Consider the following 57,671-nt stretch of genomic DNA (forward strand, 5'->3'; position numbering starts at 1 on the left):
CGTTCGACAGCGGACGCGAGTTCCTCGAGGACCCCATCTCGAGGCTGATGGTGATCCCCGAGGCGACGGCGATGCTCGATCTCGAGCCGCAGATCATCGACTCGATGCTCAAGTACCTGCACCACGCGGTCTCGAAGTACTGGTCCGAGGGCGTGTTCGAGCTGACCGTGAACGTCGGGTGCGCGAGCGCGCGGCGGCCGCTCGGCTGACGATCGACCCCGAGCGCCGGGCCGGGCGATCGAGGCGCGGCCGGCGCTAGCGGTCGTGCCCGCCGCCGCGGAGGCCGAGCTCGTCGAGCCCGGCGAGCGCCGCGAGCGAGACCGGGTGGTACGGGGGCCGCGGCGTGATCGGCTTCTGGACGTCGCCCCCGCGCTCCTCGATGAGCCGCGCGCAGAGCGCGAGGCACCACTTGCCCTGGCACCAGCCGGTGCCGAAGCCCGTGTAGCGCTTGACGGACTCGATGTCCTTGTAGCCGCGCTCCATCGCGGCCTCGAGCTCGTGCAGGGTGACGTCCTCGCAGCGGCAGACGAGCGTCTTCATCGACCTAGTCGCCCTCGTACTCGCAGCGCGCGTCGCAGGTCTCGAAGATGGTGACCCGGTTCAAGGACGGCAGCGACGGCGCGAGGCGGCTCCAGATCCACCGGGCGAGCACCTCGCTCGTCGGGTTCTCCAGCCCGGGGACATCGTTCAGGTAATGGTGATCGAGCAGGTCGTGGAGGGGAGCCCAGGCCTCGTAGAGGTGGCTGTAGTCGATGAACCACCCCGTCTCCTCGTTCACGGGGCCGCGGATCGCGACCTCGACCTTGAAGCTGTGACCGTGGAGGCGCGCGCACTTGTGCCCCTGCGGCACCTTGGGAAGGCGGTGGGCGGCCTCGAAGCGGAACTCATGCACGAGACGGACGTTCATTGGAGCAGCGGTCATGGGGCGGGCGCAGCGAGGCGTCAACGCCCGGCGGCCTCGCGGGGGGCGGCGGCGCGAGGTCCGGGGTTCCCTCGAGGGGCTCAAGCGGCTATATCCCCGGCCATGCCGCAAAAGCCCGCAGTGAGAGCCAAGAAGAAGCGACGCGACACGAAGCGCCTGGCGAACTGGCGCGCCAAGAAGGCGCTGCAGAGCGCCCAGGAAACGGCGCCGGCCAATCCGGCCGCCGCCGCGCAGCCCAGCAGCTGAGCCGCGAGCACCGGCCCTGGCCGGTGCTCAGCTCGCCGGCTCGTCCTCTCCGTCGTCGTCCGGCTCCGGCCCGGGCGAAGAGAACCCTTTGCGCCGCGCAGCGCGGACGGTCGCGACCTCGGCGCGGGACGGGTTGATCACCAGAAATCCGTGGTCCGCGTCGAGGAGCGCGACGTCGCCCGGTGACGCCCAGCGGAACGCGCCCGCCACGTCCACGATCGACGGCACGCCGAGCAGCTGGAGCAGCACGAGCGAGCGCGGCCCGGACCGGTCGCTGAGCACGACGCCGACCGGGTTGGCCCGGGCGGAGATCAGGAGATCGAACACCGTCAGCTGGTCGCCGACGAGGACCGCCTTCGACGGGAGCTCGGCCCGCGCGTCCGGGGTCGCCAGCATCAGGATCGCGTCGCAGAGGTCCTCGATGTCGCGGGCGCGGTCCTGCAAGAACGGGTCGCCGACGATCCCGTTGGCGGCTCGCGCCACCTCGCGGGCGACCGTCCCGAGCGCCTGCGCGACGCTCTGCCCGCCGGCCGCGAGCTCGAAGGCGCGCGCGCGCAGGCGGCCGTCGCCGATCATCAGGAGGTAGGTCGAGAGGAACGCCGCGTCCTGCGCGAGCCTCCGCTCCGCCGCGCGCGCGTGGAGGTCGACGAGCGCCTTCTCCGCGATGTCGAAGGCGAGCCGCAGGAGCTTCGGATCGCCGCGGCCCCGCTGCGGGCCGAGCGACGAGCTGGCCGGCCGCCGCAGGGCCGCGATCGCCCCGAGCGCGCGACCCGGGAGGACGGGCAACCCCGGCAGCGTGACCTTGCGCGTGCCCCCGCCCGTGCGCCGCCGCCGCTCGCGCAGCTCGTCGAGCACCTGCGCGTGGCGCGCGCCGGCCGCGATCGGCGCCGTCAGGGCCATGAGGAGCTCGACGTCCCGCGCCGTGAAGGCGCGATCCCCCGCCCGCTGCACGACCAGGGCGCCGAGCGGACGGCCGCTGCCCAGGATGGGGGCCGCCAGGAAGACCGGGAACCGCTCCTCGTGGAGCTCCGGGAACGCGCGGTAGCGCTCGTGCTCGGTCGCCTGGACGACCGAGATCGGGCGCAGGCACTCGACCGCCATGCCCGTGATGCCCTGACCGACCGAGAGCCGCACCGTGCCGCGCGCCTCGCGCGGGAAGCCGACGTTGCCGCGCAGCACGAGCTCGTCGCCGTCGCCCTCGAGGAGGTACAGCGACGCCACGTCGGCGCCGAGGATCGCGGCGATCCGCTGCGGCGCCTCGTCGAGGAGGAGCGACAGCGGCATCGGCTTCGCCACGAAGGCCAGGTACTCGATGACGAGATCCAGGCGCTCGTCGCGGCGTACCTGGATCCTGGCGGAGGTGACCGACGGCGGCGCGTCCTCGTCCTCGGCATCCATACGACGATCGCTATCACACACGGTCGCCCGAGCGCACCTCGCACGCACCAGCGCCCGGGTCGCGCGGCGGTCCAGGCGGCTTCGGCGGCACGACGGGCGCGCTTTCAACGTGCCGCCCGCCCGCCTCGGCGCGGCCGGCGGCAGGTCACCGGACGTCAGAGCGTCCGCAGATCGACCGGGCCGTCCAGGGGCGGGCGCTGCATCCACCCCAGCGCCGAGACCCGCGCGCGCGGCGCCGCGGCGGACGCGGCGCGCGCGAGCTGCCCGCCGCCGCCCGCGCCGATCGCGGTGATCGCGCCGCGGATCGGCGCGAGCAGCGCCGGAGCCGCCTCGGCGCTGCTCGCCGCGACGTGGACGACGCGCGCCGCGGGCGGTAGCAGCAGCGACCGCGGCGCCAGATCCACGCCGACCCCGTGCCCTTCGCCCTCCCAGAACGAGCCGACAGCCTCGAGGGTCGCCCGGTACATGGCCACCTCGGCGCGCGCGGCGCCGTCGAGCGGCCCGCGCGGGACGCGCGCGCCTGCCGCTGCGAGCGCCGCGTGCAGGGCGCGCGCGAGCGCCTCCGCGCGCTCGGCCGGGCCCTCCACCAGCGCGAAGCGCGGCGACAGGCAGCCGCGCTGATCGAACGGCACGACGTCGTCGGCGATGTCCCGCGCCGCCTCGTCGAGGCGCGCGTCGGGGCCGACCACGGCGAGCCCGAGGCCGGCGCCGTGCCCGCGCACGAGCGCGCCGCGGCCGGCCTGGACCCGCAGCGTCGCCACGGTCCGGTCCGAGCCGTAGATGTGCAGCTCGGCGCGCGGCGCATCGCCGGGCGCGCCCTCGCCGGCCGCCTGCGCTCCGGCGTCCCCGAGCGCGACGTCCGCGACAAGCGCGATGGCGCCGCCTTCGCGGCCGAAGCCCTCGTCGGCCTGCAGCGCGCGCACGAGGAGCTCCGCGACGACGGGATCGCGGCGAGACGGGCGCACGAAGACCTCCGGCGCCGTCGCCGCCGCGACGGCGATGGCCCGCAGCGGCGCCGTGCAGACGTTGGCGGCGAGGACCACGTAGCAGCGGCGCGCGCGCCCCGAGGTCGCCACGAGCGCGTCGAGCTCGCCGCGGCTCGGCGCGACCTCGAGGTGGCGGCCGAGCGCGAGCTCCACGCCCTCGGGGGAGAGGCCGCTCGTGGAAGGCAGCCGCCGGCGCGCCTCCTCGCCCAGCGGATCGCGCGCGTCCGCGATCCTCGCCGCCGCGGCGATCACGCGCTCGACCCGGCGGCGCCGCGCCGCGCCCTCGTCCATCACGGGTCGCCGCCGAGCATCTGGTCGATCGCGATCGAGCAGCCGCGCGGCGGCGCCCCGGACGCGCGGCCCAGGAGCTCGACGCCCTCGTCGGTGACGCGCACGCGATCGGCGGTCTGGAGGGCGACGGCCGAGTCGACGTTCGCGAGATCGACGATCCGCGCGAGCCCGATCTCGCCCGCGGGGAGCGGCGCGAGCGTCCCCGGGTCGACCGCGGTGACCCGCGTCCAGGGCGGCGCGAGGTAGAGCCCCGGCGCGGGGCCCTGTCTGCCGGCGAGCGCCGCCGCGAGGGTGCCCTCGTAGAGCTGGCTGGAGAGCTCCGTCATGCCGTACTCGCCCACGACGTGCGAGAGGGGCACCCCGAGCGACCGCGCGATCGACGCCCGCAGCTCCTCCGCGGGCACCTCGCGCGAGCGGCCCTTGTAGCCGCCGGTCTGCATGACGCGGCTCCCTTCGGGCAGCAGCGTCGCGCCCTCGGGCAGCTGCGCCTCGAGCAAGTGGACGAACGCGAACGATGTGCCGAGCACGATCGCCGGCTCGCCCGAGGCGCGCGCCTCGCCGCACGCGCGGGCGAACCCCGCGGCGTCGAGCTCGCCGTCGCGCACGTGCCAGCTCGCCGGCCCCGCGAGGCGCGCGGCGAAGCGATCGATCATGAACCCGAGCGACGAGTCCGGGACCTCGTCGAGCGGCGGCGCGAGGACGAGCGCCCGGAGCCGCGCGCCGTCGGGCCACAGGAGGCGCTCCCCCCAGGCGACCGCGGCGAGCTCGTACGTCGCCGTGGTGCGGAACGGGTGCTCGCCGCGGGACGCCGCGCCGAGGGAGGTCCCGCTCGTGCGGAAGACGCGCTCGTCCGCCCCGGCTGGGTGGGCCGCGACGCGCGCGAACCGGAAGACGTCGCACGGCACCGCGGGGATCTGCGCCGCGCGCTCCATCGCGTCGACGTCCGCGCCGCGCGCCTTGAAGAGGCGGGCGACCGGCGCGCAATGCGCGGCCTGGTGCCGGGCGAGGGCGACCGCGAGCGCATCGAACGTCTCCGGGAGCGCGGCGTCCGCCCCGCGCTCGCCCTGCCGAGGAGAGGCCGCCGCCGCCCGGCCGGCGCCGGGCGAGCCCGCCCTGTCGCGGAGGAGCGACGCCTCGATGAACGCCCGCGCGCGGCGGTGCAGCGCCTCGCTCTGATCGATCGGTCCCACGGGACCGGGATAGCACGCGCCGGCCGCGTCTAGGTCGAGAGCACGCGCGCCAGCGCGCCGGCCGCGGCCGACAGCAGCGCCTCGGGGATGGTGAGCGCCGGCGTCAGCGTCAGCGTCTCGCCGCGCACCCCGCCCGTGAGGACCAGGTAGCCCTCGGCCAGCATCCCGCGCATGGCCCGCAGCCCGAGCTCGGCGCTCTCCAGCTCCACGCCGACCATGAGCCCGGCGCCTCGCACGTCGACGACGCCCGCGCCGCGCCGGAGCGCCTCCCGGAGCATCTCCTGGAAACGCGCGCCCACGTCGCGCGAGCGCGCCGCCAGCTGGCCTGCGCCCAGGGCGTCGAGCGTCGCGAGCGCGGCGCTCGAGGCGAGGGGCGATCCGGAGTGCGTCGAGGTGTGGACCACCTCTCCCTCGCGCGCCCACGCGCGCATGATCGGCTCGGGCGCGACGCACGCGGAGATGGGGAGCCCGCCGCCGAGCCCCTTGCCGAAGCAGAGGATGTCCACCGGCGCCCCGAGCGCTCCCGTGCGCGTCATCGCCCCCGACCGACCGAGGCCGGTCCAGATCTCGTCCGCGATCACGAGCGCCCCGTGCCGGTGCGCCGCGTCGCAGAGCGCGCTCAGGAACGCGTCGGGCGGAACGACGCAGCCGCCCCGCCCGAGGATCGGCTCGAGGAGGATCGCGCCGACCTCGCCGCCGCGCAGCGCCGCCTCGACGGCGTCGAGCGAGCGCGCGGCCCCCGCCTCGTCGCGCGGGTACGGCGCGAACGTCACGCGCTGGTTGAGCTGCTCCGCGAAGGGGGCGCGGTAGCTCTCGCGCAGCCCGCACGCCGCGAGCGGCGCGTACCCGAGGCCGTGGTACGCGCCCTCGAAGGCGACGAGCCCCGGCCGCCCGGTCGCGAGCGCCGCCGTCTTGATGGCCGCGGTGATCGCGTCGCTGCCGCTCTGGCCGAGCAGCGCCATGGGCGCGGGCCCGGGGTGCAGCGCCGCGAGGCGCTCCAGCAGGGTGATCTTCACGTCGGCCGAGTACACGTCGCCGAGGGCGAGCGTCAGCCGCGACAGCTGCTCCTCCGCCGCGCGCCGCACGGGCGCCGCCGCGTGGCCGAGCAGCAGCGCGCCGAAGCCCGCGCACAGGTCGACGTAGCGGTTGCCGTCGACGTCGCACACGTTCGCGCCGTGCCCGTGCGACAGCACGATCGTCAGCATATCGGCGCCGCTCTTCTGCGCCCGCGCCTCGCGGCGCCGTCCGAACGCGGGGCACTCGACGCGCTCGAGCCGCTCGAGGGCGCTCCGCGATCGGGGACCAGGCGGCGGCACCAGGATCTCGGGCAGCGCTGCGCCGCCCTCCGCGCCCGGCGCCGCCGGCAGCGGCAGCTCGCTGTTCGGCATCGTCGTTCCTCCGCCGGGATCTAGCGCGCCCGCGGCCCGGCGCTCAGGCGCAAACCCGGTTTCTCCCGCTGTTCTTCGCGTGATAGAGCCGCTCGTCGGCGCGCTTGATGAGGTCGTTCGCGGTGCGATCGCCCTCCTGCAGCAGCGCCACGCCGACGCTGATCGTCACGCGGATGCTGTCGGCCTGGAAGACGAAGAGGTGCTCCGCGACCTTCTGTCGCAGCGTCTCGCCGAGCGCCGCGGCGCCCTCGATGGACGTCTCGGGCAGGATGATGGCGAACTCCTCGCCGCCGTACCGCGCAAAGACCTCATCGCGGCGGATGCGGCTCTGCACGATGCGCGCGACCTCCTTCAACACGAAATCGCCGGCCAGGTGGCCGTGGACATCGTTGATGCGCTTGAAGTGGTCGATGTCGAACAGGAGGATCGCGAGGTCCCGCTCGTGCCGGCGGCCGCGGATGATCTCGCGCTCGAGCGCCTCGTAGAGGTAGCGCTTGTTGTGGATCTGCGTGAGACCATCGATGATGGTCATCCGGTAGATCTCTTCGTGGTATTGCGCCTCCACGTCGGCGCCGGACAGGAATTTGAAGATCGTGGGGCCGATCTTCACCCTGTCTCCGTTCTTCAGCACCACCTCGCGGGAGATCTGCTCATCGTTGCAGTACGTCCCGTTGGTGCTCCCGTCGTCGACGACCATCCAGGCGCTCGGCCGCTGCTCGAAATGGGCGTGCCGCCGTGAGACGGAGTCGCCGTCGAGCACGATGTGGTTGTCCGCCCCCCGGCCGACCCGCGTCGGGTTGTTCTCCAGCACGAACCGCTTGCCGAGCAGCGTGGGCTCCTTCGTGTAGATCACGACCAGGCAGTCGGTCGTGTTCTTGCTGCCGCCGCCCGGTGGGGGCTGGACCACCTGCGTTACACGAGTCTTTTCGTCGAAGTCACTCACGCGCGCTCAGCCCAACCCGTCGTGCGACCTAGCCTCGACATCGTTCGAGCTCTTCCCGAGACGGAACCTACCGGGGCGCGGCTCTGCAGTCGCGACCCGACGGCTCGATATGCCCTAGCTCGCCCAACGTCAAAGCGTACTGACATGCCCCGACTCCCGTCAAGACGGCCATCCAGGCGGAGCCGTCTTCGATGCTTCCTCCGCCTTCCCGACCCGACAACGGCGCACGTCGCCCTCTGCGCTCCGTCGTACCCTTCCACGCTCTCGGCTTGTTCCCCGCACGCCGTCCACCCCTCGCCGCCGCTTGCTCTGCACTGCATCGCCTGTGCTCGCTGACGCGCCTTGTGGGGCGTTGTGCGCTTGTATCGCAGTGGAGGCGCCGCCCCTGTCTCTCGTGCAGCCCGCGCTGCCGTCGATGCGGCTCTCTCTATGCGTTTCCCGGGCGCGCCGCCACCCATCCGGCGAGCCGTTGAGCCGGCAAGGGAGAGAATGGTTCGCTGGATCACGATGTGTCTGTTCGGCTGGCATGCCCGCGTGCGGGGATGAGGCTCTGTGAGTTCTGCCTCAAAACCAGGGCGCATCACAACGCTGAACTGAGCGCTGCGCACGCCGCGACCGCGCTGCGCGCGGGCCTCTTTGCGAGCCGTGCCGGTTGGTTGACTTGGCATACGGGGTGCGTAGGATAGACCTGCGTCGCGGCGGAGACCTTCCCCCCCCAGGTCCGTCGCGACGTTTTTCATTTCAGGCTGCCCGTGGCCATCTCCACCCCCGGCGCGGCCGCGTGTTCCTTCCTGGGATGATTCCCGGAACAGCTCGTTCCTCGGCTAGCGATCATGCTCCGTCGCTGCTGGAACGGTTTGCCTCGAAAGGCATCAACGGGCCCAGCCGGAGAAGGCGTCGAGAAACCGACCTCGGCAGCAAGCAGAGTATTGACGAAGCGAGCCCTGCCGGGCGGGTGCCGGCGCGAGAGCCCGGGCGGCGTCGGTCACGAGGGCGACGGGAGCGTCGCGCGCAGCTCGCCGCCATCGAATACCCAGAGCTCGCCCGGTCGCCCCTGGGTCCAGGCTTCGTTGGCCGTCAGCGGCGTCGTCGCGACCACGGCGACGCGATCCTTCGGGGTCGTGACCGCGGAGAAGTCGACGCGGATGTCGTCGTCCACGAGCGTCGCGATGCCGAACGGGGCTTTGCGGACGACGTAGCAGAGCCGGGTCGCGCAGCGGGCGAAGAGGTGGCGCCCGTCGCCGAGCAGGAAGTTGAACGTGCCGTCTCGGCCGAGCTCGCCGCCCAGCGTCGCGATCGCCTCCCAGAGCTCGCTGGTCCGGCGCGGGTAGCCGGGGAACGCGCTGCGGAGCCCCTCCAGCAGGTAACAGAACGCGTGCTCGCTGTCGGTCGTGCCGATGGGGTTGAAGCGGCCCAGCGCGCGGCGCCGGACGCGGCGCAGCGTGCCGTTGTGCGCGAAGACCCAGTGGCGTCCCCAGAGCTCCCGCACGAACGGGTGCGTGTTGGCGAGCAGGACGTCGCCGCGGGTGCGGCGCCGGATGTGGCCGATCGCGAGCAGCGTCTTGATCGGGGTCTCGCCGAGGAACCGCGCCAGCGGGCTGTCGCAGGCGGCGCTCGGGTCGAGGAAGACGCGCGCCGCGCGCCCCTCGAAGAACGCGAGGCCCCACCCGTCGGCGTGGGGCCCGGTGCGGCCGCCCCGGTGCCGGAGGCCGTTGAACGAAAAGACGATGTCGGTGGGGACGTTGCACTCCATCCCGAGGAGCTCGCACATGCTCGAAGCGAGACCATATCACCCCGGGAGGGGTGAGGCGCAGCGTCAACGATCGGGCTCGCCCTGCAGCGACGCGCGCGGGATGGAGTGGACGAGATCGATGACCGCCTTCACGGTGTCGACCGGCGTCTCCGGGATGATGCCGTGGCCGAGGTTGAAGATGTGCCCCGCGCGCCCGCCGGCCTCGGCGAGCACCGCCCGCGCGCGGCGCTCGGCGACGGCGCGCGGCGCGCAGAGCAGCAGCGGATCGAGGTTGCCCTGCACGGCGCGGTCGTGGCCGATGCGCTGCCACGCCTTGTCGAGCGGCGTGCGCCAGTCGACGCCGATCACCGTGCCGCCGGCGTCGCGCTGCGCCTCGAGGAGCGCCCCGGTGTTCGTGCCGAAGTGGATGACCGGGACCCCGGTCGCCTCGAGATCGCGGAGGATGTACCGCACGTGCGGCTGCACGTGCTCGCGGTAGTCGTCGATCGAGAGCGAGCCGACCCACGAGTCGAACAGCTGCACGGCCTGCGCGCCGGCGGCGACCTGGGCGCGCAGCAGGCGGCGGACGACCTCGGAGATCTTGCCCATGAGCGCCGACCACGCCTCGGGATCGCTCCACATCAGCTGCTTCGTGAGCCGGTAATCGCTCGATTTGCCCCCCTCGACGAGGTAGCTCGCCATGGTGAACGGCGCGCCGGCGAAGCCGATGAGCGGCGTCTTGCCGTCCAGCTCCTTGCGGATGAGGCGCACGGCGTCGAGCACGTAGCCGAGGCCCTCCTCGGGCTCGAACACGCGCAGCCGCTCGATGCCGGCCCGGTCGCGCACCGGCTCGTGGATGACCGGCCCCTCGCCCTTCGCGAACTCGAAGGGGGCGCCCATGGGCTCGAGCGGCAGCAGGATGTCGGCGAAGAGGATCGCCGCGTCCATCCCGAGCCGCAGCGGCTGGAGGGTCACCTCGAGGGCGAGCTCGGGCGTCTTGCAGATCTCGAGGAGCGTGTATTTCTTCCTGAGCTCGCGGTACTCGGCCATGTACCGGCCGGCCTGGCGCATGAACCATATGGGCGTCACATCGGTCGGCTCACGCCGGCAGGCGCGCAGGAAGCGATCGTGCATGGAAGGCTCCAGGATGGGTCGAGGGGGCGCCCTCGGGGCGTACCTTCATGTCCGTTCAGCCATCTCCCGGCAACGGGTTTCTGGGAGCGCCGGGCCGTGGCTTTCCGGGAACGCCTGACAGTGTATTTTTGGGAGCGTGGCGTCCGACCCGGGGGTGGGCGGGCCAAAGGGCGACCCAAGCACCGGGCTTGCGCCGTGTAGACTAGGAATCTATGGCGCGTCCTTCCAGACCTCCCGGCTTTGACATGACGTACAGGCCCGAGAAGCGCATCGCGTTCGGGCCGCCGATGAAGGAGCGCATCCCGGCGCTGCTCTACCTCGGCTTCGCCCTCACCGCCTCGGCGGTGATCTTCTATGGCCAGAACGCTCCTTCGAGCTCGCGGATCTTCCAGTACGTCGTCGAGGGGGATCGCCATCGGCTCGTCCCCTCGAGCGTGTGCGCCATCATCCTGTGCGTGAGCGCGCTCGCGATGGTGCTGCGCGAGCAGATGCGCGGCGTGATCGTGCACCCGGACGGGATCGAGCTGCGCGAGCTGCTCGGGTTCGGGCTGCCGCGCGTGCGGCGCTTCGCCTGGTCGCAGATCGACCGCATGGCGGTGCCCTCCGCGCAATCGACGGCCCGCGCCGCCGGCGGCGCCGGCGCGGCCAACGAGGGCAAGCTGGCGAGCAACATCCGGCTGGATCTCTGGGACGGGTCCCGCACCTGGCTGCCGGACGTGGGAGACAGGATCGCGCTGTCGGTGATGCTGGAGCGGGTGGCCCTGGCGCGGGCGATCCCGATCGAGGGGGGGACCGGGCTGATGGACGACCTCGGCAGCCCCCTCCAGGACGACGGCTGACCTGGCCTAGGCCGCGCTCGCGCCGGCCTTCCGCTGCGCGAACTCCTCGCGCACGCCCCTCCGCAGCTCGGGATCGAGCAGGAGATCCGCGCACGTCATCGCCATCGCCTTGGCGGCGATCAGCATCGAGTCCTGGCCGGAAGCGCTCGCCGCCTTGGCGGCGAACGCGTGCTGGTGGCAGGTCGTCTCTCCCTTGCCGCAGATCGCGATCCACGGGTGAATGGCGGGGAGCGCGTGGGACACGTCGCCCATGTCGGTCGAGCCGGTGCCGACGGCGGGGTCCATCTCGACCGGCGAGCGGCCGAGGGCGCGCAGGTGCTCGCCGAAGCGGCGCGCCATTTTCCGGTTGTTGACCATGTTCTTGTAGCCGCCCTGGTCGACGAGCGTGAGCTCCACGCCGCTCGCCATGGCCGCGCCGCGGGCGCAGCGCTCGACGATCCCCCGCACGCGGGCGAGCTCGTCGGTGTCGAGGGCGCGGACCGAGAACTCGGCCACCGCGACCTCCGGGATGATGTTGACCGCCTGGCCGCCGTTCTTGATGAACCCGTGCACCCGGACGCCGTCGCGGAAGTGGACGCGCTGGCCGTCGATCAGCCGGAAGGTGTCGAGGCAGGCCGTGAGCGCGCTGTTCCCGTCCCACGGCGCGAGCGCGGCGTGCGACGGCTTGCCGTGGAACTGGAGCTCGAGCCAGGTGCTGGCCAGCGTGTCGTGGGCGAGCAGGTCGCGGTCGAACGGGTGGAACATCATCGCGGCGTCGACGCCCTCGAAGGCGCCCGCCTCGAGCAGCCGGATCTTGCCGCCGCCCCCCTCCTCGGCGGGCGTCCCGACCAGATCGATGGTGCCGGCCACGGCGTCCTTCTGCCGGGCCAGCGCGAGGAAGGCGCCGAGCGCCCCCGCGGCGATCAGGTTGTGCCCGCAGGCGTGGCCGATCTCCGGGAGGGCGTCGTACTCGGCGAGGATGGCGAGGTGGGGGCCCTGGCCCTGCCCGATGCGCGCGCGCAGCGAGGTGGGCATGCCGGCGAGCCCGCGCTCGACCTGGATGCCGTTCTTCTCGACGGCCTCGGCGAGCCACGCCGCGGCCTTGTGCTCCTCGAACCGGAGCTCGGGGCTCGCGTGGATGCGCGCGGCGATCTCGCGGAGCTCCGGGGAGAGGTCGTCGATGTCACGCGGGATGCGGCTCGGGTCGAGGCTCATGGGCGGGCAATACTACCCTGGATCCGCGCGCCTCGCCTGGGCCATGGTGGCGCCGGCGGAGGAGCTCCGCCGCCGGCGCCCGTCCGCGACGATGCCGCGCGGTCGGGCGTCCTCGCGGTTCTCACGGAATCAGGATCCTCGAATGGTCGGACCGCGCTGCTCCTCGCTCCTCCTCGGCCTCGCGGCGATGCTCGCGCCGCCCGCGCTCGCCGCGTGCGACGCCCCGCGCGCGCGTCAGGAGGCTCCGCCGGCGGCCTCGAGCGCGGCGCGTGCGCCGGATCGGGGCGCGGCGGCGCAGGCAGAGCCCGCCCGCGTCGCGGTCGAGGCGAGGGCGATGGGGACGAGCCTGCTCCTCGCCGCCTACACGAGCGCGGCGATGGACGAGGCGGCGATCAGGGCCAGGCTGGAAAAGGCGATCGCCGAGATCCGCAGGCTCGAGGGGCTCATGACGACCTGGCGGCCGGAGAGCGAGCTGTCGCGGGTCAATGCGGTGGCCGGGGAGGGCGCCGTGGAGGTGAGCCCGGAGTCGCTCGCCGTGATCGAGAAGAGCCTCTGGATCAGCGAGCGCTCCGGGGGGGTCTTCGACATCACCTTCGAGGCGATGCACGGGCTCTGGAAGTTCGATGAGGACATCGACGACAACGTGCCGCGGAGGGACGATGTCGAGCGGGCGCGGGCGCTCATCGATTACAGGCAGATCAAGCTCGATCGTGCGAAGCGCACGGTGATGCTCGGGAAGCCGGGAATGCGGATGAGCCTCGGGGGGATCGCGAAGGGCTACGCCGTCGACGCCGCGGCGCGGGTGCTGCGGGCGGAGGGGCTCTCGTCGTTCTTCGTCCAGGCAGGCGGGGACCTCTACATCGCCGGGAAGAAGCCGGACGGGTCACCATGGCGGGCGGGTGTCCGGGATCCGCGCGGCAAGGACGCGAGCGACTACTTCGCGATGATCGAGGTCGAGGACCACGCGTTCTCGACGGCGGGCGACTACGAGCGGAGCTTCATCAAGGAGGCCCGGCGCTACCACCACATCATCGATCCGCGGACGGGATTCCCGGCGTCCGAGAGCCGGAGCGTCACCATCTGGGCGAAGGACGCGCTGACCGCGGACGCGGTCGACGACGCGGTGTTCATCCTGGGGGCCGAGAAGGGGCTCGCGCTCGTCGAGTCGATCGAGGACTGCGGGGCGGTGATCGTCGACCGGAGCAACAAGGTGTGGGTGTCGAAGCGGCTCGGCGGGAAGGTCGAGGTGCTCCGCCAGCCGACGGATGGGCTGTAGGTGGGGCTGGCGCGGGGGACGCGCTGCGGGGGAGGGCGCCTTCGTGCGCGGAGGGGGGCTAGAGGCGAGCGCCTCGCGATGTGCGGCGCTTCAGCCCTCGAAGAGCTCGTCCAGCGTCCTGGCAGCGAGGATCCGCTCGGCCCATACCGCGAGCCGCTCGCCGGACGCAGCGAGGATCTGCTCCCGCCTCGCCTCGGGCACCTCTCCGAACCGCGTCCGGAGCTGGCGTAGCAGCACGGCACGCTGGCCCTCGTCGAGCCCCGCGCGCCGCCCCTCGTCGAGCCCCGCGCGCCGCCCCTCGTCGAGCCCTGCGCGCCGCCCCTCGTCGAGCGCCGCCTGGCGCTCGCGGGCCTTGATGGCCTCGATCTCGGGGTTGCCCTTGCGCTCCAGCGCGCGGACGACCTCACGCTCGGCCGCCGCGCCGTCGAGCAATGCGCGGACGGGGACCGGACGGACCAGGCACGGATCCTCGATCGTCGCGTCAGGCGTGAGCGGCACGAACCTCCCCTCGGCCGCCGACCATTCGGCGACCTCGTCGCGCTTGACGAAGAGGGCGAAGACGCGGCGCACGCCCCGGGCGAGGAGATCCTCGGCCTTCTCGCGCACGTCCCGCATCGATTGCTCGTTGACGATCTCGAACGAGAGCTCCTCCAGGTACCGGCGCCCCGTCGCCGGATCGGTCCCCGCCCTGCGGATGGAGAGGTCGGTGGCGAAATCCGAGCCCTCGGCGACGCGGGTGATGAGATCGGCCGCGCCGATGTAGCCGGGCCGAAGGTGCGGCGCGATCAGGAAATCCAGCCGCACCTGCTGCTCGGCGTGCGGCTCCAGCGCCGGCGCAGCGACGACCTTGCGCCCGCGGATCAGCTCGTCGCGCGTCACCTCCGGCGCCACGAGGTGCTCATCCACGGCCGGGAAATGCGCCCGCCGGGGCTCCGCGGGCGGGAGCTTGGCGGCCGCGCCGCCCCGGGCGGCCGGGGCGAGCAGGAGCGCGGCACCGGTCGGCTTGGGATCCATGAGGACAAGGCTAGCACGACGTCGGTCCCACGAGCCTCGCCGCCGCGCCAGCGCGCGCCGCGGGGCCGCTCCCGGAGCGCGCGCCGTCACCGCCGCTCGCGGCCGTCACCGCCACTCGCGGCCGTCACCGCCGCCCGCGGCCGTCACCGCCCCCGGTACACCGGCTTCCGCTTCTCGGCGAACGCGCGCAGCGCCTCGAGCCGATCCTCGCTGCGCAGCGTCTCGTCGTAGTGCACCCGCTCGATCTCGAGGCCGAGATCCAGCGGCACGTCGTAGCCGTCCTCGATCGCCCGGAGCGCCGCCGCCTGCGCGATGGGCGCGCCGCGCGCGATCGGCTCGATCCACGCGATCGCGTCGTCGACCACCGGCGTCCCCTCGGGCGATACCCGGTTCACGAGCCCCCAGGCGAGCGCCTCGGCCGCGGTGAGCTTCCTGCCGAGCAGGATCATCTCCTTCGCCCGCGCCTCGCCGACGACCCGCGGCAGCCGCTGCGTGCCGCCCGCGCCCGGGATGATGCCGAGCGACGTCTCCGGCAACGCGAGCTCGACGTGCGGCGCCGCCACCCGGAGATCGCAGAGCAGCGCGAGCTCCAGCCCCCCGCCGAACGCGACCCCGTTGATCGCCGCGATCACCGGCTTCGGGCTCCGCGCGAGCACCCCGAGCTCCGTCCGGTACAGCCCCACCTGCCGACGGACGTCGTCCGGGCTCATGCCCTGCCGCTCCTTGAGGTCGGCGCCGGCGCAGAACGCCTTGTCCCCGGCGCCCGTGATCACGAGCGCCCGCACCTCCGGATCGTCCACGAGCTCGCGCCCGAGGCGCCCGAAGGCGAGCAGCGCGTCGCGGGAGAGCGCATTGCGGCGATCCGCCCGATCGAGGGTGAGCACCGCGACCGCGCCGCGCCGGTCGAGCTTCACGGGAGAGGCGTCCGACATGGAGCTTCCCTAGCCGACGAGAGCGGCGCGGCAAAGAGGCGCCCTCACTTGGCGTCGGCCGCCTTCTTGGCCTTGGTCCCCGTCGCCTCGAGCTTGCCCAGCCGCGCCCGGATCTCCGCGTTGTCGCGCCGCAGCGCCTCGAGCTCGTCCCGCAGCCGGTCCAGCTCGCGCTTGCCCGCCCCGCCGAGATCGCGGAGCACCTCGCGGATCCGCCGCCGCACCCGGCCGTCGAGATCGCGGTCGAGCTGCCGCTGGAGCGCGCCGCGCGACCGGCCGTCGGCGAGATCGCCCAGCGCGCGCGCGACGTCGACCCGGAGGTACGGATCCGGCTGATCGAGCAGCTCCTCGAGGAGCTCGCGCGTCCGCCGATCGGTCGAGAGCTTCGGCAACGCCAGGATCGCCGCGCGGCGCCCCCGCGTCGGGATGCCGTAGCGCGTGCGGGCCGTCAGGTGCGGCACGGCGCGCTCGTCGCGCAGGTTCGCCAGCCCGTCGATCACGCCGCAGCGGATGACCTCGCCCCAGGAGGGACGGTCGAGCAGGTCGATCAGCGTGTCGAACCCCGCGCTCTGCCGCGTCGCCCCGAGCGCCCGCGCCGCCTCGGCCTGGACCAGGTAGCTCGCGTCGCGCAGGGCGAGCCTGCCGAGGAGCTCCGCCGCCCTGGCCGACCTGAAGCTGCCCAGGGCGCTCGTGACCGCCCGCCTCACCTTCGGGTGCTCGACGCCCGCGTTGCCCTCGAGCAGCGCGAACGCCGCGCTCGACTGGAGCGCGGCGAGCGCGCTCGCCGCGGCGGCGCGCACCCCCCAGAACTCGCTCGCGCCGGAGAGCGACTGCCCGAGCGCCCGCGTCGTCGGCGGATCGTCGCGCCGCGAGAGCGGCTTCGCGGCGAGCATGCGGCCGCGCGCCGTCGGCGCGTGGGCGAGCTGCGCCCGCAGCAGATCGGCCGGCGCGTCGATCTTGACCTCCCCCAGGATCCTGAGGTCCGGATCCACCACGACGAAGCGAGGGCGCCGCGGGAGCGGGATGACGAAGGTGTGCGCCTGCTGGTCCACCCGCCGCACCTCGCGGCGCACGCTCGAGCCCTTGCCGTCCGCGAAGCCGAAATCGAGCACCAGGTCGAACGCGAAGACAGGCGGCGTCGAGGCGTCCGGCTGGAGCGCGTGCTCCCGGCTGGGGTGCTGCCCGGCCGCCTGCGTCTGCTTCACGGTGACGGTGCACTGATCGCCCTCGAGCTCGATCTTCACGTCGAGCTCGGGGTGTCCGGCGCGGAAGACCCACTGCTCGAAGAAGCGCTCCAGCGACTTGCCGCTCACGTCCTCGAACGCGCGGGCGAGATCCCGTGTCTCCACGACCCCGCGCGCGTGGCGCGTCAGGTAGGTGCTCACCCCGCGCCAGAAGAGCTCGTCTCCGAGCTCCCGGCGGAGCAGGTGCAGCACGAGCCCGCCCTTCTCGTAGAGGTGTCGATCGAAGACGTCGAGCGGCGCCTCGTAGTCCTGGCAGACGATGGGCCGCCGGTAACGCCCGCGCGCCTCGCCCAGGTACGCGTCGAGATCGGCCTTCACGCTGTGATCGTACTCGTCGGCGCCGAGGTGGTGCTCCCGATAGACGTGCTCCATGAAGGTGGCGAATCCCTCGTTGAGCCAGCCGTGCGACCAGTCGCGGCACGTCACGAGATCGCCGAACCACTGGTGCGCGAGCTCGTGCGCGATGAGGTCGTCCGACGAGATGTCGAGCGCCGCCCGCTCGTCGAGCAGGATGTGCTCGTACATCGTGGTGGCGGTCGTGTTCTCCATCCCGCCGAAGATGAAGTCGCTCACCACCACCTGCGCGTAGCGACGGAACGGATACTTGACGCCGAGCTTCTCGCTGAAGTGACGGATCATGTCCGGCGTGCGCGCGAACGTGCGGCGGCCGTCCTCCTCGCGCCCCCTCGGCACGAAGTACGCGAGCGGGATGTCGAGCGCCGCGTCGTCGATGCGGGCGAAATCGCCGGCGACCAGCGTGAACAGGTAGCTCGGGTGGGGCTCGTCCAGCCGGTAGTGGAAGACGCCCGCCTTCTGCGACCTCGCGTCGCCCTCGAGCTCGCCGTTCGACAGGCAGTACCAGCCCGGCGGCACCTCCGCGCGGAGCTCGGTCGTCTGCTTGATATGGGGCTTGTCGATGCAGGGGAAGATGTGGCGCGCGTCCTCGTCCTGGCACTGCGTCCAGACCTGGCGCGGGCGGTCGGGGACGTGCTCGTCCGGCTCGAGGAAATAGAGCCCCCGCCGCGGCGTCGCCCGGTACCGGACCAGGATCGACACCTCGGCCTCGTCGAGCGGCACGGCCACGCGGAGCGTCTCGCCGTCGTACGTGTGCTCGGCCGGGTGGAACGCGCCGCTCGCCGCCTTGCCCGCGCCGCGCCGGGGCTTCGCCGCGCGCCCGGCGCCGGCGCTGATCTCGACCGCCTCCAGATCGAAGCCGACGGCGTCGAGCGCGATCTCGCGCGCGGCAGGGTCGACGCGGACCGCATCGAGCCGCGCCGTGCCGCGGATCGAGCGCTCCGCGACGTCGAGCGCGAGATCGAGGGCGATGTGGCGGATCGTGAACGGGCGCGAGCGCTCGTAGACGCGCCTCGTCCCGGCGAGCGCGAAGGGGCGGGACGCGAGCGCGAACTCGGACGACGAGAGCGCGGAACCGCAGGCACAGCGCGAATGAAGCCGGTACTCTAGGGACATCTCGGCGGAGTTTCCCCGCGCGGCGCCCGGCGCTGCAAGCAAGAACTCATGCGCCGGAGCGGGCGGCCGGGCGGTTCAGGTCGTCTTGAGGCCGTCGAGCACCTCGAGCGCGAGCTCGTATTTGCCGAGCGGCGGCATCAGGTAGGCCCCCTGCACCCGCTCGCGCACCGAGAAGAGCATCTCGCGGGCGATCTTGACCCCCTCCTTGCGCGCCTCGGGTCCGGCCGGCACCTTGCGCATGCGCTCGCGGATCTCCTCGGGGATCTGCATGCCAGGCACCTCGTTGTGGAGGAACTCGGCGTTCTTGTAGCTCACCAGCGGGAGCACGCCGACCAGCACCGGCATCCCCAGGTGCTCGATGCGCCGCAGCACCTTCTCGAGGAGATCCTGGTGGAAGACGGGCTGCGTCATGATGATGTCGGCCCCCGCGGCGCGCTTGCGCTCCAGGCGCGCGACCTCCTTGTCGAGGTCCGGGGCGCCGGGCTCGAGCCCCGTGGCGAGCAGGAACGACGTCTTGCCGCCCGGGATCGGCTTGCCGGCCGGGTCGAGGCCGCGGTTCATCGTGCTCGCCATGTTGAGCAGCCCGATCGAGTCGAGGTCGTAGACGGCCGTCGCCTCCGGGTAGTCGCCGACCTTCGGCGGATCGCCCGTGATGATGACGAGGTTCTTGATGCCGATCGCGTGGGCGCCGAGCAGGTGCGCCATCTGGCCGATGAGGTTCCGGTCGCGGCCGCAGACATGCAGGATCGGCTCGATGCCGTAGCGCTGCACAAGGAGCGAGCAGAAGGCGAGGTTCGTCATCCGCGCGGTGGCGCGCGGGCCGTCGGCGACGTTCACGACGTCGACGCCGCTGTCGATGAGCATCTTCGCCGCGCTGAGCGCGCTCTCGGGGCTCAGGCCCGGCGCCGGGTTCACCTCGACGGAGACCACGAACTTGCCCGCCGCGATCTTCGCCGCGAGGGGGCTCCGCTCGCCGAGCGGCGTGGGCTCGCTCCCCGTGGGCGCGTCCATCGTGACGTGCGGGCGCGAGGCGACCTCGGGCACGGCGCCGCCCCGGAGCATGCGGGCCGACTTGGCCATCCACTTGACGTGCTCCGGCGTGGTGCCGCAGCAGCCGCCGATCATCACGGCGCCCGCCTGGATCATGCGGCGGGAGAAGACGTCGAAGTACTCGGGCGTCGCCATGTAGAGCAGGCGGCCGTCGACCGTGCGGGGCAAGCCCGCGTTCGGCTGCACGCAGAGCGGGAGCCCCGCGGTCGCCATCCGCTCCGCCATGGCGAGCGACAGCTGCGGGCCGTCGCCGCAGTTGACGCCGAGCAGGTCGACGCCCCAGTCCCGCAGCGTCCGGGCGACGCGCTCCGGCTCGCTGCCGTCGGCCACGACGCCGCTCGTGTCGAACGTCATCGACGCGAGCACCGGGAGCCCCGGCGCGGCGCTCCGCGCCGCCTCGATGGCGAGCTTGATCTCGTCGAGATGGCGAAATGTTTCAAGGACCAGGAGGTCCACGCCCCCCTCGGCGAGCGCGCCGGCCTGCTCGGCGAACGTGCCGGCCGCGGCGGCGAGGTCGTCGCGCGTGGCCACGCCGGGCACGAGCCCGGTCGGGCCGATCGAGCCGGCGACGTAGGCGTCGCCGCCCGCGATCTCGCGCGCGATGCGCGCGCCCGCGAGGTTGAAGTTGCGCACCTCGTTGACGAGCCCGTACCGCTCGAGGCGGAACCTGTTCGCGCCGAAGGTGTTCGTCTCGATGACGTTCGCGCCCGCCGCGAGGTAGTCGGCGTGGACCTTCTTCACGAGATCGGGGCGCGCGACGTTGAGCTGCTCGAAGTTCTGGGTGACGAACACCCCGCGCTCGTAGAGCAGCGAGCCCATCGCGCCGTCGAACACGAGGATCGAGCGCCGGATCGCGTCGAGGAGCGGGGCCTCTGGTCTCGTGCGGGACATGGGGCCCATCGTAGGGTCGGTCCGGCTTCTCAGGAAGGGGGCGCTACGCGGTTGACGTCGCGGTTGACGTCGCGGTCAGGATCTCGGTAGGCAGATCTCGAGATGAGCACGCCCCGATGGCTTCACGCATTCGCCCTGGCGATCTCCGCCGCTGCTCCGCTCCTCGCCGCCTCCTCGCCGGCGCACGCCTGGGATCCGGTCGTGCACCGCTCGGACGCGGGCGTGGATCTCTACCTGTGGAGCGCCCGCGTCCTCGGCGCGTCGGTCGCCGCGGTCCCCTTCATCCAGTTCGAGCCGACGCCCGATCTGTTCATCAACCTCAAGTTCCCGCTGGCGCTCTCCCTGAACGGCCCGGGGGATCTCGAGGATCCGCGCGACGGCCAGTCGCGCGCGGGGCTCGGCAACCCGACGTTCACGCTCTACTACTCGGACGTCAAGCGCAAGCTCACGTGGTACGCGGGCGGCCGCGCCGGGCTGCCGCTCGGCGTGGTCGACGACTACGACTGGCGCTTCGCCACGGGCTACGCGTCGGCGGCGATGGCCTATTACGATATGCACCTCTGGGCGGCCGACGCGCTCCCGATCGGCGGGCTCGGCGGCATCGAGTACCGCTTCGGGCGCTCCTTCGTGCTCCGGGCGGGCGGCGACCTCACGTTCTTCGTCCCGCTGCAGGACCGCGGCCGGCGCGGGTTCCTCGACGACTCCGACGATCTCGACGTGGTGTTCCAGGCGAAGGTCGAGCCGGAGTTCCAGAGCCGCGCCGGCTTCGGCGGCGGCGTGGCGCTCCAGACCGTGTGGGTCCCGTCCTCGATCTACAGCGATCGGGGGCAGGTCTCGCTGCTGCCGTATTTCGTGTATGACAGCCAGAAGAGCTTCTTCATGCGGGCGGGCGCGCTCCTCGCGCTGGACGAGCCGCTCGGACCGGCGTTCGACCGGGGGAGGATGGCGTCGCTCTACCTGCAGTTCGGTGGGCACATCGACTAGCGCGCCGGGCGGCTCGACAGGGCGAGGGATGAACTGCAGGGGCACAGGTGCCGTGTCGGGCAGGACGGCGCCGCCGGCGCGCTCGCCCGGGCCCCTCGCCGTCATGGAGGCTCGAACATGACCCGTCGCCGCGCCATCGCCTGGGGCGCCGCCGCCGTCGCCCTGGTGGCCCTCGCGCTCCTCACGTTCCTGCTGAACCGGCCTCCGCCGGACACGACGCCCGAGGGCGCCTATCTCCGCATCGCTTACCGCCTCGGCGCCAACGATCTGCGCACGTGCTTCTCGTACCTCGAGGACCGGGCGCAGCACGCGGCCTACACCATCCGGGACTACCGGCTGAAGGCGAGCGAGCGGATCGAGGCGAGCTACCCGGAGCCGGAGCGCACGCGCCTGCTCGAGCAGTACCGTGCGCACGCGATGGCCGAGGACGGGGCGGACGTGTGGGTCGACATCGCCGCGAAGCAGGGCTTCGCCGCGCGCCTCCGGCGCGATCTGTCCGGCGTCGCGAAGGTGGAGGTGACGGGCGAGCGGGCCACGGTCGAGACGGCGCGCGGCACGCGGTACCCGTTCCGGCGGCGGGACAACGGCATCTGGGGGCTCACGCTCTTCACGGCGGAGCTCGTGGCCGAGGCCGAGCGGGCCGCGCGGGACTGGGACGTCGTGGAGAAGGCGGCGCTCGATTACGAGCGGGGGCGGTGAACAGGCGCCGCCGGAGCGCGGTGCTCGTGGGCGATCGCTCGGCCGGGGCAGGGAGCGCACCCTCGTGGAGCTGAGCCGCGCGGACGCTTCGGCGATCGATCCAGAGGCCAGAGCCGCAGCGCTGCGAGAGCTCGGCGTCGACCCGGGCGCCTGGCTGGCGAGCGGGACCGAGGCAGAGGTCTACGGCTTGACCGACGAGCGCGTCCTCAAGCTCTATGCGGATCCCGGCCGGGCCGGCAAGATCGAGGTGCTGAGGAGGTTCTATGACTCCCTGCGCGGTGAAGGGCTGACCTTCGCGCTTCCGCGGATATACGACGTCACGCCCATTCGAGGGCTGCTGGCCGTCATCGAGCGCCGGATCGAGGGGAAGCCGCTCTCCGAGCTGCTCCCTGATCTCGATGCCGAAGCCGCGCTCACGGCGCGAGAGCGCTACATCGACGCTGTCACGGCCCTGGCGGAGCTCAAATCACCTCACGGCGTGTCGCAGTACCTCCTGCTCGACGCGTCCGGGGCGAGCAGCGCGCGGGCGCAGGGCTGGTATGAGTTCGTCTACCGCCTCGCAGAGATCAAGATAGAGCGGCAGCGGGCTTCCCTGGAGGCCGACGTGGTCGATCTCTCCGCCAAGCAGGCCCGGCTCCGCGAGCTCTACCTCGGCCAGAGGTACGATGGCCCGCTGTGCGTCGTGCACGGGGACTTCTTCCCGGGAAATGTGCTGATGCGCGACGCCGAGAGGGTGGCCGGCGTCATCGATTTCGGGAGCTTCACCATGTTCGGTGACCCCTTGTATGATGTCTCTCTCGCGTGCGTGCTCTTCGATATGTACGGACCTGAGAGATCGTCGGTCCGTGACGAGCTGATCGCTGTCGCGTTGCGCAAGGTCGGCGCGGATGAAGAGGGGAAGCTCTATCGTTACGCGATGGCCTATGCGCTCATGTCATGTGACCTGTACTCCGGCGCGGAGGGGTTGCGCCAGGATGGTCACTACAGGTGGGCCGTGGATCTGCTGAACACGGAGTCTTGCTGGCAGCGCATGGCGTGATCGCACCGCGGACCCCGCCGCTCACCCCTTCGCGATCCGCCCGAGCGCCTCGTCCGCCGACAGCAGCACCTGCTCCCACTCGTCCAGCGCGTTCGGCCAGTGCGGCGCGAAGCGCAGCACGCCGTCCGGGATCGCGCAGGCGATCCCGAGGCGGGTGAGCTCGCGGTAGAGCTCCACCACCGAGGCGCCGCCCGGCGGCCTCACCCCGAGCGCGCACCCTCGCAAGGCCGGATCCGCCGCGCGGAGGCTCTCCCAGCCGCGCTCCCGCAGCGCCTCCTCGAGCGGATCCAGGAAGCGGTTCGCGTGCTCGTGGATCCGCTCGACCCCGATCTGCAGGATCAGGTCCACCGCCGCCTCGAGCCCGGCGTAGCCCGCCGCGTTGAGGTTGCCCCCCTCCACGAAGTCGGCGCGCTGCCGGATCGGCCGGTCGTACCGGAGCTTGCCCGGGCCCTGGAAGAGGAAGCTCACGCCGTCCTCGTGGCTCAGCCAGCCCGCCACCGCCGGCCGGAGCGCCGGCAGGCGCTCGCGGCGGATGTAGAGGAAACCCGTGCCCTCCAGCCCCATCAGCCACTTGTGCCCGCCGCACGCGAGGTAGTCGACCCCGGCCGCCTCGACGTCCACCGGCGTCGCGCCGACCGCCTGCACGGCGTCCACGCACAGCTCGGCGCCGTGCGCGCGGCAGAGCGCGCCGATCGCCGCGAGCGGCATCCGGAGGCCCGTCTGGAACTGCACCGCGCTCACCGCGACGAGCCGCGCGCCGCGCCGGAGCTCGTCCTCGAGCCGGGCGAGGCCCGAGCCGCTGCCGTCCGCGAAGCCGCCGAGCGGCAGGAAGACGACCTCCAGGTCGAAGAGCGCCGCCGCGCGCTGCCACGGGGTCACGTTCGCCGGGAACTCCCCCTCGAAGAGGATCACCCGGTCGCGCGGCCGCCACGGCAGGCACAGGGCGACGTCGGTGAGCCCGCGCGTCGTGCTCTGCACGAGCGCGATGTCGTCAGCCGCCGCGCCGATGAGCCGGCCGAGCTTCTCCCGCAGGCGGAGCCGCTGCGCGCTCCACGCCGGGAACGCGGCCGCCCCCTGCGCGGCGTAGTCGTCGAGCAGCGCCATCATCGCGAGCCGCACCGGCCGCGACGGGGGCGAGATCCCCGCGTGGTTCACGTAGACGAGCGGCGCGAGGTGCGGGAACAGGCCGCGGTCGCCGAGCTTCGCGGCGAAGGCCCGAGCGTCATCGATTTCGGCGGTGTGTCGCATCGGCTGGCTTCCCCCGGCGCTCGCCGCGGACCTTGGCGAGGTAGCGCGGCGGCGCGCCCTTGCCGGCCGCCGGCGGCACGAGGCAGTGCGGCTTCGTGCCGATGAGATCACCGCGGCCCGCCTTGATCAAGGCCTCCCGCGCCTCGTCGTGGTGCGCCGCGTCCCAGTAGAGCAAGAGCGCCTTCTGGAGCTTCTTCTCGCGGAGATCCTTCGCCGTGTACACAGGCTCGCGCGTGAGCGGGTCGATCCCCGTGTGGTACATGCACGCGGCCATCGACATCGGCGTCGGGATGAAGTCCTGCACCTGGCGCGGCCGCATCCCGTTCTTCTTCAGGTACACGGCGAGATCGACCATGTCCCGGAGCGTCGAGCCGGGGTGCCCCGAGATGAAGTAGGGCACGAGGAACTGGTTCTTCCCGGCCTCCTCGCTCGCGCACCGGAACTGCTCGGCGAAGCGCTCGTAGCTCTCGATGCCCGGCTTCTTCATCTTGTCGAGCACGTCCTTCTTGCTGTGCTCCGGGGCGACCGAGAGCTGGCCGCCCGTGTGGTGCGCGGCGAGCTCCTCGATGAACTCGGGCGACCGCTCGGCGAGGTCGTAGCGCACGCCGGAGGCGATGAAGACCTTCTTGATCCCCTCCTCCTCGCGCACCGCCTTCATCAGCTTGAGCAGCGGGCCGTGGTCGGTGTTCAGGTTCTCGCAGACCTCCGGGAAGACGCACGAGAGCCGCCGGCAGGCGTTCTCGATCGCCTCGTCCTTGCACCGCATCTGGTACATGTTCGCGGTCGGCCCGCCGAGGTCGCTGAGCACGCCGCGGAAGCCGTCCATGCGCCGGAGCGCCCGCACCTCGCGCAGGATGCTGTCCGCCGAGCGCGACTGGATCACCCGGCCCTCGTGCTCCGTGATCGAGCAGAACGTGCACCCGCCGAAGCAGCCGCGCATCGTGACGACCGAGTGCTTCACCGTCTCGTAGGCCGGGATCGGCGCGTCGTACGACCAGTGCGGCACCCGCGTGAACGGCAGGTCGTAGAGCGCGTCCATTTGCCCCGTCTCGAGCGGGAACGCCGGCGGGTTGAAGTACACAGCCTCCGCGCCGTGCGCCTGGAGCAGCGGCCGCGCATTGCCGGGGTTCGTCTCGAACTGGAACGCCCGCGACATCTCGGCGAACGCGCCCCGGTCCGCCGCCACCTCCTCGTAGCTCGGGAGGAGCACAGTTTTTCCGTCCGAGACGTAACGTGAGCCCTCGATCGGCTCCCACTCGCCCTTGCGCATGGGGAAGGCGGTGCCCCGGACGTCGCGGATGGACCGGACGGGCTCGCCGCGCCGGAGGCGGTCGGCGACTTCCCAGACGGCCTTCTCGCCCATGCCGAAGATGAGCAGGTCGGCCTTGGCGTCGAGCAGGACCGAGCGGCGGACCTGGTCGGACCAGTAGTCGTAGTGGGCGATGCGGCGCAGGGACGCCTCGATGCCGCCGAGGACGATGGGGACGCCGGGGAACGCCTGGCGGCAGAGGTTGGCGTAGACGATCGAGGCCCGGTTGGGGCGGAGGCCCACCTGTCCGCCCGGCGAGTACTGGTCCTCGCTGCGGACCTTCTTCTGGGCGGTGAGCTTGTTCAGCATCGAGTCGAGGTTGCCGGCGGTGACCCCGACCATGAGCCGGGGCACGCCCATCCGCAGCAGGTCGCTCGGGTCCTGGTAGCGGGGCTGGGAGATGACGCCGACGCGGAAGCCGCGCCCCTCGAGGAAGCGGCCGATGATCGCCGCGCCGAACGCGGGGTGGTCGACGTAGGCGTCGCCGTTGACGAGCAGGATGTCGAGCGCGTCCCAGCCCCGCGCGCGCATCTCCTCGCGGGTCGTCGGCAGGAACGCGGTGAGGTCGCGAGCGGCGGCGCCGGCGCTGCGGCGGAGCTGGAGGAGGGGCACGGCGCCGTCACCCTACGGGTCGGGAGAGCGGTCGGCAAGGGGGCGGCCGCGGCGGCGCCGGCCGGTCGGCCAGGGAAATTCCGCGGCTCGGGGCGAGCTCCGGGGGCGGGGGAGGCGGAAAAGGCGCGGCCGAGGCCGGCGCCCGGGGGGCGGGCCGGCGGGCGCCGCCCGCGTTTTCGCCGGCAAAACGCGCAAATTGCACGACACCCCGCCAGCAGATCACGAATTCGTGTGGACGGAGCATCGAATCTCCGGGGGCGACAGGAGGGCTGGCTCGCCGGGGGCGGGCTCGGGGCCGCGCGGGAGTCGCTCGGTGCGAGTCGCGCGGCTGCCATAAAAACACTGCAATAACGCGCAGTTACGCGGCGAGGGGGCCGGTTCCCAAACGACTCGGAATGAGGGTTCGTAAAAATTATATGTGGAATCTCAATCCGACGATGCTCTTCGCGCCAAACATCAAAGCTTCGTTGTGCTGCATGAGGTAGGTGTTCCTTTCCTTCGCAGGACGCTCCGCGGGTATGGCGTCGACCCTCACGATCTCGAGGACGTGCTGCACGACATCCTCCTCGCGGCCTACCGCGGTCTGGAGGGGTTCGACGCGAGCCGCCTGCTGCGCGCCGCCCTGGGGTTGCGCGACGAGGACGAGGTGGGCGGTAGCCAGCCGGTGCCGTTCAGCGCGGTGCTTCCCTATGTGAGCCGCCTGCGGGCGCGGCGGGCGTGGGACCCGCTGTACCGGTGGCTCTTCGGGATCGCGTGGCGGCAGATAACCCACTACCGGCAGCGGGCGTTCCGGCGCCGCGAGATCCCGGTGGGCCTGCAGGGCGGCAGCTCGATCTTCGCCGGCGTCGACAGGCGCCCCCGCCTGGAGCAGCGGGTCGAAGCGACGGAGCGGGCCGAGGTGATCGACCTGCTGCTCGCGAGCCTCGTCCCGCAGCGGCGCGTCATGCTGGTGATGCACGACATGCTCGAGATCCCGGTCGTGGAGATCGCCCGGGAGCTGCAGATCAACGCGAACACGGCCCAGAACCGCCTCCGGCTGGCCCGGGAGGACTTCCGGGCGGCGGTGAAGCGGCTCGGCCCGGAGCAGCGGAGCGCGCTGCGCCTCGGCGAGACGCCGTTCGCCGCCGAGGCGACGACGCGCCGCCGGCCGGCGCCCCGGCGGCGCGGGTAGAGTAGTGTTCGACCGCGGCGGGCACGGCGATCGGGAGCAACGAAGATCCTCCCGATCCACACGTCCGTCGTCCGCCATCCTTCTTCGTGCCCGTCATCCGGCTCTCGTGACCGCCGGTCTCTCGCGAGCGGGCGACCGGCTTCCTCGCCCGGCGCGCCGGTGCCGGCGAATCATGGATCCATGGGGTGAAAGCCCCGAAGCCGCAGAAGATCGAACATGATGCTGCCGTTCGCCTCCTGCTCGTCGACGGTGACATCGAAGCTGAGCCCATGCTTCGGATCGACGGTGCCCCCGGACGCATCGCAATCGCAAACGCGGTATCTACACAAGTCGTCTCGCCGAGCGTCGTCGTGAGGTGGAGGTCCCACGCCCCGCGCTCGTTCCGGGACACCACCGCGCGCGCCTTCAGCGGCGGCTCGCCGTTCGCCTCGAACGGCCGCCCGACGCGCTGCTCGATCTCGGCCAGCACGTGCCCTCGATCCACGCATTCCCCGGGCGCGATTCAGCTCGTTCGAGCGGTCGTTGGCGGTACGAATGGGAGCGCTTCAGATCGTCGCTCTCATGAGCTGGCTTGTTCCACCATGGATGGCAGCACGGCGCCGGCCGCCGGTTCACCTCGGGAGCACGCCCTCGGGCCACTGGGTGCGGGCGTCGTGTTTTACGTCGGGCAGCTGCTTTGGCAGCAGGGCGCCGCGCAGGTCGGCGCCGCGCAGGTCGGCGTAGCTCAGGTCGGCGTCGCGCAGGTCGGCTCCGGTCAGCGCTGCGCCGTCGAAGCGGGCGGCGGCGAAGTAGGCGCCGAGGCGGGCGCCATTCAGCCGGGCGCCGGCGAAGATCGTCCGATGGCACTTGCAGCCGGTGAAGTCGGCGCCGCTCAGGTCGGCGTTGCGGAAGACGGTGTCGAACAGGTCGACGCCGCGCAGATCGGCGCCGGCGAGGGTGGCCCCGGTGAAGTCGAGCACCGCCATCAGGTGCTCGCGCAGATCGAGGCCCGCGAGATCGATGCCCTGCAGCGCGGTCGGAAAGTCCTCGCCGCGGACCTCGACGTAGCGCCGGCGCCAGGCGTTCCAGCGCGCGGCCGCCTGCTTCACCTCGCCACGCAGGAGGGCGCGCGCCTCGTCGGGGGTCGGCAGCAACAGCTTGGCGAGCGCGGCTTCGCCGAGCGTCTCGAACGTCGCGCCCTTGGCGGCGAGCGTCTTGACCACCACGGCGGAGGGCCGCTCGCCGAGCGCGAGGTGGGTGACGCGGGCGTCCGGCTTGCTCGCTACCTCTCCGCCGAGCTCCTTCACCGTCGATTCGCGGAAGTCGGGGCTGGTCGACTTGAAGCGTCCGGCGAACAGGAAGCGCGTCCCGGCGAGGCGCTGCTCGAACGCGGGGGCCGGCGCCGCCGCCCGGCTCGCCTCGCCGGGATCGGGGGCGAGCAGGATCGGCTCGCCGACCTCCGGCTGGGCGGGCCCGAGGTCCTCCACCACGACGTCGCCGCTCGGGCCGACGTGCGCCACGTCGTCGCCGAGCGTCGCCAGCGGCAGCGCCTTGCGCGTGTCCGGCGGCCACACGTCGATGTCGTCGGAGTCGAGCCAGCGCGCGCGGGCCGGGTCGGTGAGGTCGACCCGCAGCAATCGCCCGGCGGAGTCGGCGACCACGAGCCGAGCGCCGCCGACGAACGCGGCTTGCCCCAATCGCACGCCCGGGCGCTCGAGGCGGGCGAGGGTCTCGCCGTTGCGCGGGTCGACGATCAGGAGCGAGCTCTCGGGGCTGTAGTGATTGAGGCTGGCGTCGACGCTGACGGCGAGGATGCCGCGCCCGGACACCGCGAGCCCGCGCACGAGCGTGGTCGAGCCGCCGCTGTCGAGGGGGATGTCGCGGATCGCCGCCGGCGCGGCGCCGAGCCGCCACAGGTGCAGGGCCTCGTCGGCGGTGGCGAGCCAGGCGTCTTGCGGGCCGAACGCGCAGGCCCGCGCCTCGCCGGCGTGCGGCAGCGCGGCGAGGCGGACGCCCCGCTGCAGGTCCCACAGCTCGACGTGGTCCTGGGCCGGCACCGCGAGCAGCGCCTCGCCGCGCGACAGGGCGAGCGGGCCCGAGGCGTGGTTGGAGAGCTCGAAGCTCGCGGATTGCGCCGCGTCGAGCGCGTCGCCGACGAAGATCCGACGATGGTCGAGCCGCACGAGCTGGCCCGACGACAGGCCGCGCTGGTCGGTCGGGGTGAAGCCGGCGGCGATGGCGGTCGATCGGCCGGTGGCGCGGTCCCAGGCGACGCAGGTGCTGTGTGACGCGGCCGCGACGGCGCGAGGCGTGAGCGCGAGCCTGACGATCGGCGCCGGCGCGGCGTCCTCGACCCGCGGCTGGCCGGTCTCGGCCGACCACACGCTCAGGGCGCCGGTGGTCGAGCCGGTGGCGAGCCAGCGACCGTCGGGCGACAGGGCGGTGAGCGAGCCCTGGGCGTGGCGCAGCGGCACGGCGATGGCGAGCTCCTGGCCGCCGCCCGCGACGCGCCACGCCCGCAGCATGTGCTCGTTGCCCAGCGAGAAGGCGCGCGCACCGTCGGGCGAGACGGCGACCCAGCGACAACCCGCGTCGCCGCCGGCGGCGAACTCGTGCCGGCCGCCGAACCGCGGCACCGGCTTCAGGCCCGGCAGCTGCCACAGCTCGACCTTGCCGACGCCGTGACCGACGAGCAGGTAGTCGCCCGCGGGCGAGAAGGCGAGCGCCAGCACCTTGGTGCTCTTGCGCTTGGCCAGCTCGGCGCCGCTGCGCGCGTCGTACAGGCGAACCGTGCCCTTGGCCGAGCCGGTCGCGAGCATGCGGCCGTTGCTGCTGAAGGCGAAGGCGTACAGGTCGCCGTCCGGCTCCTCGATGGCGCGGGCGACGGCCCCGCGCGCGGCGTCTCGCACCTCCGCCTTCGACCCCGCAACGGTGATGAGCGACGCTCCGTCGGGGCTGACCGCGGCGAGGTGCAGCGGTTGTTCGCCGGTCACGGTCCAGACGACCTGCGCGTCGGCGGACAGGCGACGGATCCTGCCCCACGTCGAGACGACGAGCCCGCCGTCGGGCAGGACGCGGAGGTCTCGCCACACGCCGTCGAGCTCGCGCCGGGCAGCGACTGCGCCGGTGTCGACGGCGAAGGTCAGCCAGCGCGTGGCGCCTTGACCGGCGGCGAGCGCCTCCAGGAGGCGCGAGTCGGGCGAAAAGCCGATGCCCGTAAATTCGCCGGGGGCGTTGAAGCAGGAGGCGCCGTAGTCACGACGTGCGGTCATGCGGGTTGCGGTCTATCGGAGACGGGCGGGGAAATCCAGGGCGAGGACGAGCGTGGATGGCGCGAGGGAGTGGTCCGCCGGGGCGGCCAGAAAGAAGCCTCGCGCGCCGGGCGCCGGATATGGCATGACCGCGCGGGCCCTCGCGCCTGCGGACCACCGACGATGGACCTCCTCTTCGATCTCGACGGCACCCTGACCGAGCCGGCGCTCGGCATCATCCTCTGTTTTCAGCACGCCTTGCAGAAGATGGGGAGGGCGGCGCCGGACGCCGGGCGCCTGCGGCGCCTCATCGGGCCGCCGCTGCGCTCCGGGCTGGCCGAGCTCCTGGCGACGGACGACGCGGCGCTGATCGAGGAGGCGCTCGGGCATTTTCGCGAGCGCTTCGCGACGACTGGCATGTTCGAGAACGAGGTGTATCCCGATGTCCCGGCCGGGCTCGCGGGGCTGGGCGCGGCGGGACACCGGCTCTGGGTGGTGACGTCGAAGCCGGGGGTGTACGCCCAGCGGATCGTCGAGCACTTCGGGCTCGCGCGTCATTTTCGCGATGTCTACGGGGCCGAGCTGTCCGGGGAGCGCTCGGAGAAAGGCGAGCTGATCCGCCATGTCCTCGAGCGCGAAGGCCTGGATCCGCGGCGCACGTGGATGATCGGCGACCGCAGGTTCGATGTCGCCGGCGGCCGCGCCAACGGGACGTGGACCGTGGGCGTGCTGTGGGGCCACGGCTCGGAGGAGGAGCTGCGGGGGGCGGGCGCCGACAGGGTGGTCGCCAGCGTGGCGGAGCTGCTGGCCTGCTGGTAGCGCTGAATTCGAGCCTCCTTGCGCCTGTGCTGGTGGCCTGCCGGGGCGCGCGCCAGCGCGACGGCGCTGTAGCCGCGCGGGGCGACGGGGGGCGTGGGGACCAGGGGGATCGAGACATCCTGGCCAAAAAACAAGACAAAAATCGACGAAATCTAGAGAATAAGCCCGATGATCCAGGTCGATTCGGGCTCCATCCAGAATTTTGTCGCTCGAATCAGGCTAATTCAAAGCGAGATCCAGAAAATCGACTCAAGAAACAAGATAAATACACCCTGAAACTAGAAAAATAGCTCAGGAATCGAGCGAATCGGGTCGTTCCGGGGATGGACGGCCGAGTACGCCTGGCTCGGGCCGGCTCTCGACTCGGATCACCTGCCGGTCGTCGCGGACCTGCGATGGGTCGGCGCTGCGTAGACCGGGCTACGCCGGTGACCGGGACGGTCCGCCGGCAAAGATTGCTGACCTCGGCGCGCGGAGGAAGGCAGAGGTCGCCGAGCCGCGTGACCTCTTGCGGCCTTGATCCCATCGATCGACCTGGCCCGCTCCTGCAAAAGGCGCTCGCTCACCACGTCAGCATCAAGCGACGGTGACCGATACATCCATTTATCGAGGATACTATGAAGCTACGTACACTGTCTCGAGGGTTGGGTGTTGCTTGGTGGACGGACAAAGCCGATCGCGGTGCGACGATGTGTGGCGTGGCAAACGGCTCCAGCTGGGTCGCGATACCGGCACTGGCAGCCTATCCAGCGAGGACCATCGCCAGTAATCCTTTGCCGCGTGAATGCATTCCCAAGCAGGTGACGGCAAGGCGAAAGGATCCCTCTACCCGGACGAGGGCGATCGCCTCCTGCGGAGCCAAGCGCTCCGCCTGCGCTTCCGGATCCACTCACCTGGGCGACGCGGTCCCGGCCCCCACGGCCGCCGCCGCCCGCCTCCGCGCCCCCCGCGGCCGCCCCCTACTCGTACTGGACCGACTCCGCCGCGTTGCTCCGCCCCGCGCTCCGGGCCGGGTAGAGCGACGCCCCGAGCGCCACCGCCGTCGCCCCGAGCGCCGTGAGCAGGCCGTACTCCAGCGGGATGCTGAGCTCGACGTCGAAGCTCGACACCGTGCGCAGCGCCCCGAGCGCCGCCGCGCCCAGCGGGATCCCGAGCAGGACCGCCAGCACGCCGCCCAGCGCGCCCACCAGCGCCCCCTCCATCAGCACCATCCGCCGGACCTGCCCCGCCGTCATCCCGAGCACGCGGTGCAGCGCGAGCTCCCGCCGCCGCGCGTGCAGCGCCAGGACCATCTGGTTTGCCACGCCGATCGCGGCGAGCACCGTCGTGAAGCCGAGGATCATGTCGAAGATCACGAAGTCACGCCCGGTCGCCTTCCGGCGCACCGCCTCGAGCTCGACCCCCGTCTGCATCCGGATGTCGCGCGCGGGCGGCACGTCGGCCAGGAGCTCGCCCCAGGGCGGCGTCGCCGGGCCGCCCCGCGCCGCCGCCGCCCCGGTCACCGGATCGGCGAGCGCCACCGTGTGGCCGATCGCGAGCACGTATGGCGAGATGACCGGGAAGTCGGCCGCCTCGATGACCGCGTAGGTGCGCAGGTTGCGGTACGCGCCGGGCGCGTGGACATAGCCCAGCTCGTCGGTGACGCCGACGATCTCGAACCGCCGCGCGCCGGCGCGGCCGCTCACCTCGAGCTGATCGCCGGGGCCGACGCCGAAGCGGCGGGACATCATCGTGGAGACGATCGCCTTGCCCGGGCCGAAGCGGCGGGCGAGCGCGATCGACTCGGGGCGGCCGGTGGCCTCGGCGAGCGCGCGGAGCTCGTCGGCCGGGACCGCATGGACGACGTTGGGCCACGGCGTGCGGCTCGAGAAGCGCGCCGCGACAAGGCGCGGCGGCAGGCTCGGCAGGAGACGCTCGGCGTGGCCGAGCGGCTCGTCCGGGTAGAGGAACGCGTAGGGCGCGAGGGCGCGGCCCGCCCAGGCCGAGACCTCCTGCTTGAGCGCCCCCGTGGCGATGTGCAGCGCGAGCAGGAGGGCGAAGACCATCATCACGCCGCCGACGCTCCAGGCGAGCTCGTGGCCGCTGTGCTCGACGCGGCGCCGGAGCAGCAGGCGCTCGGCGGCCCAGCGGCGCGGCGCGAGGCGGACGGCGAGCGCGCCGAGGCGCGCGACGAGATCCGGGACGAAGACGATGGCCGCGAGGAACGCCGCGCAGACGAGGCCGGCCTCGAGGACGAAGAAGGCGAACAGGGGCACGGACTGCCGGAAGAAGGGGCGGAGCAGGCCGTAGACGAGCACCATGAACGGCAGCGCGAGCAGCATGACGCCGCGCATGCGGCGCCGCTGCTCGGCCCCGCCCTCGAGGAAGCGCGGGCGCAGGGCGCGCGCGATGTCGAGGCGGAGCGCGTCGCGCACCGGGCGGAGCACGCCGAGCAGCGCGGTGAGGGCGCCGGTGCCGCAGACGAGCAGCATGGCGCTCCAGGGCAGGCGGATCGCGTGGAGCGGGATGCGCGCGCGGCCGGTCGTCGTGATGCCCGCCTTCGCGGCGAGGTACGCGAGCGGGATCGACCCGAGCAGGCCGAGCGCCGCGCCGGCCAGGCCGAGCAGCAAGGCCTCGAAGACGAAGACCGCCGCCACCTGCGGGGGCAGCGCGCCGGCGCTGCGCAGGAGGGCGATCTCGCGGCGGCGGCGCTCGACGGCGACGTTGAAGGTGAAGAACACGATGAGGGCGCCGACGAGGAACGCGGAGAGCGAGCCGAGGCGGATCGCCGACCGCATGATCTCGTAGTCCTCGTGCGTCTCCTCCTGGGCGTCGGCCGCGGCGATGAGCGTGCCGTCCGGGCGGAGGCCGCTCAGGGCGACGGTCTGCTCGGTGAAGACGGGGAGATCGGGGTTCGTGACGGCGCTGCGCGCCTCGACGGCGCGCGTGCCCACGTCGAGGATGAGGACGACGTTGACCGTGGCCGTGCCGAGGGCGACGCCGAGCAGGGCGGCCATCGCGCCGAAGCGATCGGCGCGCAGGTTGCGCAGGGCGAGCATCCGGACGAGCGGCTGGAAGAGGGCGCGGAGGAGGAGCATTCAGATGCCGAGCTCCTTCAGCCGATCGTGGACGGCGGCCGAGGTCACGGCGGGGCCCGCGAGGGCGGCGTCGTGCAGGAGGAGGCCGTCGCGCATGAACACGACGCGGTGGGCGCGGGCGGCGTCCTCGGCGTTGTGCGTGACGAGGAGCATGGCGCTCCCGGCGTCGCGGAGGGCGTCGGCGAGCAGCGCCATGATGCGGCGGCCGGTCGCGATGTTGACGTTGCCGGTCGGCTCGTCGGCGAGCACGAGCGCCGGGCGGCGGACGAGCGCGCGCGCGATGGAGATGAGCTGCATCTCGCCGCCCGACATCTGCGAGGGCAGGTGCTCGGCGCGGGCGCGCATGCCGACGTGATCGAGCATGCGCGAGGCGGCGTCGTGGTCCGGCGCGGCGCCGTCGATGAGGTACGGCAGGACGATGTTCTCGTAGCCGGTGAGGGTCGGGACGAGGTTGAAGAACTGGTAGACGATGCCGACGCGGCGGCGGCGCAGGAGGGTCCGCCCGTGCTCGTCGAGGGCGGCCATGTCCTCGCCGAGGACGCGGATCTCGCCGCGATCGGGGGACTCGAGGCCCGCGACGCACGAGAGCAGCGTGCTCTTGCCGACGCCGGAGGGGCCCATGATCGCGCACATCTCGCCGGCGTGGATGTCGAGGTCGACGCCCCGGAGCACCTCGATCGGCGTCGCGCCGAGCGCGTGGGACTTGTGGAGGTTGCGGACGCGGAGGACGGGTTGGTCGGAGCTCACGGGAGGATCGCGATCTGTCTACAGCATCTGCGCGCACGCGGTGAGCGTCGCCGCTCAGAACACGACCTTGAGGTGCCCGCCCACCGTCGTGAGCACCAGCGTGTACGTCCCGTTGCCGAGGTCGTAGTCGGACTCGGTCACCGTGCGCGGCAGGATGCCCTGCACGCGGACGTCGCCCGAGAGCGAGACGCGATCGCTCAGCGTGAGGACGCCGCCGACGTCGCCGATCAGCCGGTGGTTGTCGGGCGAGGCCACGTCGATCGTGCTGTCCGGCGAGGCCGGCGACTGATAGCCGACCGACGCGGTCGCGAGCAGCGCCTCGCTCAGCCGGTACTTGGCGCCGACCTCCAGCCACATCGTGTCGTTCCACCGGCGCGGCAAGGTCACGGTGACGCTATCGGCGATCCCGAGCTTCGGCTGGGCGAGATCCGGTGAGGAGGCCTTGACCACGAACGCCTCGATGTCCGAATAGAGCACGTACGACAGGAGGCCATCGACGCTGAGCTTGTCGTTTACCCGGTAGCCGACGCCCGCGGTGAGCCGCTTGGGGAGCGTGAACGAGAGCTCCGCGTCGCCCTCGACGAGGGGCTTGTAGCGCAGGCCCTGCTCGGCCAGGTCCTGCGTGAAGAACGGGTGGTTCATGTCGATGGCGAACTTGCCCTTGTACCGCATCGCGGCGCTGTGCTGGTACGTCAGGCCGAAGCGCAGGTCCTTGTTCGGGTTGAAGGCGAGCCCGAGGTGGAAGGAGGCGCCGTGCGATAATGCCTGCTTGAGCGCGATGGGGCGCGCGAGGACGTCGAGCTCGCGCAGCTCGGACGGCGTCGTCGGGCCGAAGTCGTTGTCCTGCTTGAGGTAGGCGAGGCCGTCGCGGAACTCCTTCAGGCTGGCGAAGTCCTGCACCTTCGAGAGCTCGGCCAGGCCGCCGACGTACGACACGCCGGCGCCGAGCGAGAGCTGGTCGGTCACCCGGAGCCCGGCGGCCACCGTGAGCGAGCTGGCGACGATGAACGCCTGCTGGAGCTGCCAGCGCTGCGCGCCGTCCGGGAAGCTGAGCGCCGCGGCATAAGGGACGTACAGGCCGACGCCCACCGTGAGGCGCTTCGGGAGGACCGGGATCGCCAGGAAGGCGTTGCCCGTCGGCGCGACTGGCGTCGTCGAGACCTCCTCGGCCGCGCCGGCCTTGCCGGGGGCGACGTTCGCCGGATCGAGCGGGAGCTTGAACTGGAGGGTGTCCGGCGTCTGGTACGCGCCGCGCCGCTCGCGCTTGTAGGTGGCGTGGCCGACGATGAGCCCCGCGCCGAGGAGGAGCTCCGGCCGCTCGACGCCCGCGAGGGCAGCCGGGTTCCAGTAGACGGCGGCGGCGTCGGACGTCGTGGGGCCCGAGACGCCGCTCGTCACCCAGGGCGCGTCGATGCCCGAGGCGCGCGCGTCGCCCGCCGTCCGGCAGACGAGGCCTGTCGCGAGCGCCAGCGCGGCGAGTCCACGTCCTGTCCATTGACACGCACGCGCACGCGCACGCGCGCGGGGCCGCGGGGTCGGCAGAGCTCCTGTCATGACACGGGTCCTCACGGTGGGGGGGCCGATCACTGGATCCGGGTGAGGGTGAGTGAGAGGCGATGGGCGCTCGGCTTGTCGCCGATCTTGATCTCGTAGCGGCGCCCCTCGTCGTCCGCGAAATACAGCGTATCTCCTGGCTTGACCTCCACCTTCTCGTGGAGCGCATCGCCGTCGATCTCCTCGGTCGTCGATACCTTCTTCGTGAGCGCGGCGTCGGCGAAGAAGCCCGGGCTCTCGTACGCGTAGTCGCGCACGCGCGCGCCCTCGGCGTCCTTGCGGATGTCGTCGGGCGCGACGAAGTAGAGGTAATCCCGCTGGCCGGCGACGCCGCTCTCGGTGCTCGGCTGGTAGAGGTAGAAGTCCGCGTCGCCGGCGGCGTTGTCGTTGAGCTCGATCGCCATTTCCTTGAGGACCGCCGGATCCCTCGCGAGGTTCTCCTTGATGCTCGCGACGAGATCCTCGGTCTTCACGCCGACCGGGACGTCGCGGAGCGTCACCTCGAGGTCGGCCTCCCCCTCGGCGAGGCCGCCGTCGTGCAGCCGCGCCTGGGCCACCTCGAGGAGGATGTCCCAGAAGTAGGACGGCGCGGGCGGCGGATCCTCGAGGACGATGCTGCTGTCGACGCTGATCTCGGTCCATCCGGTGTCATCGACGCAGACCTTCACCGGCTGGAAGTCGCTCGTGGACGTGCCCTGGGGCCCGTAGCTGGAGCAATGGTCCTCGATTCGCGCTGCCCTGAGCTCGCCGGCGCGGGCGAGGATGTGCTCGAATTCCCAGAGCGGCCGCTCCCAGACGGGCGAATCGCCGCGCGGCGCGGGCTCCCGGCTCGTGCCGCCCGGCAGGTACGTCGCGCTCTCGGGGATGGCCAGGGTCAGCTCGCCGATGCTGAGGTTCTTGGCCAGGTTGTCGAGCTCGAGCCAGTCCGGCTCGCTGAAATCGAACAGGGTGTCTATCTGGCCGGGCGTGCTGTTGACGCTCGCGACGTCGGCCCTCGTCGCGTCGACTCCCTTGTACGGGAGGGCGTTGACGTCGACCCGGACCGTCATCGTGAAGTCGTCGAGGGCCGCCTTCACCCCGGAGGCGGCCTTGATGAAGCCGGGGTGCTTTGCTCCGCCCGGGTCGTCCGGATCGAGCGGCGCCGGGCCGAACTGCTCGGCGAGGCCGGCGAAGTCGGTGACCACGTCGTAGAGCGTGACGGGGATCGCGTGGGGCGCGACGGGGTAGATGCCGTCCGGGTGCTCGTCGTTCGGCGGTCCCCTGCGGCGCTGGGTGTTCGGGTGGGTGCTGACGAGGTTCTCCAGGACGGCCTGCGCCGTGATCTGGACGGGGATGAGCCGCTCGTTGCCGGCCGCGCCCACGAGGTCCGCGAGGATCTTCGACGTCGGGAGCCCGACGGCGTTGCCGACGCCGAGCAGGCCCTCGAGGCTCGTGCCGCGGAGATCGGCGTTCTCGGGCGTCATGTTCAGGAGTCCGACGAGGTTCTTCGACGCGGGCGGGAGCGCGTCGATCTCGGCGGGGGGCATGTACATGACCTTGAGCAGCGCGTTCTCGATGAGGGCCGCGATGTCGAGATCGAGCAGCCATATCCCCTCGAGCGTGGGCCGCGGGATGGCCTTGAGCTCGTCGAGCGTCAGCGTCTTGGCGAAGCCCCTCGCGTCGAACCGCAGGAACTCGAGCGTGAGGGCGCGGCTCTCGTCCACGCCGAGCGCCGCCGGGGGCGGCGGCTGCTCCACGGTGACGGCGTCGACGCAGCCGGGCAGCGCGCAGGAGAGGGCGGCGGCGGCCAGGGGGGCGAGCCGGGCGAGCCGGCGGCAAGGGGGGGCGGCGGGGCGGATGCTGTCTCGCGCTTCCATGATCAGAGCCTCTCCACGTCGGCGGTGATCTCCACCGGATCGTCGCTGTCGGGCACGTGGAAGCGGACCTCGTGGACGGCGCCCTCGTCGTCCTGCATGTAGAGCGTGGTCTCGCCCGGCGGCAGCCTGTATTTCTCGTGCGCTGTGTCGGCGAGGCCCTCGAGCTCCTTCTTCGAGACCTTGCTCGCCTCGTCGAGGTCCGGGCTCGTGAAGAAGCCGGGCCTCTCGTACGTGTAGGCGCGCGGGGCCTCCGAGCTTTGATCCGAAGGCCGGAGGTCGCCCTCGGCAACGAAGAAGAGCGTTGGCGCGCCGCCCGGCGCGCCACGGTCGTAGAAGAAGTCGAGCGCGTCGTTGTTGACCCAGTACCTGCCGAGGATGATCTCGGCGATCTCCTTGGCCTGGCTCTGCAGGGTCGGGCGGAGGTCGGCGAGGATCTGCTCGCCGGTGAGGCCGATGCCGACGCCGTGGAGCGCGTAGACCGGTTGGGCGGCGCCGTCAGCGATGTCGGGGATGCCGTCGCCGGTCGGGTCGTGGATGGCGAATTGCGCAACATCGGTGAGCAGCTCCCAGAAGAACTGCGGATCCGGTATGCGGGGCGGCGGGTCGGGCGGGAAAGCGATGTTGCCGAGGAAGACGGACCAGCCCGGCGGCTCGCCGTCCTGGCCGATGTTCACGCCCAGCCGGCAGGTCGTGCCAGACCGGAAGTAGCACCCCGTGAAGGGCACGCGCTCGCCATAGCTGAGGTAGGCCGCCTTGCCCACGATGTGCTCGAGCATGAATGGAGGGACGGTCCATACCGTATCGGTGCCGACCGGCATGCCCGGAGAGTTCTCCTTGCAGGCCGGCACCTCGGTGCACGACGGCACAGTGGTGGGCAGCTCGCGCAGCGAGATGCGCATATCGACCGTCGGCGTCGGGGCGATGCCGGTGATCTGGAGCTTCTCCGGATCGTTGAAGTCGAACCGGAGCGGCGCGTCGCCGAGCCGGAGGAACATGTCGCCGCCTCCCTTCGAGAGGTCGATCCCCGTGACCCTGCGCAGGCCGGACTCGGCGACGACGCGCATCTGGAAGTCGGGCAGCAGGACGTCGCTCTTCGTCGTGAAGGTCTCGTCGTCCGGCACGAGCACGCCGGGGTGGTCCCCGCTGGGCCCGAGCTTCTCGGACAGCGGCTGAAGATCGAACAGGGCCTCGTAGAGGCTGACAGGCATCCTCACGCCGTCCAGGCTGGCGATGGCCGGGTGCGGGCCAAGCAGCTGCTGCTGGAGGGCGAGGATGAGCTTCGGTATCGGCACGAGCGGGGCCGTTCGGTTGTCGCGCGTGGCCGTCGGCTCCGGCGGGACCGCCAGATCGAGGCTGATGCTGTCGGCGAGAATGTCCGCGAAGTCGAACGCGAAAGTGCCGGGGTTGTCATCAAAGAGTGCTCTCAGCTCCTCGAGCGACGTCCCCTCCACATTGGCGTTGGCGGGCGTCATGCTGAGCAGCCGGACGAGCGCGAACTCCGGCGACGTCCGCCACGCCGCCCCGAAGCTCTGGCCGAGCGGGGTGAGCGCGCAGTCGTGGCCGGGGCTCGCGCTGTCGTTCCGCCACGAGGTCCCGCACGCGTTCTGGATCTGATCGAGCGCGCTCCGGAGCAGGCCTGTCGTGTCGACGTTGAGGATCGTGATCTGCTTGGCGCCGTCCTCGCCGAAGACCTGGAGCGCCTTCTGCTTGTCGAGCTCCAGGACGACCGACGGGACCTCCGCGTCGTCGATGCGCAGGCGAAACCGGTTCGGCTCCTCGATGACGGGGCCGCCGCCGGCGCCGCCCTCGCCACCACCACCCCCGCCGCCTGCGGCCCCGCTGCCGCCTCCGCCGCCGCCGCACGCGGCGAGCGCGGCGAGCGCGGCGGGCAGCAAGAGGGGAACACGGCCGCCGAGCGCGGGGCCGCGCCGGGAGGAGGGAGCAAGCGGGGAGTGCGTCATGAGGGCTCCTCGTCGTGGGACCTGCTCGAGATCCACAGGAAGAGACGCCCGATGCTACCCAACTTCGACGCGCCGGCGCGACAAAGAGATCGCGCCGCGACGACGCGGAGAGCGCGATCCGCGACGACGCCAGGAACGCCGGGACACATGTCGGTGTCCCCCGGTGTCCTCTCGTTTTTCCGCCGCCGCCGGCGGGTCAGCGGTCTGCGCTACGTGCCTTCGCGATCGTTCTGGATGTCCACTGCCGCCGCCTGCACGTCCGCTGCCGCCGCCTGCTCGTCCGCCCCGGTCGCCTGCACGTCCGCTGCCGCCGCGGACGGCTCGTCCGATGCGGCCGTCCGAGCGCTTGCCGCCGCCATGGACGGCTCGTGCGGCGCATCCGCGGGCGGGGGCCGCATGGACGATGACGTCGCGCCCACGAGCTCGCGCGTCCGGTCGAACAGCGCGCGCAGCTGCGCGAGGCCCGGCTTGCGCTTGCGGGCGGCGATCGCGAGCACCTCCTCGCGGACCGCGGCGTTGATCGGGGTCGCGATGTCGAGCGCCGCGCCGCGCTCGACGACCTCGCCGTTCAGGAAGTCGACAGCGGGCGGACGGCCGCGCTCGATGGCGGCGAGCATCGACGAGCGCATGCGGCGGTAGCGCGCGCCGACCGCGAGGAGCAGCGCGTGCTTCGCGAACAGGCCCGGCGAGCCCGCCGCGGTGCGCTCGGCGTCCGTGAGCGCGATCCAGTCGAGGTCGAGCGTCCCCGCCACCTTCTCGAGGCGCACGCCGATCGCGCGCGAGACCTGCACGGTCTCGGTCATGATCTCCAGCGCGAGGCGGCGGACGAAGCGGTGCCTGAGGAGCGCGCCGAGGCGATCGCCGCCGACGGTGCCGAGCGACGAGATGGCGCAGTTGATGGCGAGCTTCGACCAGCGCGCGCCGGCGAGGTTGTCGGTGACGGTCGTCGCGCCGATCGCCTCGAGGATGCGCGCGAGCTCGTCGAGGCGCGGGTCGCGCGCGCCGTCGAGCCGACCGAGGACGAAGCCGCCGCTCGAGGTGCGGTCGTACACGCCGGGCTCGACCATCGAGGCGCCCCACGCGACGATGCCCCCGAAGGTGCGCTCCGGGCCGGCGATGCGGGCGATGCGCTCCTCGCAGAGGCCGTTCTGGAGGCAGAGCATCGCGCCCGACGGGGCGAGGTGCGCGACAACGCCGCGCGCCGCCTCCTCGACCTGCGGCGGCTGCGTCGCGAGGACGACGTAATCGAAGGGGCGGGTGTCCGGGCCGAGCTCGCGCACCGCGCGGCCGCGGACCGTGCCCGGGCTCGCCTCGCCGCGCACCCGGAAGCCGCCGGCGTTGATGGCGTCCGCGATGAGCGGGTTCGTCGTGAACGCCGTGACGTCGTGGCCCTGCTCGTAGAGGTGCGCGGCGACGATGCCGCCGATCCCGCCGCAGCCGACGACCAGCAGGCGGGGAGCAGAGGAAGCGCGGGCAGCGGACGAGCTCGGCGCAAGCTCGCCGGGTGAATCGATGAAGCTCATGAGAGATCCCTTACCACCGCTGCGGCGCGGGCTCGACGGGCTCGAGGGGAGCGGCATGGGGGGACAGTGGGGTCGGACACAGAGGAGAGCGACCGCCGGGGAGATGGCTCGGCAGGAGGGCGATGACGGGGTGCGTCGATTCGTGCCACCGCTGCCGGTGGTCGCGCCCGGCGTGAGCCCAGGGCGCTCGGGCGCCGAGGCGCGGTGTTCAGCTCGCGCTGGGGTCGGCGATGCGGCCGACGAACAGGAGGCTGCCCGTCGCGTTGTCGCGGATGAGGAACAGGAAGGGACTCACGAGCGCGAGCGACGCCGGCTGGGGCGCCGACTCGTCGCCGACGATGACCGCGGTCGCGGCCGCCGCCTCGGTGCCGGCCTCGTTCACGCCGACGAACGCCTTGTGGAGGACGTCCTGGATGTAGGGCTGTCCCGTGGCGTTGATCCCGGTGAAGTCCGCGACGCCGGACGTGAACGCGATCTCCATCCCCATCGCCTTCAGCGTGTCCTTGAGGCTCAGCTCGTATTCGAATTTGAACCTGGGCATCGTTGTGTCGACCAGGTGCTCGCTCATCGCGCCGACGATGCCGTCGACCTTCGCCGCGTCGAGCGACGCCTCGAACGCGTCGAGCGTGCCCTTCTCCGGCAGGAGGATCACCATCGACAGCTCGCCCCCGTCGTAGGGCATCGCGACCGCCTTGTAGCCGTCGCCCTCGGCGTACGGCATCTCCAGGTTGGCGTGCATCAGGGGCACGGTCACGTCGGTCCCGTCGGCCTTCTCGAACTGGCCGTCCTCCGTCGCGGTGGGCTCGAAGGGGGTGCGCCACGCCGCGTTGAAATAGATGGCGTTCGTCAGGACAAGCACTGTCTCGGGGGTGATCGCCTCGACGGGCACCAGCTTCTCGATCTTGCCCTCGGTCCTGTCGCTGACCCAGCCGTTGATGAGATCGACCGCGTCCTGCGGGTGGTCCACGAAGTCCACGACGTGCATTCCGGCGCCGTAGTTCAGCCCGAGCGTGTCCAGGAAGGGCGCCTCGAACGGGTAGCCGATCTGCCCCCAGAGCGCGTTCACGACGTTGAGGCGGAAGCCCGCTCCGTCGGCGCCCTGGGCGCCCTGACCGCGGCTCTCGAGCTCCTGGTCGATCCAGTTGAACGCCGGGTGGAGCCTGTCCTGCCCGAGGTCGAAGTGCATCGTATCAGCCATGGCCTCCTCGGTCTCGCCCTTCGCGCCGGCCCACGTCATCGCGAGCGCCGTCGAGATGCTGTAAGGCGAGTAGAAGACGTTGCCCGGCTTCTGGCGGAGCTGCTTGTAGAGGTCGAGCGAGAAGGCGGAGTTGCCCGAGACGAGCGCGGCCCTGTCCCCCGGAGGCACGTCCGGGGTCGAGATGCGCTGTTTGTCCGAGGCGACCACACATCCGGGCTTGTCGGCGTCGTGGCACGCCTCGCCCCCCGGGTCGGGGTTCGGTTTCTCGTTCGGCTCGGTTGTCGTCTCGCAACCGAGGATCGCGGCCAGAGACAGGACGAAGGGGGGAGCACAGGTTCGAAGGGTTCGCAGCATGCCGCTCGCCGAGCATCCGCCGTGCCGCCCCGGCCCCGAACGCGGGCTCCTGTGTCTCCGAGGCGACACGCGCGGCGCGTCCGAGCCGCCGCGCACCGCGCGCGCCCGACCCCTGACATCCGGCGAAAGAACTGGCACGGTCTGGCACAAGATCCCGGCCCGAGCCGGGAGCAGGCGGGTGCGAGCGATGGTATCCATCGCTCGAAGGGAGCGTGGAGCCCTACTCTTCGACTTCTTCCTTTGGGCTGCTCGCCCCGGCATCCACCCTCCGGAGGACGGCGAGGACCGCTCTTTCCAGGATGCGCTTCGACCTCAGCATCTCGCGCTCCGCGGTGCCCTCCTGGCCCTCGATGGCGATCGCGTTCGCGTCTCGAAAGTCAACCGTGTGATAGGCGGAGTCGCCGCTCTCCTCTTGGACCACGAGGGTGTTGAAGTCGCCACGCGTGATGTCGCAGTTGATGTTCCACTGCGGGTGGCCATCTGGCCCCGGATCGGGATTCAGGTAAAGACGGAGCTGGGGAAGCTTGATACACGGGTTGTTGTTGTACTTGTTGACGTAAGTGCATCGCTCGCCTGACTCGAGGATGTAGCGCTTCACCCGGTCCAGGTTGCCCTTGCTGAGGGTTTGCCGCTCCGATGAAGGTGTCGTGTTCTTCATGCAGCTTGCCTGTGCTCCTGCGAGGGCGACGAGCGGCATGAACAGCATGGCCACCCTTGCGATCACCGAGGAAGCGTTCATGAACGGCCCGACCAGAGGATCCCGGAGGCGAAGCCAGCCGCCGAGGTGGCTGCGCGAGGGCGAGCCCAGCGCTCACAGACCGAAGAATGCCACCGCTCGCGCGGGCATGTCGAGCTCGCCCGCCGTCCGGCCGAGCAGACGCGGGAGCTCCGGCGAGGGGGGCCCTCGCGGGCCGCGGCGGGCCGCGGCGGGCCGCGGCGGGCCGCGGCGGGACGTCATCCGTGGCGCCCCCGGACGCGAACCGTGATGTAATGGCCGTGCGCACCCCCGGGCAGCGGCTGCCGGGGACCACGCCGCGGTGCCCCCCTTGAGCGACTCTGCCCCGAAAGCGACGATCGCCGTGCTCGAGCGGAACCGCGTCGTCGGCCAGCGGATCGCCCGCGTCATGTCGGCCGCCGCCGGCATGCAGGACGTGCCCGTGGCCGGCGACCCCGCCGAGCTGCGCGCGCGGCTGTCCGAACGACCCCTGCTGCTCGGCTGCGACGCCGCCGATCTCGACCTCGCGCTCGAGTGGGCGGCCGAGCGCTACCCCAGCCTGCAGCTCCTCGTGTGGACCTCCGGCAGCACCGACGCGGTCCTCCACGCCGCCCTGAAGGAGCCGCGGCTCTCCAGCATCGTCGGCTGGCCGAGCTTCGCCTCGATGCCCCGGCCGTGGGAGATCGCGCTCGCCGTCCGCCGCATCGTCAAGCCGCTCGCGCTCCCGCCCCGCCTCTCCGACCTGCTCTCCTGGGGCGCCACCATCGTGAAATGGCGCCCCCGCACGAGCGAGGACCGGGACCGCACCGTCACGGAGGTCGCGCACTGGGCCGAGCGCGCCGGCGCCCCCGCGCGCGTCGCCGAGCGGCTCGCCGCGCTCGCCCACGAGCTGCTCATGAACGCCATGTACGACGCGCCCGTCGATGGCCGCGGGCGCCCGCGCTACACCCACGACCGGCGGTGCGACCTCGCGCTCGAGGAGAACGAGATCCCCACGCTGCGGCTCGGCACCGACGGCGCCCACATCGCGCTCCAGGCCCACGACCCGTTCGGCGGCCTGCGGCGACACCACGTCTTCGAGGGCATCACGCGCGGCCTGAGCGCCCGCGGCGCGGACTCCACCCGCGCCTCGGTGCTCGACACCTCGCGCGGCGGCGCCGGCCTCGGCATGCTCAAGATCTACGCGGCCGGCGCGGTGCTGGTCATCGACGTCTCGCCCACCGCCTCGACCCTGGTCACCTCGTTCTGGGACCTCGACGTGAACCCGCGCGAGTTCCGCTCCCTCCCCGCATCCATCCACTTCTTCGAGCGCTCCACGCCGGCGATGGAGACGCTGGAGCGGCCCGAGTGGTAGCGCGCAGGCTCGCCACGCGCCCAGCGCAGCCCGGCCGAGAGGGACGCCATGGCTGAGATCGATCCGCTCCTCGCACGGCAGCTCAGGCGCCTCGGCCTGGAGGACCTCGGCGAGCCGCCCGACAGGGAGACCTGGAACAAGGTCGTCGCGCGCATCAGCGAGCATTACCGCCACGTCGCCGACGACAGGAGCCTGCTCACCCGCTCGCTCGACCTCTCGACGAACGAGATGGGCGCGCTCCACCGCAAGCTGCTCGCCGAGCGCGACCGCCTCCGCAGCGTCGTCGTCGCCATCGGGGACGCGCTGACCATCTTCCACGACGCCGCCAGCTCGCAGGTCGAGCCGGCGCGGCCGCTCGACGTCGACTCGACAATCTCCATGGCCAAGCGGCGCTTCGCGACAAAGCTCAGCGATCTGCTCTCCCTGAGCGGCGCGGCGCCGGGCAGCGACACCGAGGGCGCCGCCCCGGCGAGCGAGGCGGACGAGGCGATCCACGAGGTCCGCGTCCAGCTCGTCGCGCTCGGGGACCGGCTCGTGCAGCTGCTCCACGACACCGCCGAGCGGGCGTCGCTGAAGAAGCAGCTCGAGGTCGCGCGCGCCGTCCAGCAGATGCTCGTGCCGAGCGACGACGTCATCGAGCGGCGCTCGCTGCGGCTCGCCGGCCACTTCCAGCCCGCGGCGGAGTGCGGCGGCGACTGGTGGACCTTCCACGACCTGCCGGACGGCAAGCTGCTCACGGTCATCGGCGACGTGACAGGGCACGGCATCTCCTCCGCGATCATCACGGGGGCGGCGAAGGCCGCGTGCGACATCGCGCGCACGTTCGTGCGGGAGGAGCTCGGCGTCGCGCAGCTGCTCCGGCTCATGAACTGCTCGATCTTCGAGGCGGGGAAGCAGAAGTTTTTGATGACCTGCGCGGCGTGCATCTTCGATCCGGCGGCCCGCTCGCTCTCCCTCGCGAACGCGGGCCACCCGTTCCCGTACCTCGTCAGGAACAACACCCTCCGCCAGCTCGCCGCGCAGGGCTCGCCGCTCGGGGCAGCGCGCTCGGCCGAGTACGCGGCGAGCACCGTGCAGCTGGAGGGCGGCGATGCCCTCCTCTGGTTCACCGACGGCGTGACCGAGTGCGAGAACGCGTCGAGCGAGCAGTTCACCGAGAGGCGGCTGCGCGCGCTCTTCCAGAGCGTCGCGACGTACGCGCCCGAGGAGGCGAGGGACGCGATCGTCGGGGCGGTCTCCCGGTTCCGCGGCGAGCGCTCGCTCGACGACGACATGACGCTCGTCGTGGCCCGCGTGCTGTAGCCTCAGGGGGACGAGCCCCATGATCCTCGAGACGTTCCATTACGATCGAGACACGAAGAAGTGGTCCGTTCGGGTGCTGCCCGTGCTCGACAGCGACCGGACGCTGGTGCTTGTGTTCGGCGCGCCGGAGTTCCTGGACGACCCGGGAGCGATCCGTGAGCTGCGGCGGGCGTACCCGAGATCGCACATGGTGGGGTGCTCGAGCGCGGGGGAGATCGCGGGCACGTCGGTGCGCGACGGGACGCTGTCGGTGGCGGTGGCGCGTTTCGAGCGGACGGCGCTGTCGGCGGCGCAGGTGGAGGTGGCGAGCGCGTCGGGGTCGTTCGCAGCGGGGCAGGCGCTTGCGCGCAAGCTGGACCGGCCGGGGCTGCGCGGAGTGCTCGTGCTGTCGGAGGGGCTGGGGGTGAACGGCAGCCAGCTCGTGGCGGGGATGAACGCGGTGCTGCCGGAGTCGGTGGTGGTGACCGGGGGGCTGTCGGGGGACGGGACGCGGTTTCAGCGGACGTGGGTGTGCATCGGGGACACGGTGCGGAGCGGGCTCGTGGCGGCGGTGGGGCTGTACGGCGAGCACGTGGTGATCCAGCACGGGTCCAAGGGGGGCTGGGACAAGTTCGGTCCGGAGCGGGTGGTGACGCGCTCTGCGGGGAACGTGCTGTACGAGGTGGACGGCAGGCCGGCGCTGTCGCTGTACAAGGAGTACCTCGGGGACAAGGCGTCGGAGCTGCCGGCGTCGGCGCTGCTGTTCCCGCTGTCGCTGCGCGCGACGGCGCGGGACGAGAAGTTCCTCGTGCGCACGGTGCTGGCGGTGGACCACGAGCGGCAGTCGATGACGTTCGCGGGGGACGTGCCGGAAGGCCACCTCGTGCAGCTGATGAAGGCGGACTTCGAGCGGCTGATCGGGGGGGCGGAGCAGGCGGCGCGGGCGGCGAGCGAGGCGGGTCGAGCGGCGGCGCCGGCGGTGGCGGGCGAGAGCGCGCTGGCGATCGCGATCAGCTGCGTGGGTCGGCGGATCGTGCTGGGCGACCGGGCCGAGGAGGAGGTCGAGGCGGTGGTGGGCGTGCTGCCGCGGGGCACGCAGGTGACGGGGTTCTACTCGTACGGGGAGATCTCGCCCTACGCCGCCGGCCACTGCGACCTGCACAACCAGACCATGACCCTCACCGTCCTCTCCGAGGTGAGCTCCCCGCTGCTCGTCCGTGGCGAAGGCCCGCGGGAGCGAAGGCCGCGCCCCCCGAAGGGGACGCCGGCCGTGGCCGCCCGTGTCGTCGCGCAGCCGGCGGGCGGGATGGCGGAGTTCGAGGAGCTCGAGGTCGCGTCCGATACCCACTTCGACCCGCTGTCGCTCGTGTCGCCGGCGTCGGGCGCGGCGCCCGGGATGCGGCGCGAGACGTTCTCGTTCTCGCGCGAGACCGGCAAGTGGTCGGTGCGGGCGCTGCCCGCGCTCGACAGCGACCGGACGCTGGTGCTCGTGTTCGGCGCGCCGGAGTTCCTGGACGACCCGGGAGCGATCCGTGAGCTGCGGCGGGCGTACCCGAGATCGCACATGGTGGGGTGCTCGAGCGCGGGGGAGATCGCGGGCACGTCGGTGCGCGACGGGACGCTGTCGGTGGCGGTGGCGCGTTTCGAGCGGACGGCGCTGTCGGCGGCGCAGGTGGAGGTGGCGAGCGCGTCGGGGTCGTTCGCGGCGGGGCAGGCGCTTGCGCGCAAGCTGGACCGGCCGGGGCTGCGCGGAGTGCTCGTGCTGTCGGAGGGGCTGGGGGTGAACGGCAGCCAGCTCGTGGCGGGGATGAACGCGGTGCTGCCGGAGTCGGTGGTGGTGACCGGGGGGCTGTCCGGGGACGGGACGCGGTTTCAGCGGACGTGGGTGTGCATCGGGGACACGGTGCGGAGCGGGCTCGTGGCGGCGGTGGGGCTGTACGGCGAGCACGTGGTGATCCAGCACGGGTCCAAGGGGGGCTGGGACAAGTTCGGTCCGGAGCGGGTGGTGACGCGCTCTGCGGGGAACGTGCTGTACGAGGTGGACGGCAGGCCGGCGCTGTCGCTGTACAAGGAGTACCTCGGGGACAAGGCGTCGGAGCTGCCGGCGTCGGCGCTGCTGTTCCCGCTGTCGCTGCGCGCGACGGCGCGGGACGAGAAGTTCCTCGTGCGCACGGTGCTGGCGGTGGACCACGAGCGGCAGTCGATGACGTTCGCGGGGGACGTGCCGGAAGGCCACCTCGTGCAGCTGATGAAGGCGGACTTCGAGCGGCTGATCGGGGGGGCGGAGCAGGCGGCGCGGGCGGCGAGCGAGGCGGGCCGGGCGGCGGCGCCGGCGGTGGCGGGCGAGAGCGCGCTGGCGATCGCGATCAGCTGCGTGGGTCGGCGGATCGTGCTGGGCGACCGGGCCGAGGAGGAGGTCGAGGCGGTGGTGGGCGTGCTGCCGCGGGGCACGCAGGTGACGGGGTTCTACTCGTACGGGGAGATCTCGCCCTACGCCGCCGGCCACTGCGACCTGCACAACCAGACCATGACCCTCACCGTCCTCTCCGAGGCGCCCGACCCGCTGCCGAGGAGCGAGCGCGCCGCGCCGGGGACGCTGCGCGCGGCGCACGACGGCGGCGAGGAGGCGCGGCCGGCCGTCGCGGAGGCGTGGCCGGCCGTCGAGGAGGTGCGACCGACCGTCCGCGTGGCGCCGAACGGCCGCCGGGCGTCGCGCCCGCTGATCCCCGCGCCCCCCTCGGCGCCTGTCTCGTCGGCGCGCATGCCCACCACCGTGGACCGGCCGTCGCTGTCCGCCTGGTCGCAGCGCGTCGCGCCGACGCGGTGCGTGCCGCCCGCCGGCGCCTCCGGCCGCCTCGACAGCCTCGTGTTCGACCGGCGCAGGATCGGCGAGGTCCTCGTCGTCCGGCTCGCCGGGCGCATGACCGAGGCGTTCAAGGGAGCGGCGCTCGCCCGGGAGCTCGACGGCAGGGTCCTGCTCGATCTCGCCGGCGTCGAGCGGATCACGTCGTTCGGCGTCCGCGAGTGGCTCCAGATGATCCAGGCGGCCCAGCCCCGCCTCCGCGCCCTCTACCTCGCGCGCTGCTCCGAGCCGGTCGTCAACCAGCTCAGCATGATCCGGCGGTTCGCCGGGAACGGGCAGGTCGTCTCGTTCTACGCGCCCTACTGCTGCGAGTCGTGCGGCGCCCAGTTCGAGCGGCTCGTCGACTGCGCCCTCGACGCGGCCGCGCTCGCCGAGGGCAAGCCGCCCGAGGCGGTGTGCCCGCGCTGCCGCGGCGCCGGCGCCTTCGACGACGACGCGGAGACCTACTTCGGGTTCGTCGCCCAGCACGGCACCGGCGCCATCCCGCCGGACGTGCGGGAGGTCCTCCTCGAGCTCGAGAAGGGCGACGAGCCGTCGGGCGGCGACGCGGTGGAGAAGTCCGTCGAGGGGCGCGTCACGCGGCTCAAGGTGGGGAGCACGCTGACCGCCTCGCTCCGCTGGAGCCGCATCATCGACGGCCTCGAGGGCCAGGTCGTCTTCGACCTCAGCGGCGTCCCCGGGGTCACCGCCGACGGCGCGGCGCGCTTCGAGTCGGCGCTCCACAAGCTCGAGGGCGCCGTCGAGGCGGTCCGCATCGAGGGCTGTCCCCCGCTGCTGGCCGAGCGCGTGGCGCGCCCCTCCTGGCCGCAGCTCGCGCGGATCGAGTCCGCGGTCGTCGAGGGCCGCTGCGCGTCCTGCAGCGCGCTCCGGACGGCGCTCGTCGAGGTCGACAAGCACGCGGACCTGCTCCGCGGCGGCAAGGATCCGCGCGTCACCTGCAAGCGCTGCAACACGCCGCTCGCCTTCGACGGCTCCCGCTCGCTGCTCTCGCTGCTCGCCGCCCACGCGGCGCGCCCGCCCTCGGCCCCGCCGCCGGCCCTGCCTCCGTCGAGCGCCTCGCCGCAGCCGGCCGCTGCGGCGGCGCCGCCGCCGCAGCCCGGCGCGGGCGCCAGCGCGGCGTTCGTCGCGCTGCTCGTCGGGGTGGCGCTCGTGGCCGCCGGCTTCGCGGTCTGGCGCGCCGGGCCGCGCGCCTCGATCGCGGGCGTCGCGGCGCCGGCGGCGCCCGCCGCGGCGCCCGCGGCCTCGGCGGCCCCGGCGGTCCCGGCGGCGCCCGCGATGGCCACGCGCGCGCCGGCGCCCTCGGCGAGCGGCCGAGCGCGGGCGGGCTGGTCTGTCATCGACGATCTCCCGCCCGCGTGGGTGGAGCGGCCGTTCGTCATCGAGGGCGACAGCGTCTTCGTCGTCGGCCGCGGCGGCCCCGCGGCCGACGACGCGGACGCGCTCGCGGCGGCGCGCAGCAGCGCGATCGAGCGCCTCACGTCCGGCCTCGCCGCCGAGCTCGCGAGCTCACCCCTTGTCGGGCTGGTGGCCCTGCACCCGCCGGCCGAGACCCGGCCCGAGCAGCGCGCGGAGGTCGTCGAGCGCATCGCCCGGCGCTTCCTTGCCCAGGTCGGGTCGTTCGCGACGCCCGAGCGCGTCGACGCCGTCGTGCGGCGGGAAGGCGGCCGCGTCCTCGCGTTCGCGCGCTACAGGCTGCCGCGGCGGAGCTTCGACGCGGCCGCGGAGAGCTACCGCCAGACGGCCACGTTTCAGGGGCTCACCGTGGCGCGCTTCTTCCCCCAGCTCGAGGCGAGCGCGCGCACCTCCGGCGAGCTCGTCGTCGTCGCCGCTCCGCGCCCGCGGCGCGGCGCGGAGCCGGGGATCGCCGCGGGGGACATCGTGCTCGCGGTCGATGAGCGCCCGGTCCACTCGGTCGAGGCCTTCGGGAAGACCGCGGCGGACGCGTGGGCGCGCACCCCGGCCGATGGTACGATGGCCCTCCAGATCGAGTCGCGCGGTGAGCGCCGCACCGTCCGCTTCGCGAAGTCCCAGGCCGAAGGCCCTCGATGAGCACCATGATCGCCTGCCGCGCTCCTTCCGAAGTGACGCTGCCGGCCCGCACGGCGGAGGCGAGCGCATGACCGAGCGCCACGCCGCCGGCCCCCTGAGCGCCGGATCGCGCCGCCTCGCCTCGCTCGGCAGGTACCGCCTGCTCAAGAAGATCGGCATGGGCGGGATGGCCGAGATCTGGGTGGCCTCCGTCGCGGGCATCTCGGGCGTGAAGAAGATCTGCGTCGTCAAGCGGATCCTCCCGCACCTCATCGACAGCCCCGAGTTCGTGCGGATGTTCCTCGATGAGGCCCGCATCGCCGCCACCCTGGACCACCCCAACCTGGTCCAGATGTACGACATCGAGGAGGTCGACGGCGTCCCGGTGATCGCCATGGAGTACCTCCACGGCGAGGACCTCAGGACGGTCAAGAAGTCGCTCCGGTCGGCGAACCGGCGGATGCCGTTCGAGCACGCGATCACCATCGCGGCCGGCGTCGCGGCCGGGCTCCACTACGCGCACGAGAAGGTCGGCTTCGACGGCAGGCCGCTCGACATCGTCCACCGCGACGTGTCCCCGCACAACGTGTTCGTCACGTACGACGGGGCCGTGAAGATCCTCGACTTCGGGATCGCCAAGGCGGCGAACCGCGTCAACGAGACGCGCGACGGCGCGCTCAAGGGCAAGGTCCCGTACATGTCGCCCGAGCAGTGCACGAGCGAGCAGCTCGATCGCCGGAGCGACATCTACTCGGTCGGCATCCTGCTCTACGAGATGTCGACGGGCAGCCGGCTGTTCCGGCGCGGCGTCACCGAGTTCGAGCTGATGCGGGCGATCGTCGAGGACCCGGTGCTGCCGCCGATCCAGGTGTGCAGCGACTACCCGCCGGAGCTCCAGCGGATCGTGCTCAAGTGCCTGGAGCGGGACCGGGAGAGGCGGTACGCGACCGCGCGGGACCTCCAGATCGACCTCGAGGCCTTCGCCCGGGAGGAGCGGCTCGCCACCTCGTCGCTGGCCCTATCGTCGTTCATGGCGGAGCTGTTCGGCCAGCGGGTGGAGGCGTGGCGGGGCGCGCTCTCCTCGGAGGCGGACCTCCTCTCGCACATCGTCCAGAAGCAGGAGTCGATCCAGAACGACGACTCGTTCGCGGGCGAGCTGGACGTCGTGGCCCCGGCGCCGCAGGGCGCGCTCAGCACCGAGCGCCCCGGCGGGGTCGCCACGAAGCTGTCGGCGCCGCTCTTTGCGGCGTCGCGGCTCGGGTCCGCGCAGGACCTGGATTCGCCGCCGCCGCGCTCGCGGAGGCACCCGTCGCCGTCGCTCGTGGACGCCGTCTCCGGGGCCGAGCCCGAGGGGGCGCACGGGCCCCGGGCCCTCACGGTGACAAAGCGCCGGCTGGGCAGCCTGCTGATCGTCTCGCTGTCGGGGCGGATGACCGAGGAGCTCCAGGGGCTCGCCGTCGCGCGGGGCATCTCGGGCCGCGTGCTCTTCGATCTGGGCGGGGTGCAGCGGGTCACGTCGTTCGGCGTGCGCGAGTGGATGGCGATGCTGGCCGAGGTCTCGCTGAACGCGTCCGAGGTCTACATCGGCCGCTGTACCGAGCCGATCGTCAACCAGGTCAGCATGATCCGCCGCTTCTTCGGCGACGGGCGCGTCGTGTCCTTCTACGGCCCGTACCGGTGCGAGCGCTGCGGCGCCGCGTTCGATCGGCTGTTCGACTGCGACAGGGACGCGCACCTGGTCAGGACGCACGAGCCGCCCGCGAGCCCCTGCCCGCGCTGCGGCGGGGCGGCGGTGTTCGACGACGACGCCGAGAGCTACTTCGCGTTCGCGGTCAGCCACGCGGGGATCCAGCTGCCCGAGGACGTGCGGGTCGCGCTCGACGAGATCGCGCGGCTCGACGCCGGGACCCGCGAGGCGATCGAGAAGACGGTGGACGAGCGCGGGACGCGCATCCGCGTGCGCGGAAAGCTCGACGCGCACGTCCGGTGGAAGCGCGCGCTCGACGGGATCGAGGGGGATCTGGTCCTCGATCTCACCGGGGGGGCGGGGGTGACGCCCGAGGGGGCGCGGGCGCTCGAGCTGTCGCTCCGCGCGCTGGGCGACGAGGTGACGTCGATCCAGATCGAGGGCTGTCCTGTCGCGCTGCTCGAGCACCTCGCCTCGGCGGCGCCCCCGCTGCGGGCGGTCGTGGCCTCGGCGCTCGTCGACGGCGCCTGCGAGCGGTGCAATGCGCCCCGGCAGACGCTGCTCGACGTGAGGGAGGCCGCCCAGGCCGCGCTCGAGGACCGGGAGCCGTACATGCCGTGCAAGCGGTGCAACGCGCCGCTCTCGTTCCTGCCGCTCCGGCCGGCGCTGAAGCGGCTAGGCGCCGCGCTGGAGCCGCCGCACGCGCCCTCCAGGATGCCCGCGCCGGCGGCGGCGACGATGCGCTCGGCCGCCGTGGGGACGGCGCTGACGGCAGCGGCAGCGGGGGCGCCGGGGGCGAGCGCGCCGGCTTCGGCGGCAGCGGTGGCAGCGGGGGCGCCGGCGTCGCGGGGGCTGGCTTCAGGGGCAGCGGGGGCGCCGTCGTCCGGGGTGGCGACGGCGCGCCGGCGTGCGCGGGCCGCGACCGCCTCCGCGGCCGGCGGCCCCGGCGCGCGGTGGGCGTTCGCGGCGGTCGGGGCGGCGGCGGCGCTGCTGATCCTCAGCGTGGGCTTCGCGTACCTCGGCTGGGGCCGCCCGCGCCCCGCCGCCGGGGCGGCCACGGCGCCCGCGGCGAGCGCGGGGTGGCGCGCGGCGCCCGCGGCGAGCGCGGGGTGGCGCGCGGCGCCGCCGGCCGACGAGATGCCTCCCTGGATGCAGCAGCCGTTCGCCGCCGAGGGCGACGCGATCTTCGTGGTCGGCGAGGGCACCGGCGAGACCCGCGAGGCGGCGCTGTCGGCCGCGCGCGCCGACGCGATCTCGCGGCTCGCGAGCAACGTCGTGCCCGCGCTCGCGGGGTCGCAGGCGTATGGCTTCCTCCAGGCGCGCGGCGGCGGCGCGCGGCGGGCCGGCATGGCGGAGGCCGAGGCGAGCCGGTACCTGAAGCAAGTCGGCGCGTTCGCCACCCCCGAGCGCGTCGACGCGCGCTTCCAGGAGCGCGACGGCGCCGTGATGGCCGTCGCGCGCTACCGCATGCGCAAGGAGAGCTTCGACGCGGCCGTGCAGAGCTACCGGCGCACCGTGAGCGCGTTCGGGCTGACGGCGGCGCCCATCTTCCCCCTGCTCGAAGGCGAGCTGAAGACGAGCGGCGACGCCGTGGTGGTGGCCGTGGACGACAGCAGCCCCGCCGCCTCCGCCGGCGTCCGCGTCGGCGACGTGGTGGTGGCCGTCAACGGCCGGCCGCTCGCCAACTTTGACGCGTTGCGTTATGGGCTGCTGAACGCGCAGGAGAACGCCGCGGTCGAGCTCACGATCGAGTCGGGCGGCGCGCGGCGGACGGTTGAGATCAAGAAGGCGAGCGGGGTGCAGAGAGGCGGCTGAGCCGGCCATTGCGATAGGGTGGGCATTGCGGCGCGGCGCTCTCGGTCGGAGGCTTTGGACATGCGCGGCCTGGAAGAGATCCAAGGGCTGGAGGTCGGCACCCTGATCGCTGGCAAGTACCGCGTGGATCGCCTGCTCGACAAGGGGGCGATGGGCGCGGTGGTCGCCGCGACCCACATGGAGCTCGGTGAGCTCCGGGCGATCAAGCTGCTGTTGCCGGCCACCGCCGCCGACCCGGAGATGTGCGGGCGTTTCCTCCGGGAGGCGCGGATCGCGGCGCGGCTCAAGAGCGAGCATGCGGTCAAGGTGCACGACGTCGGGCGGCTCGAGAGCGGGCTGCCCTTCCTGGTGATGGAGTTCCTCGACGGCCGCGATCTCCGGGTCCTCCGCAAGAAGCGGGGCCCGCTGCCGATCGAGGAGGCGACGCTCTACGTGATCCAGGCCTGCGACGCGCTCGCGGAGGCCCACGCGATGGGGCTCGTGCACCGCGACGTGAAGCCGGCCAACCTCTTCTTGACGCACACCCGCGAGGGCATGCCGTGCATCAAGGTGCTCGACTTCGGGATCTCCAAGGTATCGGAGGCGGCGTCGCTGGGGGTCGCCGAGATGCGGACGAGCACGGGCCAGATGCTCGGGACGCCGCACTACATGCCTCCCGAGCAGATGCGCGGGCAGCGCGACGTCGACGCGCGCGCGGACATCTGGGCGGTCGGCTCGCTGCTTTACGTCCTGCTCACGGGCCGGTATCCGATGCACGCCCGCTCGGTCCAGACGGTCTCGCTCGTGCTCGGCGGCCAGTTCGTGCCGCCGCTGCCGTCGAAGGTCCGCCGCGGGCTCACGCCGGAGATCGATCCGATCATCATGCGGTGTCTCGAGAGGGACCGCGACAGGCGCTGGCCCGACCTGGCGGAGCTCGTGCTGGCGCTCCGCCCGTTCGCGCCGCCCGCTGCCCAGCCGCTCGTCGAGCGCATCGAGCGCGTGCTCCGCGGGGGCCTGCGCGACTCGCTGGCCGGCGCGCACGCCGGCGTGGACGGCATCGACGCGGGGGAGCGCGGCCCGATCTCCGTGGCCACGGGCTCCGGTCCGTCGCCGGGCGGCGTGGCGTTCGCGCTGCGAACGGAGGGGCCGTCTCCCCCGGCTCCGCCGCCCTCGGCTCCAGGCGCGGAGGTCGGTCCTGGGGAGCCGAGCGAGGCCGTCACCGTGCGGGACAGGCCGTGCGTGCCGGCGGAGGCCGGTCCCGTGGCGCGGGGGGAGGGGGGCACCGCGCCGGCGGGGCCGCGGGTCGAGGAGGCCTCCGAGAGGGCGCTCGCCGACCCGGACTTGCCCGACAGGGACTCCTTGGTGTCGTGGGAGCGGCGGCTGCGCTCGCCTCCCCGGGCGCCCTTCGTCCTGGCGGCGGTGGCGGCGGTGATCGTCGCCGTGCTGCTCATGAGCGGCAGGAGCCTCCCGGCTCCCGGCTCGGCCCCGCGGGGGCAAGGGAACTTGGTCAGCGCTCCTCCTCGGTGACACGGGAGCGGGCGACTCCCGTGCTGCCGGGGAGGGGCTCCGAGGCGCGGAGCGCCGCCGGAGGATGGATTCAACGTGTCAGTGGTACAGCGCGGCGGCCCGCGTCACTTGCTCTGCGCGATGACGCCGCAGCCGATGCGCCCTCCGGCGTTGCCGGCGGGCTGGCTGCCGTCGTCCTGCTTCTCGTGGACGATGATGGCGCGGCCGAGGAAGCTGTTCGGGGCGCCCTGCTTGAGATTGGCGCCCTGGGCGACGATCTCGTGGGTGCCGGTCCCATCGGGCTTGACCTCGATGTTGCCGAGATCGCCGAGGTGGCGAGCCGAGGCGTCGGGGAGGCCGTGCGGGTGGTTATCGGGGTTGTAGTGCGCGCCCGCGCTCTTCGCGTCCGGCGCGCTGCAGTCGCCGGTCTCGTGCACGTGCACGGCGATCTTGCCCTTGGGAGCGCCCGAGACCTGGATGGCGACCTTCACGCCGCCCTCGACCTCGGTGAAGGTCGCGGAGCCCTTCAGCTTCGACTTGGTCCGCGCCTCGATGGGCACCTCGACGGTCACGGGCGGCGCGGGCGCGGGCGCGGCGCTGTCGCCCTGCGGGGGGCTGGCCGCGGCCTCCGGCGCCGGCGCCGGCGCAGCGGGCGTCTCGGGCGCGGGCTGCGTCGGCTGGGCGGGTACGTCGGGGACCGCGGGGGCCGGCTCGGGCGCGCCGCCGCAGGCGGCAACGACCAGGACGAACGAGGCGAGCAGCGAGAGGGGATAGGCCGGTTTCATCACAGCGGAGACCTCCATGTTTGTGAGGCGTTGAACCACCGCCGTCTCGTAGAGCGGACCCGGCGAGCGATCAACCGGAGAGCCCGACAATCGTCCACCGCCGCGAGCACCCGTCCCGATTCGTCCCCACGCTCCGCGCA

At 72.6% G+C, this 57,671-nt stretch carries 40 protein-coding genes (1 of these 40 cut by a window edge); 14 read left to right on the forward strand and 26 right to left on the reverse strand.

Annotation, left to right across the window (positions count from 1 at the left end):
• Positions 1 to 209 carry the 3' end of a class I SAM-dependent methyltransferase gene (locus WMF17_RS42335; RefSeq protein WP_437599233.1) on the forward strand. Its footprint begins 619 nt before the window's first position, so 209 of the gene's 828 nt are visible here — the last part of the coding sequence; the start codon falls outside the window, past its left edge; it ends in the stop codon at positions 207 to 209.
• Between the two features lie 46 nt (positions 210 to 255).
• On the opposite strand, the gene WMF17_RS42340 is transcribed toward WMF17_RS42335, so the two are convergent.
• Positions 256 to 540: a (2Fe-2S)-binding protein gene (locus tag WMF17_RS42340; RefSeq protein WP_437599235.1), complete on the reverse strand. Its 285-nt coding sequence runs from the start codon at positions 538 to 540 to the stop codon at positions 256 to 258.
• Between the two features lie 4 nt (positions 541 to 544).
• Positions 545 to 907: a 6-carboxytetrahydropterin synthase QueD gene (gene queD / locus WMF17_RS42345; protein WP_437599237.1), complete on the reverse strand. Its 363-nt coding sequence runs from the start codon at positions 905 to 907 to the stop codon at positions 545 to 547.
• 117 nt (positions 908 to 1,024) lie between these two features.
• Between queD and WMF17_RS42350 the strand changes: the two genes are divergently transcribed.
• Positions 1,025 to 1,168, forward strand: a complete 144-nt coding sequence (locus WMF17_RS42350) for a hypothetical protein (protein ID WP_437599239.1) — start codon at positions 1,025 to 1,027, stop codon at positions 1,166 to 1,168.
• A gap of 27 nt (positions 1,169 to 1,195) precedes the next feature.
• Here the strand turns inward: WMF17_RS42350 and WMF17_RS42355 are convergent, their stop codons facing one another.
• The 7 genes from WMF17_RS42355 to hemE all read right to left on the reverse strand — a co-directional run bounded on the left by WMF17_RS42355 (position 1,196) and on the right by hemE (position 10,230).
• Positions 1,196 to 2,566: a GAF domain-containing protein gene (locus WMF17_RS42355; RefSeq protein ID WP_437599241.1), complete on the reverse strand. Its 1,371-nt coding sequence runs from the start codon at positions 2,564 to 2,566 to the stop codon at positions 1,196 to 1,198.
• 155 nt (positions 2,567 to 2,721) lie between these two features.
• Positions 2,722 to 3,843 (reverse strand): acyl-CoA reductase, encoded by a 1,122-nt coding sequence (locus WMF17_RS42360; RefSeq protein WP_437651457.1) that lies wholly within the window; start codon positions 3,841 to 3,843, stop codon positions 2,722 to 2,724.
• Positions 3,843 to 5,033: an acyl-protein synthetase gene (locus tag WMF17_RS42365; RefSeq protein WP_437599242.1), complete on the reverse strand. Its 1,191-nt coding sequence runs from the start codon at positions 5,031 to 5,033 to the stop codon at positions 3,843 to 3,845. Before WMF17_RS42365 ends, WMF17_RS42360 begins: the two co-directional genes overlap by 1 nt.
• Positions 5,034 to 5,062: 29 nt before the next feature.
• Entirely contained in the window at positions 5,063 to 6,421 is a 1,359-nt protein-coding gene (locus WMF17_RS42370; RefSeq protein ID WP_437646586.1) for an aspartate aminotransferase family protein, read from the reverse strand.
• A gap of 43 nt (positions 6,422 to 6,464) precedes the next feature.
• Positions 6,465 to 7,364, reverse strand: coding sequence for a GGDEF domain-containing protein (locus tag WMF17_RS42375; RefSeq protein ID WP_012241235.1), 900 nt, complete (start codon positions 7,362 to 7,364; stop codon positions 6,465 to 6,467).
• A 985-nt stretch (positions 7,365 to 8,349) separates the two neighbouring features.
• Complete coding sequence (locus WMF17_RS42380) at positions 8,350 to 9,135, reverse strand: class II glutamine amidotransferase (protein WP_437599244.1); 786 nt, start codon at positions 9,133 to 9,135, stop codon at positions 8,350 to 8,352.
• A 45-nt stretch (positions 9,136 to 9,180) separates the two neighbouring features.
• A complete protein-coding gene (gene hemE / locus WMF17_RS42385; RefSeq protein ID WP_437599245.1) occupies positions 9,181 to 10,230 on the reverse strand; it encodes a uroporphyrinogen decarboxylase in 1,050 nt (349 codons plus the stop codon).
• A gap of 212 nt (positions 10,231 to 10,442) precedes the next feature.
• Between hemE and WMF17_RS42390 the strand changes: the two genes are divergently transcribed.
• Positions 10,443 to 11,069 (forward strand): hypothetical protein, encoded by a 627-nt coding sequence (locus tag WMF17_RS42390; RefSeq protein WP_437646587.1) that lies wholly within the window; start codon positions 10,443 to 10,445, stop codon positions 11,067 to 11,069.
• Between the two features lie 6 nt (positions 11,070 to 11,075).
• Here WMF17_RS42390 and WMF17_RS42395 read toward each other — a convergent pair whose 3' ends face one another.
• Entirely contained in the window at positions 11,076 to 12,263 is a 1,188-nt protein-coding gene (locus WMF17_RS42395) for an amidohydrolase (protein ID WP_437646588.1), read from the reverse strand.
• 142 nt (positions 12,264 to 12,405) lie between these two features.
• On the opposite strand from WMF17_RS42395, the gene WMF17_RS42400 reads away from it, so the two are divergent.
• On the forward strand, positions 12,406 to 13,539 hold the full coding sequence (locus WMF17_RS42400; RefSeq protein WP_437646589.1) for an FAD:protein FMN transferase: 1,134 nt from the start codon (positions 12,406 to 12,408) through the stop codon (positions 13,537 to 13,539).
• Between the two features lie 90 nt (positions 13,540 to 13,629).
• On the opposite strand, the gene WMF17_RS42405 is transcribed toward WMF17_RS42400, so the two are convergent.
• From WMF17_RS42405 to WMF17_RS42420, 4 genes are all read right to left on the reverse strand, one after another.
• Entirely contained in the window at positions 13,630 to 14,553 is a 924-nt protein-coding gene (locus tag WMF17_RS42405; protein ID WP_437646590.1) for a DUF4351 domain-containing protein, read from the reverse strand.
• A 143-nt stretch (positions 14,554 to 14,696) separates the two neighbouring features.
• On the reverse strand, positions 14,697 to 15,485 hold the full coding sequence (locus WMF17_RS42410; protein ID WP_437483545.1) for an enoyl-CoA hydratase-related protein: 789 nt from the start codon (positions 15,483 to 15,485) through the stop codon (positions 14,697 to 14,699).
• Between the two features lie 44 nt (positions 15,486 to 15,529).
• Entirely contained in the window at positions 15,530 to 18,196 is a 2,667-nt protein-coding gene (locus WMF17_RS42415) for a M1 family aminopeptidase (protein ID WP_437646591.1), read from the reverse strand.
• 75 nt (positions 18,197 to 18,271) lie between these two features.
• Entirely contained in the window at positions 18,272 to 20,137 is a 1,866-nt protein-coding gene (locus WMF17_RS42420; protein WP_437646592.1) for a bifunctional homocysteine S-methyltransferase/methylenetetrahydrofolate reductase, read from the reverse strand.
• 102 nt (positions 20,138 to 20,239) lie between these two features.
• Here WMF17_RS42420 and WMF17_RS42425 point away from each other — a divergent pair, with 102 nt between their 5' ends.
• The 3 genes from WMF17_RS42425 (at position 20,240) to WMF17_RS42435 (ending at position 22,859) form a co-directional block, all read left to right on the forward strand.
• The gene (locus tag WMF17_RS42425) at positions 20,240 to 21,121 is read left to right on the forward strand and encodes a hypothetical protein (RefSeq protein WP_437646593.1); all 882 of its coding nucleotides are present in this window, start codon (positions 20,240 to 20,242) and stop codon (positions 21,119 to 21,121) included.
• Positions 21,122 to 21,238: 117 nt separating this feature from the next.
• On the forward strand, positions 21,239 to 21,820 hold the full coding sequence (locus tag WMF17_RS42430) for a hypothetical protein (RefSeq protein WP_437599253.1): 582 nt from the start codon (positions 21,239 to 21,241) through the stop codon (positions 21,818 to 21,820).
• Between the two features lie 64 nt (positions 21,821 to 21,884).
• The gene (locus WMF17_RS42435; protein ID WP_437646594.1) at positions 21,885 to 22,859 is read left to right on the forward strand and encodes a phosphotransferase family protein; all 975 of its coding nucleotides are present in this window, start codon (positions 21,885 to 21,887) and stop codon (positions 22,857 to 22,859) included.
• 21 nt (positions 22,860 to 22,880) lie between these two features.
• Here WMF17_RS42435 and WMF17_RS42440 read toward each other — a convergent pair whose 3' ends face one another.
• Both WMF17_RS42440 and WMF17_RS42445 read right to left on the reverse strand, forming a co-directional pair.
• Complete coding sequence (locus tag WMF17_RS42440) at positions 22,881 to 24,107, reverse strand: aminotransferase class V-fold PLP-dependent enzyme (RefSeq protein WP_437646595.1); 1,227 nt, start codon at positions 24,105 to 24,107, stop codon at positions 22,881 to 22,883.
• Positions 24,082 to 26,028, reverse strand: a complete 1,947-nt coding sequence (locus tag WMF17_RS42445) for a YgiQ family radical SAM protein (RefSeq protein ID WP_437599256.1) — start codon at positions 26,026 to 26,028, stop codon at positions 24,082 to 24,084. The genes WMF17_RS42440 and WMF17_RS42445 overlap by 26 nt, the downstream gene beginning before the upstream one ends.
• 469 nt (positions 26,029 to 26,497) lie before the next feature.
• On the opposite strand from WMF17_RS42445, the gene WMF17_RS42450 reads away from it, so the two are divergent.
• Positions 26,498 to 27,199: an RNA polymerase sigma factor gene (locus WMF17_RS42450; RefSeq protein WP_437599257.1), complete on the forward strand. Its 702-nt coding sequence runs from the start codon at positions 26,498 to 26,500 to the stop codon at positions 27,197 to 27,199.
• 611 nt (positions 27,200 to 27,810) lie between these two features.
• Here the strand turns inward: WMF17_RS42450 and WMF17_RS42455 are convergent.
• Positions 27,811 to 30,450, reverse strand: coding sequence for a pentapeptide repeat-containing protein (locus WMF17_RS42455; RefSeq protein ID WP_437599258.1), 2,640 nt, complete (start codon positions 30,448 to 30,450; stop codon positions 27,811 to 27,813).
• Between the two features lie 162 nt (positions 30,451 to 30,612).
• On the opposite strand from WMF17_RS42455, the gene WMF17_RS42460 reads away from it, so the two are divergent.
• Positions 30,613 to 31,248 (forward strand): HAD hydrolase-like protein, encoded by a 636-nt coding sequence (locus WMF17_RS42460; protein WP_437646596.1) that lies wholly within the window; start codon positions 30,613 to 30,615, stop codon positions 31,246 to 31,248.
• Positions 31,249 to 32,207: 959 nt separating this feature from the next.
• Here WMF17_RS42460 and WMF17_RS42465 read toward each other — a convergent pair.
• The 8 genes from WMF17_RS42465 to WMF17_RS42500 form a co-directional block, all read right to left on the reverse strand.
• Positions 32,208 to 34,325, reverse strand: coding sequence for an ABC transporter permease (locus WMF17_RS42465; protein ID WP_437646597.1), 2,118 nt, complete (start codon positions 34,323 to 34,325; stop codon positions 32,208 to 32,210).
• Positions 34,326 to 35,072, reverse strand: coding sequence for an ABC transporter ATP-binding protein (locus tag WMF17_RS42470; protein ID WP_437599261.1), 747 nt, complete (start codon positions 35,070 to 35,072; stop codon positions 34,326 to 34,328).
• Positions 35,073 to 35,126: 54 nt separating this feature from the next.
• Positions 35,127 to 36,470, reverse strand: a complete 1,344-nt coding sequence (locus WMF17_RS42475; protein ID WP_437646598.1) for an OmpP1/FadL family transporter — start codon at positions 36,468 to 36,470, stop codon at positions 35,127 to 35,129.
• Positions 36,471 to 36,655: 185 nt separating this feature from the next.
• Entirely contained in the window at positions 36,656 to 38,482 is a 1,827-nt protein-coding gene (locus tag WMF17_RS42480) for an acetyltransferase (RefSeq protein ID WP_437646599.1), read from the reverse strand.
• Positions 38,483 to 38,484: 2 nt separating this feature from the next.
• The gene (locus WMF17_RS42485; RefSeq protein ID WP_437646600.1) at positions 38,485 to 40,443 is read right to left on the reverse strand and encodes a hypothetical protein; all 1,959 of its coding nucleotides are present in this window, start codon (positions 40,441 to 40,443) and stop codon (positions 38,485 to 38,487) included.
• A 209-nt stretch (positions 40,444 to 40,652) separates the two neighbouring features.
• Positions 40,653 to 41,966: a ketopantoate reductase family protein gene (locus WMF17_RS42490; protein WP_437646601.1), complete on the reverse strand. Its 1,314-nt coding sequence runs from the start codon at positions 41,964 to 41,966 to the stop codon at positions 40,653 to 40,655.
• Positions 41,967 to 42,174: 208 nt separating this feature from the next.
• Positions 42,175 to 43,518, reverse strand: a complete 1,344-nt coding sequence (locus WMF17_RS42495) for a serpin family protein (protein ID WP_437646602.1) — start codon at positions 43,516 to 43,518, stop codon at positions 42,175 to 42,177.
• Positions 43,519 to 43,738: 220 nt separating this feature from the next.
• Positions 43,739 to 44,257, reverse strand: a complete 519-nt coding sequence (locus tag WMF17_RS42500; RefSeq protein ID WP_437646603.1) for a hypothetical protein — start codon at positions 44,255 to 44,257, stop codon at positions 43,739 to 43,741.
• A 307-nt stretch (positions 44,258 to 44,564) separates the two neighbouring features.
• Between WMF17_RS42500 and WMF17_RS42505 the strand changes: the two genes are divergently transcribed.
• From WMF17_RS42505 to WMF17_RS42525, 5 genes are all read left to right on the forward strand, one after another.
• Positions 44,565 to 45,587, forward strand: coding sequence for a hypothetical protein (locus tag WMF17_RS42505; RefSeq protein WP_437646604.1), 1,023 nt, complete (start codon positions 44,565 to 44,567; stop codon positions 45,585 to 45,587).
• 48 nt (positions 45,588 to 45,635) lie between these two features.
• Positions 45,636 to 46,889 carry a PP2C family protein-serine/threonine phosphatase gene (locus WMF17_RS42510; protein WP_437599271.1) on the forward strand — a complete coding sequence of 418 codons (1,254 nt, stop codon included), beginning with the start codon at positions 45,636 to 45,638 and terminating at the stop codon, positions 46,887 to 46,889.
• Positions 46,890 to 46,908: 19 nt separating this feature from the next.
• The gene (locus WMF17_RS42515) at positions 46,909 to 51,780 is read left to right on the forward strand and encodes an FIST N-terminal domain-containing protein (RefSeq protein WP_437646605.1); all 4,872 of its coding nucleotides are present in this window, start codon (positions 46,909 to 46,911) and stop codon (positions 51,778 to 51,780) included.
• Positions 51,781 to 51,847: 67 nt separating this feature from the next.
• Positions 51,848 to 55,261, forward strand: a complete 3,414-nt coding sequence (locus tag WMF17_RS42520; RefSeq protein ID WP_437646606.1) for a protein kinase domain-containing protein — start codon at positions 51,848 to 51,850, stop codon at positions 55,259 to 55,261.
• A 60-nt stretch (positions 55,262 to 55,321) separates the two neighbouring features.
• Positions 55,322 to 56,767: a serine/threonine-protein kinase gene (locus tag WMF17_RS42525; protein WP_437646607.1), complete on the forward strand. Its 1,446-nt coding sequence runs from the start codon at positions 55,322 to 55,324 to the stop codon at positions 56,765 to 56,767.
• A gap of 104 nt (positions 56,768 to 56,871) precedes the next feature.
• Here the strand turns inward: WMF17_RS42525 and WMF17_RS42530 are convergent, their stop codons facing one another.
• On the reverse strand, positions 56,872 to 57,531 hold the full coding sequence (locus WMF17_RS42530) for a superoxide dismutase family protein (protein ID WP_437646608.1): 660 nt from the start codon (positions 57,529 to 57,531) through the stop codon (positions 56,872 to 56,874).
• Positions 57,532 to 57,671 lie beyond the last annotated feature (140 nt).

Origin of the sequence: Sorangium sp. So ce362, from assembly GCF_051519845.1 — a bacterium.
GTDB lineage: Bacteria > Myxococcota_A > Polyangia > Polyangiales > Polyangiaceae > Sorangium.

Excerpts from the sequence above, each read along its gene's own strand:
- WMF17_RS42340 (WP_437599235.1), bottom strand. The coding sequence starts at position 540 with ATGAAGACGCTCGTCTGCCGCTGCGAGGACGTCACCCTGCACGAGCTC.
- queD (WP_437599237.1), bottom strand. The coding sequence starts at position 907 with ATGAACGTCCGTCTCGTGCATGAGTTCCGCTTCGAGGCCGCCCACCGC.
- WMF17_RS42350 (WP_437599239.1), top strand. The coding sequence starts at position 1,025 with ATGCCGCAAAAGCCCGCAGTGAGAGCCAAGAAGAAGCGACGCGACACG.
- WMF17_RS42355 (WP_437599241.1), bottom strand. The coding sequence starts at position 2,566 with ATGGATGCCGAGGACGAGGACGCGCCGCCGTCGGTCACCTCCGCCAGG.
- WMF17_RS42360 (WP_437651457.1), bottom strand. The coding sequence starts at position 3,843 with ATGGACGAGGGCGCGGCGCGGCGCCGCCGGGTCGAGCGCGTGATCGCC.
- WMF17_RS42370 (WP_437646586.1), bottom strand. The coding sequence starts at position 6,421 with ATGCCGAACAGCGAGCTGCCGCTGCCGGCGGCGCCGGGCGCGGAGGGC.
- WMF17_RS42380 (WP_437599244.1), bottom strand. The coding sequence starts at position 9,135 with ATGTGCGAGCTCCTCGGGATGGAGTGCAACGTCCCCACCGACATCGTC.
- hemE (WP_437599245.1), bottom strand. The coding sequence starts at position 10,230 with ATGCACGATCGCTTCCTGCGCGCCTGCCGGCGTGAGCCGACCGATGTG.
- WMF17_RS42390 (WP_437646587.1), top strand. The coding sequence starts at position 10,443 with ATGGCGCGTCCTTCCAGACCTCCCGGCTTTGACATGACGTACAGGCCC.
- WMF17_RS42395 (WP_437646588.1), bottom strand. The coding sequence starts at position 12,263 with ATGAGCCTCGACCCGAGCCGCATCCCGCGTGACATCGACGACCTCTCC.
- WMF17_RS42400 (WP_437646589.1), top strand. The coding sequence starts at position 12,406 with ATGGTCGGACCGCGCTGCTCCTCGCTCCTCCTCGGCCTCGCGGCGATG.
- WMF17_RS42405 (WP_437646590.1), bottom strand. The coding sequence starts at position 14,553 with ATGGATCCCAAGCCGACCGGTGCCGCGCTCCTGCTCGCCCCGGCCGCC.
- WMF17_RS42410 (WP_437483545.1), bottom strand. The coding sequence starts at position 15,485 with ATGTCGGACGCCTCTCCCGTGAAGCTCGACCGGCGCGGCGCGGTCGCG.
- WMF17_RS42415 (WP_437646591.1), bottom strand. The coding sequence starts at position 18,196 with ATGTCCCTAGAGTACCGGCTTCATTCGCGCTGTGCCTGCGGTTCCGCG.
- WMF17_RS42420 (WP_437646592.1), bottom strand. The coding sequence starts at position 20,137 with ATGTCCCGCACGAGACCAGAGGCCCCGCTCCTCGACGCGATCCGGCGC.
- WMF17_RS42425 (WP_437646593.1), top strand. The coding sequence starts at position 20,240 with ATGAGCACGCCCCGATGGCTTCACGCATTCGCCCTGGCGATCTCCGCC.
- WMF17_RS42430 (WP_437599253.1), top strand. The coding sequence starts at position 21,239 with ATGACCCGTCGCCGCGCCATCGCCTGGGGCGCCGCCGCCGTCGCCCTG.
- WMF17_RS42440 (WP_437646595.1), bottom strand. The coding sequence starts at position 24,107 with ATGCGACACACCGCCGAAATCGATGACGCTCGGGCCTTCGCCGCGAAG.
- WMF17_RS42455 (WP_437599258.1), bottom strand. The coding sequence starts at position 30,450 with ATGACCGCACGTCGTGACTACGGCGCCTCCTGCTTCAACGCCCCCGGC.
- WMF17_RS42460 (WP_437646596.1), top strand. The coding sequence starts at position 30,613 with ATGGACCTCCTCTTCGATCTCGACGGCACCCTGACCGAGCCGGCGCTC.
- WMF17_RS42465 (WP_437646597.1), bottom strand. The coding sequence starts at position 34,325 with ATGCTCCTCCTCCGCGCCCTCTTCCAGCCGCTCGTCCGGATGCTCGCC.
- WMF17_RS42480 (WP_437646599.1), bottom strand. The coding sequence starts at position 38,482 with ATGGAAGCGCGAGACAGCATCCGCCCCGCCGCCCCCCCTTGCCGCCGG.
- WMF17_RS42485 (WP_437646600.1), bottom strand. The coding sequence starts at position 40,443 with ATGACGCACTCCCCGCTTGCTCCCTCCTCCCGGCGCGGCCCCGCGCTC.
- WMF17_RS42490 (WP_437646601.1), bottom strand. The coding sequence starts at position 41,966 with ATGAGCTTCATCGATTCACCCGGCGAGCTTGCGCCGAGCTCGTCCGCT.
- WMF17_RS42495 (WP_437646602.1), bottom strand. The coding sequence starts at position 43,518 with ATGCTGCGAACCCTTCGAACCTGTGCTCCCCCCTTCGTCCTGTCTCTG.
- WMF17_RS42500 (WP_437646603.1), bottom strand. The coding sequence starts at position 44,257 with ATGAACGCTTCCTCGGTGATCGCAAGGGTGGCCATGCTGTTCATGCCG.
- WMF17_RS42510 (WP_437599271.1), top strand. The coding sequence starts at position 45,636 with ATGGCTGAGATCGATCCGCTCCTCGCACGGCAGCTCAGGCGCCTCGGC.
- WMF17_RS42515 (WP_437646605.1), top strand. The coding sequence starts at position 46,909 with ATGATCCTCGAGACGTTCCATTACGATCGAGACACGAAGAAGTGGTCC.
- WMF17_RS42520 (WP_437646606.1), top strand. The coding sequence starts at position 51,848 with ATGACCGAGCGCCACGCCGCCGGCCCCCTGAGCGCCGGATCGCGCCGC.
- WMF17_RS42525 (WP_437646607.1), top strand. The coding sequence starts at position 55,322 with ATGCGCGGCCTGGAAGAGATCCAAGGGCTGGAGGTCGGCACCCTGATC.
- WMF17_RS42530 (WP_437646608.1), bottom strand. The coding sequence starts at position 57,531 with ATGAAACCGGCCTATCCCCTCTCGCTGCTCGCCTCGTTCGTCCTGGTC.